The following is a 56348-nucleotide window of genomic DNA, read 5'->3' on the forward strand; positions in this document are numbered from 1 at the left end:
CCTCCGTCCCGGCTTCCGCGCCGGCACCCGTCCCGGTGTCTGCCTCCGTCCCGGCTTCCGCGCCGGCACCCGTCCCGGTGTCTGCCTCCGTCCCGGCTTCCGCGCCGGCACCCGTCCCGGTGTCTGCCTCCGTCCCGGCGTCCGCCCCGGCACCCGTCCCGGTGTCTGCCTCCGTCCCGGCTTCCGCGCCGGCACCCGCCCCGGCACCCGCCTCCGTCCCGGCACCCGTCCCGGCACCCGCCTCCGTCCCGGCGTCCGCCTCCGTCCTGGCGTCCGCGCCGACACCCGCCCCGGCCTCCGCCTCAGCCGAAAGGTAGAACCCGCCATGTCCGCCGCCCCCGCCCGCCCGCTGCACCTCGCCGCCGAGATCGGCGGGCCGCCGAGCTTCGACGCCACGCGGTACGTCGAACTCGCCCGGCTCGCCGAACGCGGTGCCCTCGACTTCGTCACCCTCCGGGACTCCTTCGGGCGGCCGGGGCCCGACGCGCTCGCCGTACTGGCGCGGGTCGCGCCCCTCACCGAGCGGGTGGGGCTCGTACCGACCGTCACGACCACCCACACCGAGCCGTTCCACGTCTCCACCGCGCTGGCCACCCTGGACTGGGTGAGCCGGGGCCGGGCGGGGTGGCTTGTCGATGTGTCGACCACTCCGGCGGAGGCCCGGCTCTTCGGGCGCCGGAAGGCGGCGCCCGCGCCGGAGCTGTGGCAGGAGGCGGGGGAGGTCGCCGAGGTGGCCGCCAGGCTCTGGGACAGCTGGGAGGACGACGCCGAGATCCGCGATAGAGCGACAGGGCGCTTCATCGACCGCGACAAGCTGCACTATGTCGACTTCGAGGGCGCCGGCTTCCGCGTGCGCGGCCCGTCCATCGTGCCGAGGCCGCCGCAGGGCCACCCGGTCACGGTGGTCGACGCGAGCGGGGCGGGGGAGCACAGCCTGGCGACCGCCGCGCGCCACGCCGATGTCGCGCTGATCAGGGCGGGCGCCCCCGAGGAGGCCGCCGCGCTCGGGGCGGCGCTCCGCTCCCGGGCCGCCGCCCTCGGCCGCGACCCGGGCGCGCTGCGGGTGCTGGCCGCGCTCACCGTCGACCTCGGCGACGGCGAACACCGGCTGGACCCGGACCTCGACACCGCGCCGCGCACCACCCCGGGGGCGGCGGGGCCGCACTACCGGGGCGGGCCCGTCGATCTCGCGGAGCTGATCACCGCCTGGCACGCGGCCGGGGCCGTCGACGGTTTCCACCTCACCCCCGCCGAACCGCGCCGCGATCTCGAACGGCTGGTCAACGGCACGGTGGCGCTGCTCCAGCACCGCAGTCTCTTCCGTACCTTCCACCCGGGCGGCACGCTCCGCGAGCACCTGGGCCTGGCCCGTCCCGTCAACCAGTACGCCGCCGGGGGAACCTCATGACCAAGCAGATCCATCTCGCCGCGCACTTCCCCGGGGTCAACAGCACCACCGTCTGGACCGACCCCCGCTCGAAGTCCCAGATCGACTTCGCCTCCTTCGAGGCGCTGGCCCGTACCGCCGAGCGCGCCGGGTTCGACTTCCTCTTCCTCGCCGAGGGGCTGCGGCTGCGCGAACAGAAGGGCCGCATCCACGATCTGGACGTGGTCGGCAGGCCCGAGTCGATCACCGTGCTGAACGCGCTGGCCGCCGTCACCGACCGGCTCGGGCTCGCCGCGACCGTCAACGCCACCTTCAACGAGCCGTACGAACTGGCCCGCAGGCTCGCCACCCTCGACCATCTCAGCGGGGGCCGGGCCGCCTGGAACGTGGTGACCTCCTCCGACGCCTTCACCGGCGAGAACTTCCGGCGCGGCGGCTATCTCGACCGCGCCGACCGCTACACCCGGGCCGCCGAGTTCGTGGCGACCGCCCGCGAGTTGTGGGACTCCTGGACGCCCGCCGGGCCGGGGGCCCCGTACGGTACGCCCCGGCCCTTCGCGCACACGGGCCCGCAGTTCGAGATCGAGGGCGAGTTCACCGTCCCGCGCTCGCCGCAGGGCCATCCCGTGATCATCCAGGCGGGCGACTCCGGCGAGGGCCGGGAGTTCGCCGCCGCCACCGCCGATGTGGTCTTCAGCAGGCACAGCACGCTGGAGGCGGGCCGCACCTTCTACGCCGACGTCAAGGGCAGGCTGGCGAAGTACGGCAGACGGCCGGCCGACCTCAAGATCATGCCGGGGGCCACCGTCGTCGTCGGCGACAGCGACTCCGACGCCCGGGAGCGCGCCGCCGAGATCCGTGAACAGCAGGTCTCCGGGCGGACCGCGCTGCTGACCGCGGAGCAGATCTGGGGGCGCGACCTCTCCGCGTACGATCCGGACGGGCCCCTGCCGGACTTCGACCCCGATCCGGACACCCGGCTGGCCCAGGGCCGGGTGCGGGTCGCCGATCCGGCGGCGGAGGCGGCCCGCTGGCGGGCGCTCGCCGCGGCCAAGGGGCTCTCCTTGCGGCAGACCGCCATCGAGACCACCGCGCGCCAGTCCTTCGTGGGCTCCGCCGAGACCGTCGCCGAGACGATCGACACCTTTGTACAGACCGACGCGGCGGACGGCTTCATCCTCGTCCCCCATCTCACCCCGGGCGGTCTCGACGACTTCGTCGACCGGGTCGTTCCGCTCCTCCAGGAGCGCGGCTCGTTCCGCACGGAATACCGGGGCGCCACCCTGCGCTCGCACCTGGGGCTCCCCGACCCCCTTCGGAAAGGCCGAACCGCATGACCACGTACGACTCCGCCGCCCCCGCCGTGGAGTGGAAGAGCTGGCACGCACATCGCACCATCGCGGTCGCCGCGCCGTACGGAGTGCTCTCGCTCACCGGCACCCACTGGCTCTCCGGCCATCCGGAGGGACGGCTGCCGGGGATCAACGGGCTCTGGCGCGCCGACGGCGACACGGTGGTGCTGACCGGCGCGGCCCGCGACGGGCTGACCGTCGACGGCCGCCCGCTCGCCGGCGAGGTCCGGCTGACCGCCGACACGGGCGCGGCCGACGACTCGCGGGTCGCGGCGGGCGCGCGCAGGCTGGTCCTGCTGCGCCGCGAAGGGCTCTGGGCCGTACGGGACTTCGACCCGGCCTCCGCCGCGCGCCACGCGTTCCGGGGGATCGAGGCCACCGCGTACGACGAGAACTGGACGCTGCCGGGCCGCTTCCGGCCGTACGGTACGGACCGGGTCGTCCGGGTGGAGAACGCGGACGGGCGGGAGCGGGGGCTCGGGCTGGACGGCGAGATCGCCTTCGCCGTCGGCGGCCGGGAGCACACGCTCCAGGTCGCGGTCGAGCCGGACGGCTCGCTGTGGGCGGTCTTCGCCGACACCACGAGCGGGGACAGCAGTTTCCGGTTCCGCTTTCTGCGGCCCGGCGCGCCGGACACGGACGGAAACGTGACGGTCGATCTCAACCGCGCGCTGCTGCCGCCGTGCGCCTTCGCGGACCACTTCATCTGCCCGTTTCCGCCGCCGGGCAACACGCTTCCGATCGCTGTTCCGGTGGGGGAGCGCACCGTCATCACGGGCTGACATGGCTGACAATCGGCTTTTCGTAACGCCACAGGAGGAGCCTGCACATCGTCCGCCCCACCGGTAACGCGGACAGTCAACAGGCGCTCTTGCGTGGGGAGTTGACTCACCCAATACTCCCGGGAAGCGCCGGCCGACGGCGCCCCCTCCGCGACCCGGAGGGGGCGTCCGGCTGCGCCTCACGGGCCGGCCCCCCACGGCGGGCCCCCGATTCCCCTCGGGAGGAACGAAAAGTGAGGATCAAGCGCACCAACCCCCGCAATGGCACCAGCAGACGCACCCGGCTGCTCGCCCTCACCACTGGTTTCGCCGCCGCGGCGGCGCTCGCGATACCCGCGGCGAGCACGGCGAACGCCGACTCCGCCGGTACGTTCAGCGCCACCCAGCTCACCGCGGCGAGCGACGCCGTGCTCGACGCCGATGTGGCGGGTACCGCCTGGCACATCGACGAGAAGACCAAGGCCGTGGTCGTCACGGCGGACAGCACCGTCACCGACGCCGAGATAGCCGGTCTGAAGCGGGCCGCCGGGGCCAACGCCGGCGCGCTGCGCGTCGAACGGACCGAGGGCAGGATCTCCACGCTGATCTCCGGCGGCGACGCCATCTACGCGACCAGCTGGCGCTGCTCGGCCGGGTTCAACGTCCGCAGCGGCACCACGTACTACTTCCTGACCGCGGGCCACTGCACCGAAGGCCTCCCGCCCTGGTACACCAACTCGGCGCGCACCACGAGCATCGGCCCCTCGGCGGGCACCAGCTTCCCGGGCGACGACTACGGCATCGTGCGGTACGCCAACACCGCGCTGGCCCACCCGAGCACCGTGGGCAGCGTCACCATCACGGGCGCGGCCAACGCCACCACCGGCATGTCCGTCACCCGTCGCGGCTCCACCACCGGCACCCACAGCGGTACGGTGACGGGGCTCAACTACACGGTGAACTACGGCGGCGGCGACATCGTCTCCGGGCTGATCCGAACCAACGTCTGCGCCGAACCCGGCGACAGCGGCGGCCCGCTCTACTCGGGCTCGCTCGCCATCGGCCTGACCTCGGGCGGCAGCGGCAACTGCACCAGCGGAGGCACCACGTACTTCCAGCCGGTACCCGAGGCGCTCAGCGCGTACGGAGTGGTCATCGGCGGCTGATCCCGGCAGGGATCCCGATCCACGCCGGCGGGTCCCCGCCCCGGTCCGTCCGGGGACGGGGACCCGTTCGCGTGGATCTGGGAGGATGTCGGAACGGTTCGCAACGGCGGGGCCGCACAGGAGCGGGGGCCGCGGGCAGTGGAACGCATCGGAGTGACCGGCCACAGGAACATCCCGGCCGAGGCGCACGCGTACATCAGCGCCGCCATCACGGCCGCCCTGCGCGAGCGCGCCGGCTCGCTGGAGGCGCTCTCCAGCCTGGCGGTGGGCGCGGACCAGCTCTTCGCGGCGCTCGCCCTGGACCGCGGGGCGCGGCTGACCGTCGTCATCCCCAGCGGGGACTACGAGGACGACTTCGCGGACCCCGCCGAACTCGACGGCTACCGGCGGCTCAAGGACCGGGCGACGCGGGAAGTCGCTCTGGCCTTCCCGCACTCCACCGACGAGGCGTACTACGCGGCGGGCACCTACATCGCCGACCACTGCGACCGGCTGCTGGCGGTGTGGGACGGCCTCCCGGCCCGTGGCCCCGGCGGTACGGGAGACATCGTGCGGTACGCGCGCGAGCGCGGGAAACCGGTGACGGTCATCTGGTGCGAGGGCGTGGAGCGGTCCTGAACCCCCTTGCGGGGCCATGAACTCCCTTGCTGGACGGGTCAGTTCTGGTGGCGCACCAGCCAGTCGGTGTGCTGGGGCGAGACATAGCGCTCGGTCTCGTACACCGCGTTCGCCCACTGCTCCTCGGTGACCATCGTCTCCATCGCCGTGTGCATGGTCTTGAGGTCCTCCTCGACCAACGAGTGCGCGGAGATGAGGGGTTGGTGGCGTCGGACCTCGCTCCACGCCAGCGCCGCCGCGGCGGACGCCGACAACAGTCCGAGGACGGCGGCGGATCCCGCGAGCGAGAAGGTCCGCAGGGCGGCCAGGAGGAGCGCCAGCAGGGTCAGCAGGGTGATGGCCGCCGACCACAGGGAGGTGGCGCGCCGGGAGACGACCGTTCTGTGGTGGTACCAGTTGCGCTGCTCGATCAGCCGGTCCCTGACATAGGTCTCCCGGCGCGCGGCGAACGGCTTCTCGCGCAGCATCCGCATCGGCGGGGTGATCAGCTCACCGGCCGCGCCCTGGCCGATCTCCCCGCTGTCCCTGGGGTCTTCCCAGCCGACCTTCTTCAACTCCCGCAGCCCCGACTCCAGTCGGGTGGTGAACAGGCTCCCCGGATTGGCGGCGGCCGAGTCGAAGGGCGCCCCGTGCACGGCGTAGCGCCAGGACATCGACTTGATGAACTCCGCTGCCGAGCGGTTGAGTTGCCAGTGCGACCTGGCCCGTCGGCCCGCTGAACGGATCGTGACCAGCAGTACGCCCGCGTACGCCAGCGCGCTGAGCGCGCCGACGATCTGGAAGGAGTCCCCCACCCGCCACCGCCACGGCAGTGACGCCAGCAACGCGCCCAGCACCAGCAGCAGGAGCCGGCGGCGGACCGCGCCGGTCGCCTCGCGCTGCCGCGCGACGGCGACCGCGTCGGCGTGGTGGAAGAGGACGGGCAGATCAGCGTTTCGGAAGACCATGCTGTGCAGTGGTCCGCTTGAGTCGGCCATGCGCACCCCGTCTGTGTGTTCTGTTGTCACCTGTGGTGTGTTGTCACCCAGTCGGCGGAACAGTGTGTTCCGGACCGGTGGGTGAATTCCCCGCAACGCTTCTGTTCCCTGCCCCCGCGCCGAGTTGCCGCGAGAGTTCTGAAGAGTAAAGTCGAGCCGCTGACACTGCAACGGTGCGGTGTCTTCTGTTCGGACCATATGAACCAAGGACGGCCGCCGTGACCTCACAGACCTCTGTCACCTTCGCCCCCACGAAGAAGCACCGCACCCCGCTCGCGGAGATCGATGTGCGCGACGCCGGCGTCGCCAAGAAGCTCGGCCGTGTACTCCCCATGCCCAGCGGGCGCGTCGAGCGTGTTTCGAGCTTCAACTCGGCGCTCTAGACTGGCCGAATGACAGGACCCTTGGTCCCTTTTCGTGAGATTGTCCTCAAGGTCCACAGCAGATGCGATCTCGCGTGCGATCACTGCTACATCTATGAACACGCCGATCAGAGCTGGCGCACCCGCCCCAAAACGATCTCGGACCAAGCGATTTCCTGGACAGCTCTGCGACTGGCCGAGCATGCCACAGCCCACGCACTGCCCTCCGTGTCAGTGATCCTGCACGGAGGGGAGCCGCTGCTCGCGGGCCCCGCGCGGCTGCGCCGCGTCTGCGAGGAACTGACCCGCGCCCTCGACGGTGTCGCCGCACTCGATCTGCGGATCCACACCAACGGGCTCCAGCTCGGCCCCCGCTACCTCGACCTCTTCGAGGAGTTCGGCGTCCGGGTGGGCATCTCCCTGGACGGCGACCGCACGGCCAACGACCGGCACCGCCGCTTCGCGGACGGCCGCAGCAGCCACCCGCTGGTCCTCAAGGCCGTCGACCTGCTCCACCAGGAGCGCTACCGCCCGCTCGACCTCGGGTTGCTCTGCACCATCGACGTGGCCAACGACCCGGTCGCCGTGTACGACGCGCTGACCGCCCTCGACCCGCCGCGCGTCGACTTCCTGCTGCCGCACGCCACCTGGGACACCCCGCCGCCGCGCCCGGACGCCGCGCCCACCGCGTACGCCGACTGGCTGCTCGCCGTCTTCGACCGCTGGGACACGGCGGGCCGTCAGGTGCCCGTGCGGCTCTTCGAGTCGGTGCTCTCCACCCTGGGCGGCGGTCCCAGCCTCACCGAGTCGCTCGGCCTCGCGCCCACCGATCTGGTCGTCGTGGAGACCGACGGCAGCCTGGAACAGGTCGACTCGCTCAAGAGCGCCTACGACGGCGCGGCCGCCACCGGGTTCGACGTCTTCGCGCACACCCTCGACGAGGTCGCGGCCCATCCGGGGGTACGGACCCGGCAGCTGGGGCTCGCCGGGGTGAGCGGGACCTGCCGGCGCTGCCCGGTCGTCCGCTCCTGCGGCGGCGGTCTCCACACCCACCGCTACCGCTCCGTGGACGGCACCGGAAGCTTCGACCACCCCTCCGTCTACTGCGCCGACCTCGAAGCGCTGATCCGGGGCATCGAGGCCCGTACCGCCGAGACGTCGGTGGCGCCCGCCGTCACCGACCCCGGCGAACTGATCGCCGCCCAGCGGGATCTGACCCGCGCGCTGCTCGCCGAGCTGAACGCCGCACTCGACGGCCGGGGCGGCGAGCGGTGGCAGGAGGCGTGGGAGCTGGCCGCCACCGTCGAGCGCCACTCGGACGGGCTCGACGAGATCCTCGCCCACCCCTACACCCGCGCCCGGCTGCTCGCCGCCGTCGCCGCCGTCCGCGAGGAGCGGCCCGGCGCCTTCCGCACCGCCACGGACGGACTGCTCGACACGCTGGCCGCCGCGATGGTCCGGGGCGGGCTCGACCTGCCCGTGCGGACCGTGTTCCGGGACGGCGAACTGCTGCTGCCCACGCTCGGCGCGCTGCGTCTCGGCGCCCCCGGGGAGAGCGGCGAGGCCGAGGTGCGCCCCGCCGAGAAGGGCTTCGTGGTCCGTACGGACACGGCCGAGCGCCGCGTGGTACGGGCCGAGGAGACCACCCCGCACTGGCGCCCCGTACGGCGGCTCGGGTCCTTCGCGCGGATCGGGCCGGATCAGGGAGCGGGGTCTGGTGCCGTGGATCGCGAGGCGGAGGAGGGAGGCGACACGGAGCGTCGGCGACCGACGACAACACCGCGAGGCGCGGTGCCGGGGCAGGCGAGCCCGGCAGGATCCGAACGAGAGGCCCCCGGCCGGGACGGGGCGCCCGATCTGGCACTGGACGACCTCGACCCGTACCGCGACTGCTTCGACGCGCCCGCCCATCCGGCGCTCGGTGCGGACGAGGCCGCCGACTGGAGCGGGCGGCTGGCGGCGGCCTGGCGGCTGCTCGGGGAGCGGGTGCCGGACCAGGCTGCCGAGGCCGCCGGGTCGCTCTCCACCCTGACCCCGCTGGTCGGCTCCGCCGGCTCCGCCGTCGGGCGCCACGCGTACGGCGCGCTCGGCATCCCGCTGCGGGGCGGCGCGCGGGAGCTGGCGCCCGCCCTGCTGCGCGGGTTCCGCCGGGCCAAGCTGCGGGCGCTGACCGAGGTCACCGACCTCTACGCGCTGGACGGCGCCGGGCCGGACACCGCCCCCGACGGCCGGGCGGGGGTCCCGCTCCCCGAGCTGCTGGCCGGGGCGTACGAACGCGTGGGGCTCGCCGCGTACGACCCCACGCACCGGGACCCCGCCCGCCGGGCGCTGGACGCCCTGCGGGACGCGCCCGAACTGACCGTCGACGGCAAGCGTCTGCTGGCCGCGCTGCACGAGGAGGCCGACCGTGGCTGACCCCCGGGAACCAGGGCGTGTCGCGAAAGTCCCTCCCCCAGCCTTCGGCCGGGAGGCGTCCCCGGCCCGGCGGCGCCTGGCACGCACTCCTCCGGCCACCTCCCCCGGACTCCGCCCGGGAGTACCCCCGGAGGTGCCCCACGCCGCGTTGTCGGAGTCGTCCGATTACGTCCGGTACGAGGACGGTCTCCCCCGGACTCCGTCCGGGGGTACCCCCACCGCCTTGCGACGCACGCACCAGACACCGCCGGGCCCGCCCCGCGGGCGGACGGCGCCGCTTTCGCGGCACGCCCTCGCCCGCGAGCTGGCGGAGTTGGGGGTCGTCCCCGGGGAGATCCTCCTCGTCCACGCCGCCCTGCGCGCCACCGGACTGGACGCCGACACCCTGCGCACCGCCCTGCTGACCGTGCTCGGCGAGGACGGCACCCTGGTCGTCCCCGCCTTCACCGAGGAGAACTCCGACTCCTCCGCCGCCCACCGGGAACAGCTCCGGGGCCGGAGCAGGCGCGAGGCGGCGGCCTTCCGGGCCGCGATGCCCGCCTTCGACCCGGCAACCACGCCCTGCCCGGCGATGGGCCGGTTCGCCGAGTCCGTACGTACGGCCGAAGGCGCCGTACGCAGCGAGCACCCGCAGTCCTCCTTCGCGGCGCTCGGCCCACAGGCCGCCGAACTGCTGGACCGCCACCCGCTCCACAGCCATCTCGGCCCCGACTCACCACTCGGCGCACTGGAACGCGCCGGGGCGCGGGTGCTGATGATCAATGTCGGATACGCCGTCTGTACCGCGTTCCATCTCGCCGAATACGGGGAATCCGCTCCGTTGCGTTCCTATCGCTGTGTGGTGAAAGCGCCGGACGGAACGCCCCGATGGGTGGAATATGAGGATGTCCGGCTGGACGACAGGGATTTCGAGGCGATCGGGGCATCATTTCCCTGGGGACTGGAGCAGAGCGGACCACTGGGAGGAGCGGTCGCGAGACTGTTCCCGATCAAGGACGCGGTCGGCCACGCCGAGGAATGGATGTCCAGGAACCGGCGCTGACCGACCGAACGGCAGGGGGAGGAAGCGCGTCCGGCTCCGGAACGACTCATGTGCCCAACGCCACGTGGGCAGTGGACGTGGGTGCCCACACAGGACGGGGGTCTTGTGCACGCGTCACCGCAAGCGCGAGCGGCTGACCATCGGCCGTACTTCTTCTTGAGCTACGCGCACACACCGAGGGACAGCGCGGGGGGACCCGATCCGGACATGTGGGTCGAGCGGCTCTTCAGGGATCTGTGCGGCCATGTGATGGCCATGACGGATCTGCCCGCCGGCGCCCGGGCCGGATTCATCGACCGGGAGATGCGCTCGGGCGAGGGCTGGTCGGAGCGGCTCGCCGAAGTGCTGGCGACCTGCCGGGTGTTCGTACCACTGTTCTCGCCGCGCTACTTCGCCAGCGAGATGTGCGGCAAGGAGTGGTACGCCTTCGCCCAGCGGGTCATCTACGAACAGGCCAGGAACAACAGCACGGCAGAGGCGATCGTCCCCGCGCTCTGGGTGCCGGTCCCGCCGCATCAACTGCCGGGCCCCGCCGAGCGGTTGCAGTTCAACCACCGGGACTTCGGGGACCGCTACGTCACCGACGGGCTCTACGGGCTCATCAAGCTGCGGATATTCGCCGAGGAGTACGAACGGGCGGTCTACGAACTCGCCAAGCGCATCGTCGGCGTCGCCGACACCTCCGCGATAGGACCGGGCCGCCCCGTCGACTACCGCCAGGCGCCCAGCGCCTTCGGCACCAACGGCGGGCCCCGGCCCCTCCAGGTCACCGTCGCCGCGCCCACCCGGCACGACCTCCCCGGGGGCAGGGCCGGCCACTACTACGGCTCCATGGCCCAGGACTGGAACCCCTACCACCCGGATTCCGCGCGGCCGTTGGCGTATATCGCCCGGGACCTGGCGCGCTCGCTCAACTATCAGGCCGACATCGTCTCGTTCGACGAGGTGTCCGTACCGCACGAGGGCAAACAGACGCCCACCCGGCCGGAGATACTGCTGGTCGACCGGTGGGTTCTGCACGACGAGGAACAGCGCCGGCGGCTCGCCGCGTTCGACGCCGAACACCGGCCCTGGGTCAGTGTCGTCGTCCCGTGGAACCGCGAGGACCAGCAGAGCAGGGGCGCCGAGGCCGAGCTGAGCGAGCGGCTGGAGCGGACCATGCCCAAGAAGATGGGACAGGGCCGCGCCGCCTGCCGGGCCGCCGCCAGAGGCGTCCCCAGCATGGAGGCGTTCGGCCAGATCCTGCCGCAGATCGTCGAGACGGCGGCCCAGCAGTATCTGAGACACGCGGCGGTCTATCCGCCGGCCGGCGGCAGTCACACCGAACGGCCCAGGCTGCGCGGCCCGATGGCCGCCGAGTACGCCATGACGCACTACGTACCCGAGACGCACGACCTGGCGCCCGATGCGGAGGACGCGGATGACAGCACGTCGTGACGGACGCATCGTCACCTTCTACTCGTACAAAGGAGGCACGGGCCGCACCATGGCCCTGGCCAACACCGCCTGGATCCTCGCCGCCAACGGCAAACGGGTCCTGGCCGTCGACTGGGATCTGGAGGCCCCCGGACTGCACCGGTTCTTCCACCCCTTCCTCGACCCCGCCACCCTCGGTGCCACCACCGGCGTCATCGATCTGATCACCGAGTACGCCTGGGCCGCGACCAGCCCCGTGGACCGTCCCGACGACTGGCACCGCGACTACGCCCGCATCCAGCAGCACGCCGTCTCCCTCACCCCGGAGAACCTGGGCTGGGAGTTCCCGGCGGGCGGCACCCTGGACTTCGTCTCCGCCGGCCGGCAGAACCGCGAGTACTCCGCGACCGTCTCCACCTTCGACTGGGACAACTTCTACGACCGGCTCGGCGGCGGCCACTTCTTCGACGCGCTGCGCGACGACATGAAGGCCCACTACGACTACGTCCTCATCGACAGCCGCACCGGACTGAGCGACATCGCCGACATCTGCACCGTCCACCTGCCCGATGTCCTCGTCGACTGCTTCACCCTCAGCGACCAGTCCATCGATGGCGCGGCGGCCGTCGCCCGCCAGATCGACGAGCGCTACAGCGGCCGCGGCATCAAGATCTTTCCCGTGCCGATGCGGATCGACGAGGGGGAGAAGGAGAAGGCCGACGCCGGACGCGCGCTGGCCCGGCTGAAGTTCGACCGCTTCCCCGGTGGGCTCACCGGCGAGCGGCTCACCGCCTACTGGGGCGCGGTGGAGATCCCGTACCGCCCGTACTACGCGTACGAGGAGACCCTCGCGACCTTCGGCGACGAGGCCGGGCTGAGCAACTCCCTGCTCTCCGCCTTCGAGCGGCTGACCGGCTATGTCACCGAGGGCGCCGTCACCTCGATGCCGCCGGTCGGCGACGAGTCCCGGCTGCGGATCCGGGACGTCTTCACCCGCCGCAGGCCCGCGCTCCCCGCCGACCTCTTCCTCAGCTACGTCGCCGAGAACCGGATGTGGGCCGACTGGATCGAATCGGTGCTCACCCGGGCCGGCTTCCGGGTCGTCCCGCGCGACGTCTCCGCCGAACCGCCCGTCGGCCCCGGCGGATCGGGCCCCGGTGTCTCCTCCGTGGAGAGCACGGCCCGCACCGTCGTCCTGCTCTCCGCCGCCTACCTCAAGTCCGCGCGCGCCGTCGAGGTGTGGTCGCGCGCCGCCTCCGAGGACCCGGGCGGCGCCCGGCGCCATCTCGTACCGATACGCGTCGGTGACGTACGGCTGACCGCCCCGTACATCGACCGCAACCCGGTGGACCTCTTCCGGCTCGACGAGGCGCACGCCACCACCGCGCTGCTGCGCGCGCTGGACCGGCCCGCGCAACGGGCCGACCAGCTCTCGCCGGGGCCGCGCTTCCCCGGCACCGTCCCCAAGATCTGGAACGCGCCGTCCCGCAACCCCGGCTTCACCGGCCGCTCGCTCGTCCTGGAACGGATGCGCGACCGCCTCGGCGGCGGTATGGCCGTGGTCCTGCCCCAGCCGCAGACGCTGTACGGACTCGGCGGCATCGGCAAGACCCAGGTGGCGCTGGAGTACGTACACCGCTTCATGGCCGACTACGACCTGGTCTGGTGGGTCTCCGCCGAACAGACCGCCGGGGTGGTCGCGGGCCTCGCCGAACTGGCCGTACGGCTCGGGGCACAGGGCGGCGACGACATGGCCGCCGCCTCGGCGGAAGCCGTCGACCTGCTGCGGCGCGGGGTGCCGTCCGCCCGCTGGCTGCTGGTCTTCGACAACGCGGACGACCCCGAACTGATCCAGCGCTTCTTCCCGCCCGGCGGCCCCGGACACATCCTGGTCACCTCCCGCAACCAGAGCTGGTCGCAGTACGGCGACGCCCTGCCCGTCGATGTCTTCCTGCGCGCGGAGTCCGTCGAACACCTCCGGCGTCGCGCCCCCGGACTCTCCGCCGCCGACGCCGACAAGGTCGCGACCGCCGTCGGCGATCTGCCGCTCGCCGTCGAACAGGCCGGGGCCTGGATAGCGGAGACCGCCACGCCCGTCACCGAATACCTGGACCAGCTCGACCGGCAGACCGCCGGGGTGCTCGCGCTCAACCAGCCCGCGGGCTATCCGGAGCCGGTCGCCGCGACCTGGAACATCTCCATCGAGCGGCTCAAGGAACGCTCGCCCGCCGCCGTACGGCTGCTCCAGCTCTGCGCGTTCTTCGCCCCCGAGCCGATCTCCGCGAACCTCCTCTACAGCAAGGAGATGATCGAGGCCCTCAAGCCCTACGACATCTCGCTCCAGGAGACGCTGGTGCTCGGCCGGGTCATCCGGGAGATCGGCCGCTTCGCGCTCGCCAAGGTCGACCAGGTCGGCAACAGCATCCAGGTGCACCGGCTCGTCCAGGCGATCATCAGGGCCCAGCTCACCGAGGAGGAGCGGCGGGACGCCCGGCACGCCGTCCACCGGATCCTCGCCGGAGCCAGGCCCGACGGCGACGAGCCGATCGACAACCCCGGCACCTGGCCCCGGTTCAACACCATCTGGCCCCACCTCATCACCTCGGAGGCGGGCTACTGCCGACGCCCCGAGACCCGCAGGCTGATGATCGACCGGGTGCGCTACCTGTGGAAGCGCGGCGACTGGCCCGCCGCCCTCGCACTCGCCGGGGAGCTGCGCGACGAATGGCGCGAGCTGCTCGGCAACGACGACCCGCAATATCTGTACCTGCGCTTCCACCTCTCCAACATCCTTCGCTCGCAAGGCCGTTACGTGGAGGCCAAGGAGCTGGACGAGGAGACCCTGGCCCGCCAGCGCCGCGTCCTCGGCCCGACCCACCCGCACACGTACATGACCACCAGCGGACTGGCGATGGACCTCGGCACGCTCGGCGAGTACGCCAAGGCGATGGAGCTGGCCAGGGAGGCGCACGAGGGGTTCAGCGGGATCTTCCACGAATCCCACCCGAGGACGCTCGCCGCCGCCAACAACCGCGCGCTCAACCTGCGCATGGTCGGCCGCTACGCCGAGGCGCGCGAGATGGACCAGGACGTCTTCGACCGCCGCACCGAGGTGCTGGGTCCGGAACATCCGTACACCCTCTCCTCCGCCGCCAGTCTGGCGCGCGATCTGCGGGACATCGGCCGGTACGAGGACTCGGTCACCCTGCTCAGCCGGACCTACGCCACGTACAAGGAGCAGTTGGGACCCCTCTTCCCCGGCACCCTGGCCGCGGCCAAGAGTCTGGCCGTGTCGCTGCGCAGGGCGGGACAGTTGGAGGACGCGCGCCGGCTGACCACCGCCACGCGCAACCGTTACCGCAGTAAGTACGGATCGCAGCCCAATCCCGACTCACTCGCCTGCGATCTGAATCTGGCGGCCGACTTCTTCGCCGCCGGGGAGCCGGTGGCGGCACGGGATCTGGCGCAGGAGGTGGCCGACCAGTATCTGCGGGTGCCGGGCGAGCGGCATCCGTACACCCTCGCCGCCATCAACAACCTCGGGATCTACCACTGGGGCTGCGGAGCGCCCGAGCGGGCGGAGCGGCTGCTCCGGGGAGCGCTGAAGACGATGCGGGAGGTGCTGGGGGACGACCATCCGCACACCCTGTTCTGTACGGTCGCCCTCGCCGGCGCCAAGGCCGACCTCGGCGAGCTGGACGAGGCCCTGGTCACCGAGCGGGGCGCGGTCGCCGGACTGCGCGTGTCGCTGGGGACGCACCACCCCGAGACGCTCGCCATCGCCTCCAACATGTGCGTGACGCTGGGGGCGCTGGGCCGCAAGGGCGAGGCGGCGCGGCTGCGCGCGGAGACCGTGGCGGAGCTGGTGCGTCTGCTCGGCGAGGAGCACGCGCTGACCCGCTTCGCCCGCGACGACCGGCGCGTCTACCGGGACCTGGAGCCGCTGGCGGTGTGAGGGCGTACGGGGCCCCTGCTCCCGGGGGGCTCCGTACCGTACCCCCACCCATACGTGCCGGACGGCTCAGTCGTTCAGCAGCCAGGTCAGAACGCGCGGCAGCGCGTGCAGCGCGTCGAAGTGCGCGGCGGCCGGTTCCAGTACGGCGGTCGCGCCCGGGATCCGCTGGGCCAGCCAGCGGGAGTGGCCGACCGGCGAGAACACGTCCTTCTCGCCGTGCCACAGCAGCACCGGGGTCCGGATGGACGCGGGATCGAACCCCCACGGGCTGCTGAAGGCGAGCGCGTCGTCGATCCAACCCCAGGCCGAACCCCGCAGCGCCTCCTGGTAGTTGCGCAGCAGCATCGCCCTCACCCCGGCATCGGCGACCACCATGCGGTCGGAATCGGTCAACTCCCGGCGCAGCTCGTCGAGGAGCCGCACCGGGTCCTTCCGGATCGCGTCGGCGCGCGGAATGAGCCGGGCCGCCACCCCCGCCGGGTCCTTGGACGCGGTGGTGTACTCCCGGACATTCGAGGCCGCCATGCCCTCGAACCAGTCGAGCCCCGCCGCGTCCCACGGCGCGAGCGTGACCAGCGCGGCCGTACGTGTCACCCGCTCGGGCAGCAGCGCGGCACAGGCCAGCGCGTGCGGGGCGCCGCCCGAACGGCCCGCGACCGCGAACCGCTCCAGACCGAGGGCGTCGGCGATCGTGGTCACGTCCTGGGCCACATCGGCGACGCTGCGCCCTTCGAGCCGGTCGGAGCCTCCGTACCCCGGCCGGTCGTAGGCGATCAGCTGCATCCCCCGCTGGTAGAGCACCATGCCGCGCGGGGCGGGACCGAGCCTGCTGCCGGGGGTGCCGTGCAGCAGGAACACCGGTCTGCCGCGTGGATCCCCCAGACGCTCGACCATCAGATGCCGCCCGTCCGCCGCGCGCACCCGACGTCGCAACCCCCGCCCCTTTCGTCGTGTACGTACCGTAATTTCCCTGTACACGACTCCAGTTGGCCGGAATCGCTTATACGGGGGCCCGGTTCACGATGATTGTCCCGGATCGGGGGCCGATGCGTAAGGTCACGTCGAGCATTCTGAACAAAACCCGCGGTTGATACGTGGAACTACTTCAGGACAGGACTAGTCCTCACGGGCTGTGGAGTCTTCTGCTACAGGTTGTGCCATGCGCGTCGATTTCCCCTGTACGGAGACGAGTTCTACGGGGCTCGGTGGTTCAAACCCGTGTCGGACGGATGTCTTGAAACCGACCTTGCGTGCGACTGATTGATCTCGCCATAGTGGGCGGCCTCACCCACCGTGACGAGCCCCCCACTTGCTCGGAGCGGACCCCACAGGAGGTTGTTGACGTTGAGTCATCGGCGTATATCCAAGAAGCGTGTGACGATGGCGGGCGGCGCCGTGGTGGCGCTGGCCATCGCCGGTGTCACGCTCCAGAACGCGAACGCCAGTGAGGACAAGCCCCAGGTCCAGCTGAAGACGCTGACGGCCCCCGCGGCAGGCACGCTCGCGGCGAGCCTCAAGGGCAACCTCGGCGACAACTCGGCCGGCTGGTTCTACGAGGCCGAGTCGAAGGCGCTCGTGATGAACGTCGTCAACGAGCAGGCCGCCGAGACCGTCCGCCAGGCGGGAGCCAAGGCCAGAATCGTGGAGAACTCCCTCCCCGAGCTGGCGGTCGCCCGGCAGACCCTCACCACCAAGGCGACCATCCCGGGCACCTCCTGGGCCGTCGACCCGGTCGCCAACAAGGTCGTCGTGACGGCGGACCGTACGGTCACGGGCGACGCCTGGGACACCCTCACCGGTGTGGTGCAGACGCTCGCGGGCAAGGCCGAACTCAAGAAGACGGCGGGGGAGTTCAAGACCTTCGTCTCCGGCGGTGACGCCATCCTGGGTGACGGCGCGCGCTGCTCGCTCGGCTTCAACGTCGTCAAGGACGGCGAGCCGCACTTCCTGACCGCCGGGCACTGCACCGAGGCGATCCAGCAGTGGGCCGACGAGGACGGCGTCCAGATCGGCACGACCGTCGCCTCGACCTTCCCGGTCGGCGACTTCGGCCTGGTCAAGTACGACGACCCGGCCACGGTCGCCCCGAGCGATGTGAACCTCTTCAACGGCAACGTCCAGGCGATCTCCCAGGTGGGCGAGGCGGCCGTCGGACAGCAGGTGGTCCGCAGCGGCTCCACCACCCAGGTGAGCGACGGTGAGGTCACCGCGCTCGACGCCACCGTGAACTACGGCAACGGCGACATCGTCAACGGGCTCATCCAGACCTCGGTCTGCGCCGAGCCGGGCGACAGCGGTGGCTCGCTCTTCGCGGACGACATCGCGCTCGGCCTGACCTCGGGCGGCAGCGGTAACTGCACCGTGGGCGGCGAGACGTTCTTCCAGCCGGTGACGACGGCGCTGGCCGCGGTCGGCGCCGAGCTGGGCGTCGGAGGCGCGGGCGCCGGTGGCGAAGAGGGTGCCGCCGCCGCTGGTGCGGGTGGCGACGCCGCTGCCGCGGGTGCGGGCGGTGAAGAGGGTGCTGCCGCCGCTGGTGCGGGTGGCGACGCCGCTGCCGCGGGTGCGGGTGGCGAAGAGGGTGCCGCCGCCGGCGTCGGTGACGAGGGCGCTGCCGCTGCCGCGGGCGCCGGTGGCGACGACGCTGCCGCCGCCGCGGGCGCGGGTGGCGAAGAGGGTGCCGCCGCTGCCGGCGTCGGTGACGAGGGCGCTGCCGCTGCCGGTGCCGGTGAGGGCGCCGAGAACGTGGACGGTGGCCAGGCCGGTAATGAGAACGGCAACGGCAACGGCTATGGCGACAACGGCAACGGCAAGAACGACAACCAGTCGCACTGACGCGCTGGTACGCGCCGACGCGCCGGGTACGCACTGACGTACCAGTACGCGCCGACGTATTGACACGCCGATACGCGCGCTGTCGGAAGAGTCCGGTCCACCCTCCCCGGTGGGCCGGACTCTTCCGGTTCCCGGCCCGTGACCGTCAGCGGTAGCCCGTCGTGTCGGCCGGTCTGCCCACGTCCTGGACCTCGACGAGATACCGCCACGCGTCGGGTTGGCTGCCGTCCGTATCGGTGAAGCCGTAGGCCCTGGCGAGCTGTCCGCTCGACAGCGACTGTCCGTTCCACCGCGCCACGTGCGGGTCGGCCGCCAGCGCCGCGACCGCGCGTCCGGTGTAGGCGGGGGTCTCCGAGATGGCGAAGTGCGGTTGCTTGTCCAGCGCGTCGCGCCAGGTCGGCTCGGTGACACCGAACGCCTCCAGCATGATCTCCGACCGCAGCCAGCCCGGTGTCAGGGCCACGGCGGTCGCTCCGTACGGCGCCAGCTCCTCGCTCTGGGCGAACGCCAGCCGGTTCACCGAGGTCTTGGCCAGGTCGTAGAAGAGCGAGGTGCGGTAGTTCGCCGCGTTGTACTCCGTGGTGCCGTCGCTGATCTCCACGACCAGGCCGCCCGGTTCACGGATCATCAGCGGCAGGGCGTAGTGGCTGGTGACGATATGGGTGTCGATCGCGAGCCGCAGGACGCGCAGGCCCTTGTCCAGCGAGTGTTCCCAGACTTTGTCGTGCCAGCCGAACAGTGCCTCGCCGCCCCAGATGTCGTTGACGAGCAGGTCGAGCCGCCCCTGCTCCCGGTCGATCCGCCGGACGAGCGCCTCCACCCGGTCGTGTTCCAGATGATCGACCTGTACGGCGATGCCGCGGCCCCCGGCGGCGGTCACCAGCTCGGCGGTCTCCTCGATGGTCTCCGGCCGGTCCATCTCCGAGCGCTGTACGCGAGTGGTGCGGCCCGTCACGTACACGGTGGCCCCCGCCGCGCCCAGCTCGACGGCGATGCCCCGGCCCGCGCCCCGTGTCGCCCCCGCGACCAGGGCGACCCTGTCCTTCAATGGGTTGGTCATGGCTTCATCGTCACGGGGATGCCGGACATCCTCTGTCGACATTTTCCCGTGGCGGCGGCCATATTTTTTTACCGGCGCGTAACTTCCCTTCGTCGCTCCCCCCATGGGTAACTTGACATGAGCACAGTCACCATGTGGTCCGGACCACAGGGCTGACAGCTTCGTCTCTCCCTTTTGAGCCGCAAGGAGACCGTCTGATGCTGCCCTGGAAACGCGTGGTCGGACCACTGGTCGCGCTGCTGCTGTCCGCCACCGCCGCGACCACCCCCGCGGTCGCCGCCCCCGTCCCCACCGCCGCTCCCACCAGCGCCTCCGCCGCCGTCAGCAGAGGCTGGAACGACTTCTCCTGCAAGCCCTCCGCCGCCCATCCCCGCCCGGTCGTCCTCGTCCACGGCACCTTCGCCAACTCCGTCGACAACTGGCTCGGCCTCGCCCCCTATCTGGTGAACCGCGGCTACTGCGTCTTCTCCCTCGACTACGGCCGGCTCCCCGGCGTACCGTTCCTCCACGGTCTCGGCCCCCTCGACGCCTCCGCGGGCCAACTGGCCGTATACGTCGACCGGGTGCTCGCCGCGACCGGCGCGCCGAAGGCGGATCTCGTCGGCCACTCGCAGGGCGGCATGATGCCCCGGCACTACCTCAAGTTCCTCGGCGGCGCCGCCAAGGTGAACGCCCTGATCGGGATCGCCCCCGACAACCACGGCACCGACCTGCTCGGGCTGACCAAGCTGCTGACGTACTTCCCCGAGGCGGCGGAGCTGATGAGGCAGAAGACCCCCGCACTCACCGACCAGGTGGTCGGATCCCCCTTCCTGACCAGGCTCAACGAGGGCGGGGACACGGTCCCGGGCGTGAAGTACACGGTGATCGCGACCCGGTACGACGAAGTGGTCACCCCGTACCGGACACAGTTCCTGACCGGCCCCGAGGTACGCAATGTGCTGCTCCAGGACCTCTGCCCGCTCGCGGTGTCCGAGCACGTGGCGATCGGGCTGATCGACCGGATCGCCTTCCACGAGGTGGCCAACGCGCTGGATCCCGCGCGCGCCACCCGCACGACCTGCGCGTCCGCGATCGGCTGACGCGGAGCCGCACGGCCGGGGTCCGGTTCGGGTACTGTGACCCCGCGCTGTGTACGTACCCACCGAAGGAGGCGAGACCCATTACCGCTGTATCGGGCCGGGTGCTCCCCTCTCACGGCCGTGCGGTCCATCAGGCATAGGTGACCGCCGGGAGTGCCCATCGGCATTCCGAAAGGTTCACCCATGGCACCTCTTTCCGGCTCGCCCTCCTTCCGGGCCGTCGTCACCAGACTCCGTACCGCCGGTTGTGTCTTCGCCGAGGACGAGGCGCGGCTGCTCGTCTCGGCGGCCCCGACCCCGGCCGCCCTCGACACGATGGTCGGCTGTCGCGCCGATGGACTTCCCCTCGAACACGTCCTCGGCTGGGCCGAGTTCTGCGGCCGGCGGATCGCGGTGGACCCCGGGGTCTTCGTCCCCCGCCGCCGCACCGAATTCCTGGTCCGGCAGGCGATCGGCCTCGCCCCGCCGGACCTGGTCGCCGTCGATCTGTGCTGCGGATCGGGCGCGCTGGGCACGGCGCTGGCGGTGGGGCACACGGGCCGGGTCGAACTGCACGCGGCCGATATCGACCCCGCCGCCGTGCGCTGCGCGCGCCGCAACATCGGCCCGGTCGGCGGGCAGGTGCACGAGGGCGATCTGTACGCCCCGCTGCCCGCCGCGCTGCGGGGCCGGGTGGACGTCCTGCTGGCCAACGTCCCCTACGTACCCACCGAGGAGCTGGGCCTGCTCCCACCGGAGGCCCGGATCCACGAGGCCAGGGTCGCCCTCGACGGCGGCGCGGACGGCCTCGACGTGCTGCGCAGGGTCACCGCCGGGGCGTACCGGTGGCTGGCCCCGGGCGGTCATCTGCTGTTCGAGACGAGCGAGCGCCAGGCGCCCCTGGCCGTCGAGACCGTCGTACGCGCCGGACTGACCCCCCGGGTGGCCTCCTCCGAGGAGCTGTACGCCACCGTGGTCATCGCGACCCGCCCGGCCGACGGCTGCTAGCCGATGGCCCGTTGTCAGTGGCGGCTGGCACCATCGGAGCCATGACCACGACCGACTGGGACACCCTCGCGGACTCCTTCGACCAGGAGCCGGACCACGGACTGCTGGACCCGGCCGTCCGCGCGGCCTGGGACGCGCGGATGGGGGACTGGCTCCCGGCCGGGCCCGCCCGCGTGCTCGACCTCGGGTGCGGTACGGGCAGCCTGGCGCTGCTCGCCGCCGAGCGCGGACACCGGGTGACGGCGGTCGACCTCTCGCCCGGGATGGCCGCGCTGGCGCGGGACAAGCTGGCGGGGACCGGCGCCGAGGTGCTGGTCGGGGACGCGGCGCGGCCGCCCGTGGGCGACCGGCTGTTCGACGTGGTGCTGGCGCGCCATGTGGTGTGGGCGCTGCCGGACCCCGAAGCGGCCCTGCGGCACTGGGCATCGCTGCTGGCGCCGGGCGGCAGACTGGTGCTGGTCGAAGGGGTCCGGCCCGGCCCGGAAGGGAGTACGGGACTGCCCGCGCGACGGCTGATCGCGGCGCTGGCACCGCTCACCGAACGCGTCCATCACGAGCGGCTCTCCGGGGATCCCGCGCTCTGGGGCCGCGTTGTCGACGACGAGCGGTACGCGCTGGTCGCCCGCGCCGCGCCCGCCCGGCGCCACACCGAAGTGATCGACGTCCATCTGATCCTGCGCCGGGGCGACGAGGTGCTCCTCGCCCGCCGCTCCGGTACCGGATACGGCGACGGCCTGCTCAACGGCCCCTCCGGCCATGTGGAATCCGGTGAGGACGTCCGTACGGCCATGATCAGGGAGGCGGCCGAGGAGATCGGCCTCGCCCTGACCCCCGCCGATCTGCGTGTCGCCCTGGTCATGCAGCACCGGGGCCCGGCCGGGGCGCCCCGCGTCGGCTGGTTCTTCGAAGCGGAGTACGGAGCGGGCGGCGAGCCCGTCAACCGCGAGCCCCACAAGTGTTCCGGTCTGTCCTGGCACCCGCTGGCCGCGCTCCCCGACGACCTGGTCGCCTACTGCCGCGCGGGCCTCGACGCGTACCGCGCGGGCGAACGGTTCGTCGTCCACTGGCACGAGGACGGCGATCCGATCGCCCACACCCCGGGCGCGCCGGGACGGGCGGTCATCCTGCCCGCGAGCACCCGGAGGTGAGGAGGCCGGTGCACGGACGATCACCGTCCCGGGGCGGGACGGATACGTGCGCCCCGAGTCGGCCCGCATCCGGATTTCCGCGGCGTGTTCCGGCCAGCTGTGCCGCACGGTGCCCGGCGGGGGCCGCTCGTGGGGGAGAATCCGGGGGTGACCTTGAAGATCGTGATCGACCCGGCAGCGGCGACCGCGCCGTACGAGCAGTTGCGCACACAGATCTCCGCGAAGGCCCGTTCGGGCGCGCTGCCGGTGGGGTACAAACTCCCGACCGTCCGGGGGCTGGCCGGGGAGCTGGGGCTGGCCGCGAACACCGTCGCCAAGGCCTACCGGGCGCTGGAGACGGACGGGGTGATCGAGACCCGGGGGCGCAACGGCACCTTCGTCGCCGCCGCGGGAGAGGCCGCCGACCGGGAGGCCGCGACCGCCGCGCGGGTCTACGCGGAGCGCGCGCGACGGCTGGGCCTCGGGCGGGCGGCGGCGCTGACGACGGCCGAGGAAGCGGTACGGGCCGTCTACGCGAAGTGAGCCCGGGGGAGGGGCAGCGGACACCCCGAACAGTGCCTGAACAGCCCCCGACCACCCCTGGAAAGCACCCGCCCTCAGAGGTACAGCCCCGCCTCCGTCGTGGACTGGGCCGGGACCGAGGCCGGGCCGCCGCCGCGCCGTAGCGCGTACAGCTCGGCCAGGGTCGCGCCCTCGCGGCCGACCGCCGCCTCCCAGTCGCCGTCCTCCCGGCTCAGCCAGGACACCGCTTCCCCCCGGGTCAGCGATCCCACCTCGATCCTGGCCAGACAGCGCCCCGGCCGTACCACCGCCGGGTGCAGGCGCTCCAGATCCTCGTTGGTGGTCACCCCGACCAGGACGTTCCTGCCCTGGCCCAGCAGGCCGTCGGTGAGGTTGAGCAGCCGGGAGAGGGCCTGGCCCGCCGTGTGCTTGGCCTCGCCCCTGATCAGTTCGTCGCAGTCCTCCAGGAGGAGCAGCCGCCAGCGGCCCTTGGCCGTGCCGTCGTCCTCGCCGATCGCGATGTCCATCAGATAACCGACGTCGTTGAAGAGCCGCTCCGGGTCGAGTACGCAGTCGACCTGGCACCAGTCGCGCCACGAACGGGCCAGGGTGCGCAGCGCGGAGGTCTTGCCGGTGCCCGGCGGGCCGTGCAGCAGGAGCAGCCGTCCCGAGATGTCGTCCGGGGTGACCTTCATCAGCCGGTCCATCGCGTCGGCCACCGGCGCGGTGTAGTTGGGCCTGACCTCGTCCCAGCTCCCGGCGGCGATCTGCCGGGTGGTGCGGTGCGGGCCGCGCCGGGGCGATACGTACCAGAAGCCCATGGTCACGTTCTCGGGCTGGGGTTCGGGCTCGTCCTGGGCGCCGTCCGTGGCCTGCCGGTGGATCCTCTCGGCGAGCTCGGAGCTGACGGCCGTCACCGTGACATCGGCGCCGCGGTTCCAGCGGGAGACCAGGATCGTCCAGCCGTCGCCCTCGGCGAGGGTCGCGCTGCGGTCGTCGTCGCGGGCGCGGCGCAGCACGCCCGCGCCGGGCGGGAGCAGATCGGTGCCTGGCTTGACCCGGTCGATGGTGGAGCTGTGGGAGTACGGCTGCTCGCCCGTCGCGAAGCGGCCGAGGAACAGCGCGTCGACCACATCCGAGGGGGAGTCGCTGTCGTCGACATGGAGCCGGATCGGCAGTGCGTCCTGAGGCTTGGCAGACATGTCGCACATGATCCGGCACAGGGGCGGCCGACGCACGGTGTTTTGTACGGTGGCGCGAGACACGCGCCGTCGTCCGCCCCGCGCCCCGGCCGCCCCCTCACGCGCCCCCCGCCACGATCGCGCGCGCCCTGCGGACCCGGCGCACCAGGGCGTATCCCTTGGTCAGTGCCCGGTCCCCGGCGAAACCGAGGCCGATCGCCCGGGCCTCCACCAGCCGGCCGAACTCCTCGATCCCGGTGGACCGCCGCACGGTCAGCCGCTCCAGGGCGTACGGGCCCTGCCCCTTGCAGGCCAGCGCGTTGCCCACCGCCAGCGACTGGGCGAAGCCGGCCGCGCGGACGGTGCGCCGGACCCGTCGGCTGGAGTAGCCGAACGGGTAGGCGAAGGAGCCGGGCACCGTGCCCAGTTCGGCGGCGATGATCTCCCGGCAGCGCCGGATCTCGAACCCGAGCCGCCCGCCGTCCAGTTGGTCCAGCTGCGGATGGGTGTGGCTGTGACCGCCGATCTCGGTGCCCGCGGCGGACAGCGCGCGTACCTGGTCCCAGTCGAGCATGGTGTCCGGGGCACCGCCCTCGTCGTACGGACCGCGCAGCCAGCCCGTCGAGACGAACAGGGTGGCGGCGAAGGAGTGCGAGGCGAGTACGGGCAGGGCGTGCCGGTGCACCCCTTCGTACCCGTCGTCGAAGGTGATCAGCACGGGCCGGTCGGGCAGCGGGCCGCCGGTCCGCCAGGCAGCAGCGAGCCGCGCCGTGGTGACGGGGGTGAAGCCGCGCGCGGCCAGCAGCTCCATCTGCCGGGCGAAGGCGTCCGGTGTCACGGACAGCGCGCGGCACGAGGGCGCGGGACGGTCCCCGACCGCGTGGTACATGAGGATCGGTACGGCGGGCGGGCACCCGGACGGGCCCGGCGGTCCGCCCGCCGGGCCCGTCGGAGGCGTCGTCATACGGCCGCTCCCGTCTGCGGTGTCGCGCCTGCCTGCGGTGCCTGGGCCGCTCCGGGCTGCGGTGAGGCTCCCGGCCGTTCGACCGGACCGGACGCGAAGGCGGCGGCCCCGCCCCTGGTACGGAAGCGGCCCACCAGATAACCGGCCGCCGTGATGGTCACGCCCGCCACGATCGCCCCGGCGCGTCCCAGGCCGCCGGGGTGTCCCCGTACCGCGTCGTACAGACCACGCGCGACGCCCGCCGGGAGTACGCGGGTCGCGTAACGGCGCTCGGACGCGAGCCCCTTGGCCGCCCCCACGCTTCTGGCGACCAGCGCCTTGGAGAGTCCCTCCGCGTAGGTGCGGGTGCGGAAGTAGCCGAACCGCCGGCGGGCCGCCGGGACCTTGTGGTGGATGACGGCCCGGTCGTCGATCAGGAGCACCGCGTCCGGTACGGCGTCGGTGAGCCGGATGCACAGCTCCGTCTCCTCGCAGCCGAGCGGCCGTCTGTCGCCGTCCCGCCCGATGCCCGTCGCGAAGCCCCCGGCGGTGTCGAACGCGGTCCGCCGGAACGAGGCGTTCCCGCCGAGGACGTTGCGGACCCGGACCAGCCCCTCGGGCAGCCCCCGGTACGTACAGCCGACGACCCAGTCGAACTCCTCGGGGAACCAGCCGGGCCGGGAGCCCGACGCCCACGCGGGCAGCGTCCGGCCGCCGACCGCCAGGACGCGCCGGTCGCCGTACGCCTCGCCGAAGAAGCGCAGCCAGTCCCGCTCGGCCACGGCGTCGTCGTCGAGGAACGCCACGAACTCGCCCCGGGAGGCGGCGATTCCGGTGTTGCGGCCCGCGGAGAGGCCGCGGGGGCCCGCGTTGGCGAGTACCCGGACCTCCCCGGGGCCCGCGCTCCGCCGGTACTCCCGGCCGAGCCGCGCCAGCAGGGCCGGGTTGTGGTCGACCACGAGCAGGGTCTCCAGCGCGGGCAGCGACTGGAGCCGTACCGAGTCGACCGCCGCGAGGATGTCCTCCCAGCGGTCCTCGGTGTACGCGCAGATCACCACGGAGAAGGACGGGTCGTCCCGGTGGTTTCGGTGGTTCACGAGACCTCGCCCGGGGGGACCGGGACCCGGAGCGCGACCGGCCTGCGCCGGGTCGCCCGCGGGACACCGCGCTCCCTGAGAATGACCCTGAGGACCCTGAGACCGTCGCGGACTGCTCTCAGATTGCTGACCCCGTGGATCCGGTCGTACTCATGGCTCGGTATCTCCTGCACCTTCAGTCCGGCCTTGACGACCCGGATGTTCATCAGGGTCTCGACCTCGAAGCCGGTGCAGTCGAGGGTGATCTCGTCCAGGCAGTGGCGCCAGAACGCGTTGTAGCCGTAGCAGAGGTCGGTGTACCTGGCGCCGAACTTGGCGTTGACGACGGCGCACAGCACCCGGTTGCCGAGCTTGCGGATCGCCGTCATGTCGTCCGTACCACCGCCGTTGGCGAACCGCGAGCCCTTGGCGAAGTCGGCTCCGGAGACCAGGGCCGACACATAGGAGACGATCTCCTGGCCGTCCGCCGAGCCGTCCGCGTCGACCATCACGATGATGTCGCCGGTGCACGCGGCGAATCCGCTGATCAGCGCGTCGCCCTTGCCCTTGCCGAGCTGCTTGACGACCTTGACGTCCGGCCACAGCTCACGGGCGACCCGGATCGTGTCGTCGGTCGAATCGCCGTCCACCAGGACGACTTCATGGATCCAGTCGGGCAGGGACTTGAAGACGTACGGGAGGTTCTCCGCCTCGTTCATCGCGGGGATCACCACGCTGACGGGCGGGGTGATCGCGAGATGCGAGGAGATGGGCCGGTAGTACGGCTGAGTGAGCTGGTGCGTGTGGTGGTGCGTGTGGCGCTGCCCGTGGTGCGGATGAGTGTGTTGATACGTGTGCTGCTGCTGACCATTGGATGGAACGATGGGCGGATCATCGCCCGATGTCGCTGGGCGCAGAAAAGCGCTCACGAGTCTTTCCCTCTCGTCCGGTGGACCGCCCGCCCCCGGGCGGTCCGGCTGTGTTTCCGGTTCGAAAGGGGGGTTCTCACCCCGGCCACGACGAAAGGGAGCTCCGTGCTGGAACTCCCTTACTGGATGGGTGAGCGGTAATACATGCCGCGCGGCACGCGACTCGGCCGTACGAGCGGTCGGCCTATCGCGGCACCCCCCTGCCGCGCCCCGTCCCGGGAGCCATCGCGACGCCTGAGCCCTCCCCCTGAGTCGCTTGAGTGATGGATACCGATGCGGGTGGATGTATGACGGTATTGATGAGGGGGACTGTATGGCAAGGGCTGGAGCGCGGGCGGGCTTTTTCGCTTCTTTGGCCATACTTCGACGGTCGCATCTGTGAATTCCCTGATCGGATCCGTTCAATGTGTGACGAAGGATCAGGGTTCTCGCGCTGTTTCTGGCATGGACACTTTCATACCCTTCCGGGTGCTTCCGGGGGACAGGATTGACTGCTACGAAAGTTGAGGCAGAGATCCTGCTAAGGAGAGGTTCATGAAACCGTCCCGAATCGCGGCATTCTCCTCATCCCTCCTCCTCGGTGCCGTCCTCGCTCTCACCGGAGCGACCTCGGCCGGGGCCGCCGAACAGGCCGCCCCCTTCGACTACGCGGCGCTCGGCGACTCGTACTCCTCGGGCGTCGGATCCGGCGGCTACACCAGCGCCAGCGGCAACTGCAAACGCACCGCCAGGGCCTACCCGGCGCTCTGGGCGGCCGCCCACTCACCCGCGACGTTCGCGTTCACCGCGTGCGCGGGCGCTCGTACGGGTGATGTGACCGCCGGTCAGCTGGGGTCGCTCGGCGCCTCCACGGATCTCGTCAGCATCACCGTGGGAGGCAATGACGCGGGCTTCGCCGATGTCATGACCACCTGTGTCCTCCAGTCGGAGACCAGCTGCCTCAACCGGATCGCCACCGCCCGCTCCTTCGTCGACTCGACCCTGCCGGGGCGGCTCGACGCGGTGTACACCGCGATCAGAACGAGAGCGCCCTCGGCCCGGGTCGTCGTCCTCGGCTATCCGCGCTTCTACCAGCTCCGGGGCGCCTGCGTCGGGGGGCTGAGCGAGGCGAAGCGCGCCGCGATCAACGGCGCCTCCGACTACCTCAACGCGGCGATCGCCAAACGGGTCGCCGATCACGGCTTCACCTTCGCGGAGGTCGCCGGCGCCTTTACCGGCCATGAACTCTGCTCGGGATCGGCCTGGCTGAACAGTCTGAACGTGCTCGACGTCGGCGAGTCCTACCATCCCAACGCCACCGGCCAGTCGCGCGGCTACCTGCCGGTTCTCACCTCGGCGGCCTGACGGGAGGCCCGCGGCGCCGGACGAACCGGGCGCGAGGAACTGTCCAACTCGCCCTGAAATAAGATGGATCGAACCGGCCGATCCGTCCCCGTACGAGTGTGGTTAATCCGGAAGGCGGGATACACGCGTGTCCTGGCGGGGCGATAGGGTTAACCTGCCCGAGCCGGGTGCCCTTGTACGGGTGGGGAGTGGAATGAAACAGATAACGGTACACAGCAGGGCGCGAGTCCCTGCGATCACCTGCGGGAGCAGCGCGTCCAGTTCGCGCCTCGACCGCCATCTCTCGGTGCTCGGCGGTCCCGCCGTGCCCCAGCGCGAGACGGCCGAGGCGACCCTGCTGATGCGTGAACTGACCTCGCGCGACCGCTCGGAGACACAGCGGAGCAAGGGGGCGCGGGTCTCGCTCTTCGCACCGCTGCGCAGGCTGCGCCGCTCGCTCTTCGGCGGCCGCCGCTGACCCGTCCGTCACCACCCGCCCGGTGACGGACGCTTGGGCGACGTGGGTCCGCTGACCGCGTGGCCCCAGGCCGTGGACCGTCCGTGCCGCCCCGACGCGGTGCCACTCCCCGCACGTCCGTCTCCCCACGGCTCGCGGCAGTGTGTCGGGTGTGCCGCTCGGGCGGTCCTCTTTCCGTTACGAAGAGTACGAGCAGTGCCGGCGGCCAGAGCACAGATCCGGCCACCTGATATGCCACGGGCCGGGGCCGCGTCCCCGGCCGGCGCGGCAGGGCCGCAGAGGTCGCGGACCGGAGCGGCGGCGGTGCCCCCCGGGGCGCCGGGCGCGGGCCGGGCGCCGTGTTCTCGACCTGTGCCCGCCACTGGCCCACCATCGGCCCCACGCGCAACAGCGGCACCGGCGCGCGGGCGGTGGTGAGCGGATCGGCCGTGGTCTGGCCGAGAGGCACCGGGTTCCCGCTCGTCGGCATTGTCAAGAAACGGTCCATGCCCCCGCGTTGTACGTCCCGCGATGCCTGGAACGTTCCGGTCGTGATCCCGCGCCGCGGGGCCGCGGGATGCGGGACCCCGCGCGACGGGCTTCTCCGCGCGGGGCCCCGCGAGGGTTCAGCGCACGTCGACGTAGTCGCCCGTGGCGGTGATGGCCGCGGTGGTGGACGTACCGGTGAAGCTCCAGCGCCAGTAACCGTCCGAAGCGGCCTTGACGGTGGTTTTGAGGGCGCCGGACCCGTTGGACTTCACGGTCTTGACCGTGGCGTAGCCGTTGTCGCCCTTCTCGCGGAACTCCAGCCGTACGGACTGGGAGGCATAGTTCACGTACTTGTTGGTGTTCCAGTCGGCGCGGGTGAGCTTGCCGGTGATGGTCAGGGTCTCGCCCTTCTTCACCGGCTCCGGGGCGGCGTCGACGGTCAGCCGGGCGGCGCGCTTCACCGGGACGGTGGCGTAGTAGTCCCCGTAGAGGTCGCCGTCCTTGCCGAACGCCTGGGCGTGGACCTTCCACGGCCCCGCCTGCGCGTTCCGGAACCACTCGGCGCGTGGGTCGATGGTGAGGGTGGCCTTGCAGACGTACCTCGGTTTGCCCACGGACGTGCAGGTGGCGGGCTTCCAGTAGTGGTTGATGGAGGGCTCCTCGTGCACGATGCCCAGATCGGCCTCCTTGATGCCGGAGTCCTCGGTGACGGCCGACGTGATCGTGAAGGACTTCTTCGCGGTGGTGCCGACGACGATGGCGCGTCCGCCGTTGGCGACGACATCGGTGATCGACAGATTGTCCTTCGCCGCCTGTGCGGCCGGCGCGGCGAAGACGGAGAAGGCCAGAGCCCCCGCCACGGTGGCGGCCACGACAGAGGTGGCGGTGGTGGCGCGTACGCGCATGAATCCCCCCTCGGGAACCGCGGCACGCCCGGTCTCCCCACCGGGCGCGCCGCTCTTGGAAACGGTCGAAAAGACTCTGATCGTACAGACGCGGGTGTCCGGAAGACGCGGGCGTACCGCAGATGCGGCAGGGCGCCGCCTCCGTCAGACGGTCGCCGGCCGGGGCGCCGGGGCGCTGATCCGGCCGGTGCGGGCGAGCGCGTACACCGCGCCGGCGCAGCCCAGCCCGGTGACGCTCAGGGCGGCCCAGGTCAGCCACCTCATCTGGTGGGCGGCGGCGTAGTCCCACAGCACCCCGGTGGCCAGGTTCCCCACCGTGATGCCCAGGCCGGAGACGGTGTTGTACAGGCCGTAGTGGGTGGCCACGAGCCGGTTGCCGGACAGCGCGACGACGGTGTCCATCTCCAGCGGGTAGACCACCGCGCTGCCCACCGCCAGCAGGACGACGGCCCCGGCCAGGGCCGCGAGCTGCACGGCGGTCCGCCACCCGCCCACCGCGGCCGGGGCGAGCGCGAGGGGGACGAAGGCCAGCCCCATCGCCGTGAGCCCGCGCACCATGGCCTGCGGACGGCTCCACCGGGCGGTGGCCCAGGCGGTCAGCCGCAGCTGCCCGGCCACCGCGACGGCGGCGGACAGGACGAACAGCCCGCTGGTGACCTTCGTACCGTCGCCGCCCAGAGCCGAGTCGGCGGCCATCGGCAGCGCCAGATAGACCTGGAAGGTCAGCACGTAGGAGCCGATCATCGCGCACGAGAACAGCAGGAACGGGCGGTTGGCGGCCACCGTCCGCCACTGGGACAGGACCCCGCCCGCACTCCGTGCCGTATCGGAGGAGCCGCCGCGCGAGGGCAGGGCGCGCCACTGCAACAGGGTCAGCGCGGCGAAGATGCCCGCGGCCACCGTGCACACCAGACGGAAGTCGGCGGCCAGCAGGGCCAGTCCGACCAGCGGCCCGAGCAGCATGCCGGCCTGGTAGTAGACGTTGAACGTCGCGAACCCCTCCACGCGCCGCTCTCCGGTCTCGGCGGCGAGATAGGCGCGTACGGCGGGGTTGAACAGGGCTCCGGCGAAGCCGGTGGCCGCCGAGGCGATGATCAGGACGGGCAGACTGTCGACCCGGCCCAGCAGGGCGAACCCGGCGGTGCGCAGCAGACAGCCGGCCATGATCGGGGCCTTGTAGCCGAAGCGGTCGGCGATCGTTCCGCCGATGAGGAACATGCCCTGCTGGGAGAAGTTGCGTACGCCCAGGACCAGGCCGACCGCCCAGGCGGCCAGGCCGAGTTCACCGGCGAGATGGGCGGCGAGGTACGGCATGAGCATGTAGAAGGCGAGGTTGATGGCGAACTGGTTGGCCATCAGCAGCCGCACGGCGGGCGGGAAGCTCAGGGTGGAGGTCCACAGCGTCTTCACCGGGCCGCTCCCGCCCGGCCGGCCGCGCCCGCGCCGCCGTACGGTCCGGCGGGGGCCGGGTCGAGTACGGTCTCGCACTTCGTCCACCGGGTGACGGTGCGTTCGCCCGGGTGGGCGATCAGGTCGGGGGCCTGGGCGGGTTCGTGCCCCAGGAGGTGGTTCCGGCGGCACCAGGCGTCGTCGAAGACGGTGCCCACGTAGCGGTGCGGGCCGTCGGGGAAGACGGCGGCGATCCGTGTCTCGGGCGCGAGGGTCGCGGCCAGATGGCGGGCGACGAGGGCGACCGCGCCCACGCTCCACCCGCCGGTCGCGTACCGGGCGCGGGCCAGGGCGCGGGCCGACCACACGGCCTCGGCGGCGGCGACCCAGTGCACTTCGTCGAAGAGGGTGTAGTCGACGTTGCGGGGGTAGATGCTGCTGCCCAGGCCGCGCATCAGCCGGGGCGCCGCCTGCTGGCCGAAGATCGTGGAACCGGTCGTGTCCACGCCCACGACCCGCAGGCCGGGGAAGAAGCCGCGCAGGACCGAGGCGACGCCGGCCGAGTGCCCGCCGGTGCCCACGCTGACCACCAGGGCGTCGATCCGCCCGAGCTGGGCGACCAGTTCACCGGCCAGGCCCGTGTAGGCGGTCACATTGTCGGGGTTGTGGTACTGGTCGGGGCACCAGGCGTCCGGATACACGGCCAGGAGGTCGCCGACCCGCTCGCGGCGGGCCTGCTGCCAGCCCCCCACCGGATGCGGCCGGGTGACGACCTGCACCTCGGCGCCGTACGCGGTCAGCAGCCCCGACACCAGCGGCTCCATGCCGGGGTCGGTGACCACGGTGACCGGGTGGCCGTAGACGATCCCGGCCAGCGCGAGTCCCAGCCCCAGTGTGCCGGAGGTGGACTCCACGATCCGTGCCCCGGGCAGCAGATCACCGCGCTCCCGGGCGCGTTCCACCATGAACAGCGCGGTGCGGTCCTTGATGCCGCCGGGGTTGTGGCCTTCGAGCTTGGCCCAGAAACCGCGCCCGGCCGCGCTGAAGGGCTCACCGACCCACAGCACCGGGGTGTCACCCACCAGGGCGGCCGGGGTGTGGGCCTGCCGGGCGGCGCCGCTGAGCAACTGGGCGGGCGCCAGGACGGAAGAGGGCATGGAAGAGGGCATGAGAGAGGAATTCATCGCACAGATCTCCTGCCGGCCGCCGCGCCACGTGTGCACGGGCAGGGGCGGGCCGGGGTGTTCGAGGACGGAACCACAGGGGAACGACGACACCGCCGGACGCGCGCACGGGCGCGGTGGGCGATGGGGTCCGCTCAGGTCCGCCACACCCCGAGCACCGCGCGCGTACGGCTGTGCTCGGCGTGGTCTCTGTCGTCGCCGGCGCTGTCGGGTTCCCGGCTCCGCGGGGGTTCGCACCGGGCGCCCCCGGCAGGCACGACTCCGGCGCCGGTGGTGGGAGGCGCGGGCAGCGGGGCCCGTGGGCCGGCCGCCGCGGGCTCGTCGACGCCGGTGCACGCCGCAGCCCCGCCGCGCTCCGAGAGCTCCACCGTCCGGGTGGTACGTACCGAATGGCCCGTCGGTACGGGGGTGAGGTCCGCGACGGCGACCAGGGTGTCGGCCCGGGGCAGCCCCGAGAACTGCGGTCCGTGGGCGCAGCCGAGCAGATGCAACAGCCCGGCCAGCACCGTGGCCAGCACCAACCGCCACGATACGGCCCGGGACAGGTGAAGACCCGCGCTGACCGACACGGTGGGAGGGTATTCGATCGGTTGCATAAAGTGCTTGTTAGCGACGTGGGTTCGCCCCGGCGAGTCGGCGTGTCGGAGGGTCAGCGTGCCGGGTCCGTACCCGTGAGGTCCGTGTCGACCGTCACCGAGAAGGCGAACCGGTCGCCCCGGTAGCGGATCCTGGCGACGTCCACGACCCGGCCGCCCTCGTCGTACGTCACCCCCGTGCAGTGCAGGATCGGGCTGAGCAGCGGCACCCGCAGCAGCTCGGCGGTGGCCGGGTCCGCGAGCCGCGCCTCGACCGTGTCCGTGATCCTGCTGATGCGTATCCCCATCAGGTCGCGCAGCACCTTCGTCATCGGCCAGCGCTCCAGATCCGCCGCGTCGAGCCCCGCCGCGACCTCCGGACGCACCGTGTTCTCCGCCCAGTTGACCGGCTCACCGCTCTCGCTGTCGTACCGCAGCCTGCGGTACGTGACGACCTGGTCCAGCCCCGGGAAGTACTCGGCGAGTTCACCGGGGACCGGGGCCGGGCCATGGCCGAGGACCGTGGTCGGCTCGCCGGACTGCTGCGCCACGATCGTGTCGACCGAGCCGAGCAGCCGGCGCGGGGCGCCCCGCCGCGCGCCCGGCTCGATGAAGGTGCCGCGCCGCCGGTGTCTGCTGATCAGGCCCTCCTCCTCCAGCTCCTTGAGGGCCTGGCGCATCGTCAGCACACTGACGCCGTAGTGCGTGGCGAGCTGCTCCTCGGTGGGCAGCCGCAGTGGGTCGTGCGGACGGCGGCCCAGTATCGAGGCGCGCAGTGACTGCGAGACCTGGTACCAGAGCGGCAGCTTGCGGTTCAGGATCAGCGAGTCGGGGGCGAAGGCGGTCACGGACACTCCGTACTCCGGGTCGGGCCCTGGGCCGGATCAGGGCCTGAAGTGGCGCTCAAGACCCTGCCACACGGTGTCGTACCCCGGCTGGAGATGGGCGGCACCGGCCGCCTGCGCGGTGGTCCTCACCGGCCAGCGCGTCTCGAACATGAAGGCGAGGCCGTCGTCGATCTTCTGCGGCTTCAGCTCGGCGGCGGAGGCCCGCTCGAAGGTCTCCCGGTCCGGGCCGTGCGCCGACATCATGGTGTGCAGGGAGCCGCCGCCGGGGACGAAGCCGCCCCGCCCGGCCGACTTGGCGTCGTACGCCCCCTCGATCAGGCCCATGTACTCGGACATCACATTGCGGTGGAAGTACGGCGGCCGGAAGGTGTCCTCGCCCACCAGCCAGCGCGGCGCGAAGACGACGAAGTCGACACCGGCGAGCCCCGGGGTGTCGGACGGCGAGGTCAGCACCGTGAAGATCGACGGGTCGGGGTGGTCGTAGCTGATGGACCCGATGACATTGAAGCGGCGCAGGTCGTAGACGTACGGCACATGGTTGCCGTGCCAGGCGACGACATCGAGCGGCGAGTGGTCGTAAGTGGCGGTCCAGAGGTTCCCGCAGTACTTGTTGACCACCTCGGTGGGCCGCTCGATGTCCTCGTACGCGGCCACCGGGGCCAGGAAGTCGCGCGTGTTCGCCAGGCCGTTGGCGCCGATCGGCCCCAGCTCGGGGAGGGCGAAGGGCCTGCCGTAGTTCTCGCAGACGTAGCCGCGCACCGTCCCGTCCAGCGGCTCGACCCGGAAGCGCAGCCCGCGCGGGATCAGCGCCACCAGCCCGGGGCGGACGGCGAGCAGGCCCAGCTCGGTGCGGAGCAGCAGCCCGCCGCGCTCCGGGACGATCAGCAGCTCGCCGTCCGCGTCGCTGAACACCCGTTCGGTCATGGGGGCGTTGGCGTGGTAGAGGTGCACCGCCATGCCCGTGCGCTGCGCGGGGTCGCCGTTCCCGCCGAGCGTCCACAGGCCCGCCAGGAAGTCGGTGCCGGGGGCGGGTTCGGGCAGCGGATCCCAGCGCAGCCGGTTGGGATCGGGGACGGTTTCGGTGAACGGCCCGCTCCTGATCGCGCCGTTGTCGGTCCTGGCGAACGGCGGATGCGCGGCGGACGGGCGGATGCGGTAGAGCCACGAGCGCCGGTTGTGCGCCCGGGGCTCGGTGAACGCGCTGCCGCTGAGCTGCTCCGCGTAGAGCCCGAGCGGCGCGCGCTGCGGTGCGTTACGGCCGTGCGGCAGCGCGCCGGGCACCGCCTCCGAGCTGTGCTCATTGCCGAAACCGGGGGAGTGGGCCAGACCTTCGGCCATCCCGCGCGCCTGCTCGATACCGCTCATCGCCGCTCCCTGAGTCTCAATCCTATGGTCAACCGTAGGATTGACGGGGGTGCGCGTCAACGGCGCCACGCGCCATGGAGCGCGGGGGTGTTGAACGGTGTACGGGGGCGTACGGGGGCGCGCGGATTAGGGGGTGAGGGGGGTGTGGGCACCCTGGCGCCCCCCGGGCAACGCCGTTAGTTTGGCCGCGGAAGCGGTACGGAAGCGCACGGTGGCCCAGGAGGAACAGGGATGACGGCATACGACGGGATGACGGTTCACGAGGGGATGTACATCGGCGGCGAGTGGCGGCCTGCCGAGGGGACGGACACGATCCCCGTCGTGAACCCGGCCGACGAGCGGATCATCGCCACCGTCCCGGCCGGTACGGCGGCCGACGTCGACGCCGCCGTACGCGCGGCCCGCGCCGCCTTCCCCGGCTGGGCCGCCACCCCGCCCCACCGCCGGGCGGCTTGTCTCACCGCGCTGCGCGACCTCCTGGCGGACCGCAAGGAGGAGCTGGCCCGGACCGTCACGGCCGAGCTGGGCACGCCGATCGGCTTCTCGCGGCTGGTCCACGCGGGCGGGCCGATCGGGGTCGTCGGTACGTACGCGGATCTCGCCGCCTCGTACTCCTTCGAGGAGAAGGTCGCCAACTCCGTCGTCCTGATGGAGCCGGTGGGGGTGGTGGGCGCGATCACGCCGTGGAACTATCCGCTGCACCAGGTCGTGGCCAAGGTCGCCCCCGCCCTCGCCGCCGGGTGCACCATCGTCGTCAAGGCCGCCGAGGAGACCCCGCTCACCGCGCGGCTCTTCGCCGAGCTGGCCCACGAGGCCGGACTGCCCCCGGGGGTCTTCAACCTGATCACCGGTCTCGGCCCGGTCGCGGGACAGGCGCTCGCGGCCCACGAGGACGTCGACATGGTCTCCTTCACCGGGTCCACCGCCGTCGGCCGGCTGATCGGCGCGGCGGCGGGTGGTGGCATCAAGCGGGTCGCGCTGGAGCTGGGCGGCAAGTCCGCCAATGTGATCCTGCCGAGCGCCGATCTGGCGAAGGCGGTCGCGGTCGGCATCGCCAACGTCATGCCCAACTCGGGCCAGACGTGCAGCGCCTGGACCCGTATGCTGGTCCACACCGACCAGTACGACGAGGCGGTCGAGCTGGCGCGTACCGCCGCCGCCAAATACGTCGCGGGCGATCCGTACGACACGGGAAGCCGCCTCGGCCCGGTCGTCAGCGAGCGGCAGCGGGCGCGGGTGCGCGGCTACATCGAGCAGGGCATCGCCGAGGGCGCGAAGCTCGTCGCGGGCGGCCCCGACGCCCCGCACCCCACCGGCTACTACGTGGCGCCCACCGTCTTCGCCGAGGTCACCCCCGGGATGACCATCGCGCAGGAGGAGATCTTCGGGCCCGTCGTCTCGATCCTGCGGTACGAGGACGAGGAGGACGCCCTGCGGATCGCCAACGGCACCATCTACGGACTGGGGGGCGCGGTCTGGGCCGGGGACGCGGACGAGGCCACGGCCTTCGCCCGCCGGATGGACACCGGACAGGTCGACATCAACGGCGGACGCTTCAACCCGCTCGCGCCCTTCGGCGGTTACAAGCAGTCCGGGGTGGGACGGGAGATGGGCGCGCACGGGCTGGCGGAGTACCTCCAGACCAAGTCGCTCCAGTTCTGACCTTCACGCGCGCTATTGACGGCTCCATATCCAGCACTCCATATTTTTCCGGCTTTTTTGTCATCCTTCACCACCCGTTTCGAGCAGGGAGAAGAACCCGTGATCCGCGCCGCCGTACTGCCCGCCGTCGGAGCTCCGCTGGAGATCACCGGCATCGAGCTGCCCGAGCCGGGCCCCGGGCAGGTGCGGGTCCGGCTCGCCGCCGCCGGGGTCTGCCACTCCGATCTGTCCCTGTCCACCGGCACGATGCGGATCCCCGTCCCGGCCGTCCTCGGTCACGAGGGCGCGGGGACGGTCGTCTCGGTGGGCGAGGGCGTCACACAGGTGGCACCCGGTGACGAGGTCGTCCTCAACTGGGCGCCGTCCTGCGGCAGATGCCCGGCGTGTACGGGCGGGGAGGTCTGGCTCTGCGACAGCGCGCTCGCGGGCGCGGCCGGCGTCCACGCCCGTACGGCCGACGGTACGCCGCTCCATCCCGGCCTGAACGTCGGCGCGTTCGCCGAGGAGACCGTCGTCCCCGTCAACTGCGTCCTGCCGCTCCCCGGGGGCGTCCCGCTCGCCACGGGCGCGCTCCTCGGCTGCGCGGTGCTCACCGGGTACGGCGCCGTCCACCACAGCGCGCGGGTCCGCGCGGGCGAGTCCGTGGCGGTGTTCGGCGTGGGCGGGGTCGGGCTCGCCGCCCTCCAGTCGGCCAGGATCGCCGGGGCCTCGGCCGTCGTCGCCGTCGATGTCTCCCCGGAGAAGGAGGCGCTGGCGCGGGCGGCCGGGGCCACCGAGTACGTCATCGCCTCCGACTCCACCGCCAAGGAGATCCGTGGGCTCACCGGCGGCCGGGGCGTCGATGTCGCCATCGAGTGCGTGGGCCGCGCCGACACCATCCGTACGGCCTGGGACGCCACCCGGCGCGGCGGCCGTACGACGGTCGTGGGCATCGGCGGCACGGAGCAGAAGGTCACCTTCCACGCCCTGGAGATCTTCCACCAGGCGCGTACGCTCTCCGGCTGCGTCTACGGGAACAGCGACCCGGCGAAGGATCTGCCGGTGCTGGCGGAACACATCAGGGCGGGCCGGTTCGACCTGGAGTCGATGGTCACGGAGCGGATCGGCCTCGACGGCATCCCGGCCGCCTTCGAGAACATGCTCGCGGGCCGGGGCGGCCGCGCGCTGGTCGTCTTCGGCACCCCGGGCTGACGATCACACCGCCGTGGTGCGGGAGCGGGGACGCGACCGTGCCACGGCGACCCCCGCCAGACACAGTGCCCCGCCCGCGAGCGTGAGCGCCCCCGGGATCTCGTCGAGCGCCAGCCAGGCCAGCAGGACCACCAGGGCCGGGACGGCGTAGGTCGTCGCGCCCATCCGTGCCGCCGTCGTACGCGACAGGGCGTACGCCCAGGTCGTGTACGCCAGCGCGGTCGGGAAGACCCCCAGATAGACCATGTTCAGGGTGGCGGACAGCGGGGCGCTCCCGGCCTCGTGGATCAGCTGCCCGGCGAACGGCAGACAGAGGACCGTCCCGGTCAGACAGCCGTACGCCGTCACCTGGAGCGCCCCGGCGTGCGCGAGCGCGGGCTTCTGCGCGACCGCTCCGCCCGCGTAACCGAACGCCGCCAGTACGCACAGCGCGACCCCGAGCACCGACGCGTGCCCCTCGCCCGACATCGACAGCCCCACGGCCACCGCGCCCGCGAACGACACGGCCATCCCGGCCAGCAGTCGGGGCGGCAGCCTCTCGCCCAGCAGCCGCGCGCCGAGCAGGGCGATCAGGATCGGGCCGATATTGACCAGCATGGCCGCCGTGCCCGCGTCGACCTCCTGCTCGCCCCAGTTGAGCACCACCGTGTAGACGCCGAACCAGAGCAGTCCGGACACCGCGATCCCGGGCCAGGCCGCCCGTGGTGGTATCCCCTCGCGCCGTACGAGACAGACCAGCCCGAGGACGAGCGAACCGGCCAGCAGTCTGCCGAGGGCCAGTGCCCCCGGCGAGTAGGTGGCGCCCGCGCTGCGGATCGAGACGAAGGACGAGGCCCAGAGCAGGACCGTGACACCGGCGGCGGCGATCGGCAGCCAGCGGGCGCCGGAGGGGCGCGCGGGGGCGGTAGGGCCTGCGGGATCAGCGGGGTCGGCGGGCTCTGTGGAGGCCGTGGAGGCCGTGGAGGCCGGGGAGCTGGTTGATTGCGTCATGACATGAACGTACGCCGACAACGTCCGGTTCTCCCCGCGATATCGCCGGGCGGGTCAGGAACCGTCCGGCGCGGGCCGGGGGGTGTGCGCGGGGGGCCGCCGCTGCTCGTACTGGAGCGCCAGACCGTCGAGCAGCGCTCGCAGCCCGGTGGCGAAGGCGCCCTCGTCGACCCGTCGACTGTGTTCGGCGAGCAGATGGGCCTGGCCGAGGTGCGGATAGTCGGCGGGGTCGTACGCCGTCGCGTCGTCGACGAAGCCCAGGGCGAACGAGCCGAGCGCCGAGCCGGTGATGAAGTACCGCATGAGCGCGCCGATATGGGTGGCCTGGGCGGGTGGCCAGCCGGCCCGGACCATCGCGCCGAAGACGGTGTCCGCGACCCGCAGTCCCGCCGGGCGGCGGCCGGGGCCATGGGCCAGGACCGGTACGACGTTCGGATGGGCGGTGAGGGCGGCGCGGTAGGAGACGGCCCAGTCGTGCAGCGCGGTGCGCCAGTCGCGGCCGTCGGCCTCGTCGAACATCGACAGATCGATCTGGGCGCTGACCGCGTCGGCGACGGCTTCGAGGATCTCGTCCTTGGTGCGGAAGTGGTTGTAGAGGGACGGCCCGCTCACTCCCAGCTCCGCCGCGAGCCGCCGGGTGGAGACCGCGCCGAGCCCCTCGGCGTCCACGAGGGCGCTCGCCGCCGCGACGATGCGTTCTCTGCTGAGCAGGGGCTTGCGCGGTCTGGCCATGGCGCACATAGTAGGCGTGCCGATCAGAAACTAGCAGTGGTAGTTAATGGTGGGACGGCGAGCCGACGCGCCAACAGGTCGGCCGACGGCCCGACCCGGTCCGATCAACGAAGCGATGAGGTGTGTGCCGGTGAATCTGGAGCTGGGCGAGGAGCACGCGGCGGCGCGTGAGCTGGCACGGGACTTCGTCGACCGCGAGGTCGTCCCGTACGCCGCCGAATGGGACCGGCGCGAGAGCGTCGACCGCGCGATCGTCGGCAAGCTCGGCGCGCTCGGCTTCCTCGGGCTGACCATCCCCGAGGAGTACGGCGGCTCGGGCGGCGACCACTTCGCGTACTGCCTGGTCACGGAGGAGCTGGGACGCGGCGACTCCTCGGTGCGCGGCATCGTCTCCGTATCGCTCGGGCTGGTCGCCAAGACCATCGCGACATACGGCGACGAGGAGCAGAAGCGCGCCTGGCTGCCGGTGCTCACCTCGGGCGCGGCCCTCGGCTGCTTCGGGCTCACCGAGCCGGGTACGGGCTCGGACGCGGGCTCCCTCACCACCCGGGCGGTCCGGGACGGCGGCGACTGGGTCATCAACGGCACCAAGATGTTCATCACCAACGGGACCTGGGCCGATGTCGTCCTGCTCTTCGCCCGCACCGGCGACGCCCCCGGCCACCGGGGCATCTCCGCCTTCCTCGTACCGGCGGACAGCCCCGGGCTGACCCGCAGGGCGCTGCACGGCAAGCTCGGTCTGCGCGGCCAGGCCACGGCGGAGCTGGTCCTCGAAGACGTCCGTGTCCCGGCCGGGGCGCTGCTGGGGCCGGAGGGCAAGGGCTTCTCGATCGCCATGTCCACGCTGGCCAAGGGGCGGATGTCGGTCGCGGCGGGGTGTGTGGGCATCGCGCGGGCGGCGCTCGAAGCGGCGGTGGGGTACGCGGGCGAGCGCGAGCAGTTCGGCAGATCCATCGCCCACTATCAGCTGGTCCAGGAGCTGATCAGCGATATCGCGGTCGACGTGGACGCGGCCAGACTGCTGACCTGGCGGGTGGCGGATCTGATCGACCGCGGCGAGGAGTTCGCCACCGCCGCCTCCCAGGCCAAGCTCTTCGCCTCGGAGGCCGCCGTGCGCGCGGCCAACAACGCGCTCCAGGTCTTCGGCGGATACGGCTACATCGACGAGTACCCGGTGGGCAAGCTGCTGCGGGACGCCCGGGTGATGACGCTGTACGAGGGCACCAGCCAGATCCAGAAGTTGATCATAGGGCGGGCGCTGACGGGGGTCTCGGCGTTCTGACGTCCCGCTTCGAGGCTCCGCCGCGCTCTGAGTATCCGGGTCTCCGCCCTGAGTACGGATGCGGATGTGGCCCCCGCCACGGTCGCCGATGCTGGCACACATGAGCGAAACACCCGTCAAGCAGCAGAACACGGCCGCCTACCACGCCCAGGCCATCGCCTCCTTCGCCCTCGCCCTCGCCGCCCTCGCGATCGGCATCGCCAAGCTCGAAGCGAGCGCGTGGGTCCGGGGCTTCCTCGCCATCGCGGTCCTCTACCTGACCACCTCGACGTTCACCCTCGCCAAGGTGGTCAGGGACCGGCAGGAGGCCGGGCAGATCGTCAGCCGGGTCGACCAGGCCAGGCTGGAGAAGATCCTCGCCGAGCACGACCCCTTCCAGAAGCTCTAAGCGCTTGCTCACCCCGGGGTATGGTGTGCGTCCTGTCGAATGGACGGCCGAGGGGAGAGCGAGCGATGCGTGCGGCGGATCGGGCGGCGGCGGACGGCGAGGAGACGCCGTGGGGTGAGGTGACCCCGGAGGCGGCCAGGAAGCTGCTGGTCGCCGCGGTCGAGGCGTTCGCCGAGCGCGGGTACCACGCCACCACCACCCGCGATATCGCGGGCCGCGCGGGCATGAGCCCGGCGGCGCTCTACATCCACTACAAGACCAAGGAAGAGCTGCTCCACCGGATCAGCCGGATCGGCCACGACAGCGCGCTGGCGCTGCTGACGGCCGCGGCGGACAGCGAGGGCACGGCCGCCGAGCGGCTCGCCCTGGCGGTGCGGTCCTTCGTACGGTGGCACGCGGAGCGGCACACCACGGCGCGCGTCGTCCAGTACGAGCTGGACGCGCTCGGCGCCGAACACCGCGCGGAGATCGTCGAGTTGCGGCGGGGCACCAACGCGGCGGTGCGGCGCATCATCGTCGACGGCGTACGGGACGGGGAGTTCGACGTCCCGGACGTGCCGGGGACCACGCTCGCGGTGCTGTCGCTCTGTATCGACGTGGCGCGGTGGTTCAACGCGACGGGACCCCGGACGCCCGACGAGGTCGGCGCGCTCTACGCCGACCTCGTCCTGCGGATGGTCTCGGCGGGTCAGAAGTAGTAGCGGGACACCGACTCCGCCACACAGGCAGGCTTCTCGCCGCCCTCGCGCTCGACCGTGACCAGCACGGTGATCTGCACGCCCTCGCCCGCCTCCGCGACCTCCTTGAGGACGGCCGAGGCGCGCACCCGGGAGCCCACGGGCACGGGGGAGGGGAAACGGACCTTGTTGGTCCCGTAGTTGATGCCCATCCGCACGTTCTCGACGCGCAGCACCTCGGGCACGAGCGCGGGCAGCAGCGACAGCGTCAGATAGCCGTGCGCGATCGTCGCGCCGAACGGCCCGGCCGCCGCCCGCTCCGGGTCCACATGGATCCACTGGTGGTCGCCGGTCGCCTCGGCGAAGAGGTCGATCCGCTTCTGGTCGATCTCCAGCCAGCCGCTGTGCCCCAGCTGTTCGCCGACGGCGCCGCGCAGCTCCTCGGCGGAGGTGAAGATCCTCGGCTCGGTCAATGTCCCGTCCCGTCTCTCGCAGTGTCCAAGCGCTTGCTCAGCATGTTGGGCCGAGGGGCTCCTGTCAACGGCGGGAACCGGCGCCGGGGGCGGGGTGGCGAGGGGCGGCGGCCAGTAGGCTCCGGGAGGTGGCACAGATTCCCGAGAAGATCCATGAACTCACCGTGGGCCAGCTGTCGGAGCGCAGCGGCGCCGCCGTGTCCGCCCTGCACTTCTACGAGTCCAAAGGGCTGATCAGCAGCCGCAGGACCAGCGGCAACCAGCGCCGCTTCGCCCGTGACGCGCTGCGCCGGGTCGCGTTCGTCCGGGCCGCCCAGCGGGTCGGTATCCCGCTCGCGACGATCCGGCGCGCCCTGGCGGAGCTGCCCGAGGAGCGCACCCCCAACCGCGAGGACTGGGAGCGGCTCTCGCTGGCCTGGCGCACGGAGCTGGACGAGCGCATCCAGCAACTCGGGCGGTTGCGGGACCATCTGACGGACTGCATCGGCTGCGGCTGTCTCTCGCTGGAGACCTGTGTCCTGTCCAACCCCGACGATGTCTTCGGCGGTCGGCGCACGGGCTCGCGGCTGTTCCCCGAGAGCCTGCTCCCGGAGGGGCCGGACGCGGCGCGCTGACGGCGCGGCCCGTACGGTACGGACATCCGTCATCCGCGCAGGGCCCGCCCAGGCCGCTCGTACCGTCCGTACCTCGTACCGTCCGTACCGGCGTGTCACCGGCTGTGCGGGGGCCGTACCGTCATCCGGCCCGCCCCCGCGGACCCTCGGAGCCCGCCCGGCGGGCTCAGGCCACCGATGCCAGACCGGTCGGCCGCGTCCGCTTGGCGCGGGCCAGCGCCTCGGTCGTGAGGACCGGCAGCGGTACGACGATCCCGCAGCTCAGGCAGACCGGCCCGGACCAGGGGGCGGACGACAGGTCGGGGCGCCAGACGATGCCGCGCTCCGCGCAGACGGGGCAGGCGGTCCCGGGGCCCGTCTTCAGTCCGGAGATCAGCCGGCGCAGTACCTCGCCGAGCGATTCCGACGGATGGACCGCAGGGTCGTCGCACCGGGCGACGCCGTTCCCGCCCCAGGTCCGCCGGTGCCAGTCGTCGGAGCTCCCGGGCCGCCTCAGCCCGTCGTGCTTCTCGCGCCTGCGCCGCTCGGCGAATTCCATTTCGTACGCGAGCCAGACGGCCCGCGCGTCCTCCAGTTCATCCAGCGCGGCTGTCAGCCGCACCGGATCGGGTGACCTGTCCTCGGGTTCGATGCTGTGCTTCGCGCACAGATGATCCCAGGTCGCCCGGTGCCCGTAAGGGGCGAATCGTTCCAGGCACTTGCGCAGTGAATACCGTCGCAAGGCCAGATCGCATCGCGGATCGCGCACCTGTCTCGCGAGACTCCGGAACCCGGCCATCGCATGCCACCTCCGTCGCTTCTTCGGCGTTGAGGAATGGACGTACGTCTGCCCCGTTTGGCTCCATCAAAAATCAGATGGCACCCATGGAATCCGTCAAATCGGTTGTTATCGACAAGAATTCGAAGTCGATTCACCGGAACCGGCGCCCCGGGGGTGGGGGAAAGGTGACCGGTGTTCATCTTACCGGCGAGTCATACCGTCGGTAACCTCCGGCGCACCCGCCTCCCCGAGGAGCCCCCGTGCGCCGACCCACCGAACGGCCCCCGCGCATCCGGATCGGAGCGGGCGCCACGGCCGTCGCCGTGCTCGTCCTGGGCGCGGCCCTGCTGGTCCCGCAGAGCCGGGCGGCCACTCCCGCCCTCGCCATGCCCGCCGCGGACCCCGTGACCGGCCACTGCCAGGGGCAGTGCGCGGACATCCTGCCGCCCGGACGGAACGGCAACGCCACCCTCGCCGACATCCTCGGCAACCGGCTCTTCGGCACCTCCCCCGCCCACGCCTCCGACCAACTGGCCCGCTACGACTCGCTGGTGGCCGGACGGGGCGGCCTCACCCACCCCACGGTCAACTGGCAGAACAGGCCGACCTACCAGCAGGTGGTGGAGTTCCCCTCGCACCGCTGACCCGACAACCGATCGCGCGCGGCGGACACCGCCCGGCACGCTGCCGTCATGGACCAGGTGGAAGCGCTGCTCGTCGGAGGCCGGGCGGACGTCGGCAGGACGACCGTGGGCGGGGAGGTCTCGGCGCTGCTGCGCGCACGCCGTCCCGCACACGATCGTCGAGGGCGACCACCCGGGCCAGGTCCATCCGGCGCCCGAGGGGGATCCGCGCCGCTCGGAGATCACCGAGCGCGATCTGACAGCCGTGTGGGCGAACCGCACCCGGCTCGGCCACCGTCGGCTCGTCCATACGAACACCGTCAGCGTCCTCCCGGGGACGGTGACGGTGCGTTCGAGCGCGCCATGGGGCCGGTCGTACGGGTGCTGCTCACCGCCACCGACGCCACGGCGGGCGAGCGGCCGGCGGTCCGGGAGCGCGGGTCGGAGCTGGAGCGCGAGCTGCGGGGCAGCGCTCTCAAGGCGCGGGTGCCGGCCGAGCGGGCGCCCGCGGACACGGTACGGGTGGCGACGGACGGGCGGTCCGTCGTGGACATCGGGGCCGAGGTGGCGCCCGCCACCGGCTGGGCCGGTCAGGGGTAGCGGAGGTACGTCCGGCGTACGGTGCGGAAGGCGGCCAGGTCGGGTTGCCAGGTGGCGGTGATCTCGGCCGGGGTGGCGCCCGCGTCGATGAGGGTGCGGACCTCCGTCGAGCCGGTCAGTCTGTCGATCCAGTGGTCGGGGCGCCAGGCGAAGCCGCTCCAGACGCGTTTCGCCGTCACCAGCAGGGTGATCGCGGTGCGGACCGGGTCGAAGGCGTGCCGGTCGTGGACATGGAGCTGGACGCCGCCGACGGTCCTGCCCTGGAACTTGGAGAAGACCGGCGCGAAGTAGGCCTCGCGGAAGTGGACCCCGGGCAGCTGTTCCGCGGTGGCGGCCTCGGCCCAGGCGCGGTCGATGCCCTCCGCGCCGAGGAGTTCGAAGGGCCGGGTGGTGCCGCGCCCCTCCGAGAGGTTGGTGCCCTCGAAGAGACAGGTGCCGGAGTAGACGAGCGCGGTGTCGGGGGTGGGCATGTTGGGGCTCGGGGGGACCCAGGGCAGCCCGGTGGCGTCGTAGAAGTCGTCGCGCCGCCAGCCCGTCATCCGTACCACCTCCAGATCGGCCGGGGCCGCCGCCAGGAACTCGCCGTTGAACAGCAGCGCCAGCTCCCCGACGGTCATCCCGTGTGCCTGGGCGATCGGCTCCCGGCCGACGAAGGTCGCGAACTCCCGGCGCAGTACGGGCCCGAGCGCCGCCCGCCCGGTCACCGGATTGGGGCGGTCCAGGACGACCAGCCGCTTTCCCGCGAGGGCCGCCGCCTCCATGCAGTCGTACAGCGTCCAGATGTAGGTGTAGAAGCGCGCGCCGACGTCCTGGACGTCGAAGACGACGGTGTCGGCCCCGGACGCGGTGAAGACGTCCGCGAGGGCCTGCCCTCTCTTGAGGTACGTGTCGTGGACGGGCAGCCCGGTCGCCGGGTCGTCGTACCGGCCCTCGGAGCCGCCCGCCTGGGCCGTGCCCCGGAAGCCGTGCTCGGGGCCGAAGACGGCGACCGGATTCACCCGGTTGTCGGCGTGCAGGAGGTCCACGATGTGGCGTACGCCGGAGGTGGCCCCGGTGGTTCCGGCCTGGCCGGTGGTGACCCCGGTCGGGTTGGTGACCACGCCGACCTTCTGCCCGGCGAGCAGCCGGTAGCCGTCGGCGGCCAGCACGTCGAAGCCGGTGCGGACCCCCGTACCCCTCGTACCCCTGCCGCGTGGCGTCGCCGCGACGGTGAACGGCACCGCCCCCGCGCCGCCCGCGGCCAGCAGTCCCCGTCTGGACAGGCTCATGCGGTCCTCGTCTCCGTCGCCCGGTTCGTCCGCCGCCCGCCGGTGGGCGGGCATGCCAGGGCTTGTCCGCTTGCCTGTGTCCCTTCCCCCTAAACATACCGACTGGTTAGTCTGGTGCGGTCAGCGTCACAGCGTCAGCGCTCAGGAACGCCGGAGAGGCAGGTCCCGATGGATTCGGTGCACGGTGCGGGGGTCGTGGTCACAGGGGCCGGCGGTGGCATCGGCGCCGCCCTCGCCCGCAGATTCGCCGCCGAGGGGGCCCGCGTGGTGGTCAACGACCTCGACGCGCGGAAGGCCGCGGCCGTGGCCGCCGGGATCGGCGCCGTCGCGGTCCCCGGGGACTGCTCCACGATCGTCGAGGAGGCCCGCGAGGCGCTCGGCGGGACCGTCGACATCTACTGTGCCAACGCCGGGGTCGGCTCTCCGCCCGGCGACGCCTTCCTCGACGACGACGTCTGGGCGACCGCCTGGGACGTCAATGTGATGGCGCACGTACGGGCGAGCCGCGTCCTGCTGCCCGACTGGCTGGAGCGCGGCGAGGGCCGGTTCGTCTCCACCGTCTCGGCCGCCGGACTGCTCACGATGATCGGCGAGGCCCCCTACAGCGTCACCAAGCACGGCGCGCTCGCCTACGCGGAATGGCTCTCGCTGACGTACCGCCACCGCGGCCTCAAGGTCCACGCGATCTGTCCGCAGGGGGTGCGTACGGACATGCTCGCCGCCACGGGCTCCGTCGGGGAGCTGGTGCTCGCCCCGACCGCCATCGAGCCGGAGGCGGTCGCCGACGCGCTGTTCGCCGCCATGGCCGAGGACCGCTTCCTCGTCCTGCCGCACCCCGAGGTGGCCGGCTTCTACCAGGCGCGCGCCGGGGACACCGACCGCTGGCTGGGCTCGATGAACCGCGTGCAGCGGAAGTGGGAGGAGGCCACGGGCCGACCGGGTGCCCGAGCCGCCGTACGGCCCGGATGGGAAGATCCGGTACGGGAACCGCGTTCCGGCCGGTGACGTCACTCCGGGCGTCACCAGGGGGAACGAACAGTACGGACACGAAAGGCGGGTGGCCGCGCATGGCCAGGACAACGGACGGGGACGGCGGCCCCGTACCCCAGCGGCTGCTGGCCGCCGCCACCCGGCTCTTCGCCGAGCGTGGCTACGACCGCACCTCGGTCCAGGAGATCGTCGAGGCGGCGGGCGTCACCAAGGGCGCGCTCTACCACTACTTCGGCTCCAAGGAGGACCTCCTCCAGGAGGTCTACGCGCGGGTGCTCCGCCTCCAGCAGGAGCGGCTCGACGCCTTCGCCGACGCGGACGAGCCGGTGGAGGCGCGGCTGCGGGCCGCCGCCGCCGATGTCGTCGTGACGACGATCGACAACCTCGACGACGCGGCGATCTTCTTCCGCTCGATGCACCACCTCAGCCCGGAGAAGAACAAGCGGGTACGGGCGGAACGGCGCCGCTACCACGAGCGGTTCCGCGCCCTGGTCGAGGAGGGCCAGCGCACCGGGGTCTTCTCCACCGCCACCCCCTCCGACCTGGTGGTGGACTACCACTTCGGCTCGGTCCACCACCTGCCCACCTGGTACCGCCCGGACGGCCCGCTCACCCCGGAGCAGGTGGCCGGTCATCTCGCGGACCTGCTGCTGAGGGCGCTGCGCCCGTAGCCCGCCCCTCGGTCCACCTCCCGGTCCGCCCCTCCCCTGCGGCCTCCGTGGGCCCCGCTGCCCCCGCGCTCCCCGGGGAATCAACGCCCCCTGCACTCCCTGCCGTTCTCCGCCATACGTAGTTGTACGCATTGCGGCCGGACGAACGCCTTGGTCACTATGAGTGCTGTCATCGCTACGGAACGTCAGGGTTCCGGGCGGGAGAGCAAGGGGGATCAAGATGAGCAGGATCCGTACGTTCATGCACCGGGTCGCCGTCGGAGCGGTCGCCGCGGGGGTGCTGGCCGTCGGTGCGATGGCGGCCCCGGCGGGAGCGCAGGCGGCTCCCGAGGAGGCCCGCCAGACCTATGCCGCCCAGACGCTCCGGGCGGGGCTGACCGCCGATCAGGCCGGCGAGCTCCAGGGCCGGGTCGACCGCTACCTGGCGCGGCTGGAGGGCGGTGAGCAGGTCTCCGCCAACCGGATCGCGCTGCCCGGCGGTGACCTCACGGTGGCCGCTCCGGGACAGCCGTCCGCCCGGGACCTGGCCTCGCCCGCCGCGAGCAGCCGGCTGCCCGCCGCGTGTGCCCGGGGCTATCTCTGTCTGGCCCGCGGTGGCGACCGCATGGACCTCTACCGGTGCGGGACGTACAGCATGCCCTGGACCGGGGACGGCACCTTCGAGAACAACCAGAGTTCGGGCACCCGGGCGAGGTTCCTGAACTCCGACCGTTCCGTTCGCTACATCACCGACCCCGCGTACTCGCAGGGCACGGTGACCTGGACGCCGATCTACTACGTCGTGCCCTGCTGATGGCCGTCGGCAGGGCAGTCGTCAGTTGAGCAGCCGACAGCCGCGGCAGCTGAACTGACCGGCGTATTCACCGGCGGAAAGGCTCCCGGTACCGCGTCTGTACGCGCGGTGCCGGGAGCCTTCGCCGACGCGCCGTCCGGTCCCCGGAGGGGGCCGTTCCGGATTTTCCCTTACGCCGCGACGTGCGGCAGAATGAACGCGGAGAGTGTCGGTTTCCGTGCGTACGGTCACGGACCGTCGGGTGGGAGGCCGGGGTGACAGGGGTCGAGATGAGCACCGGGCTGTGGCGCGACTACGCGCATATGCTGAATCTCGCGGTCTCCGTCCTGGAGCGGACCGACCCGGAGCCCGCCTGGCACCTGGTCCTGGCCGAGCTGGCCCGGGGGATGCACGCGCAGGCGGTCTCCCTGACCCAGGCGCGTTACGCGGAGCGCACCGGCCGGGTGCTGGCCTGGAAGTCGCGGTTCACGGTCGCGCAGGACTATCTCGACGCCCTGACGGTCCGCCAGATCCACGCGGGCAACCCCCTCGTGGCCCACTACACCTCCGCCAAGGACCGCACCCCCCTCTCGGCGAGCCAGATCATGGGCAAGCGGGCCTGGCTGCGCAGCAGGAGCCACCGGCTGGCCCGGTCCACGCTGGGCGCCCATATGCTCGGCATCCCGCTGCCCGCGCCCGCCGGGGTGGCCCGGGGCTTCGTGCTCCACCACGCCCAGGACGACTTCACCGCCGAGGAGATCGCCTACGCCCGCCGGGTCCAGCCCCTGCTCATCGGCATCGACGGCCACTACCGGGCCCTGGAGCGGTGGCGTACGGCCGCCACCTGCGAGGCGCCCGGCGCGGGCGCGGCGGTGGCCCCGGCCGAGCGCGCGGCGGAGGTGGGGCTCACTCCCCGTCAGCTCGCCGTGCTGGCCCTGCTGGCGAAGGCGATGCCCGCCACCGCGATCGCCCACCGGCTGCACATCTCGCCGCGTACCGCGCACAAACACATCGAGGGCATCTACCGGAAGCTGGGCACCTGCGACCGGCTCTCCACCGTGATGCGCGCCCAGTCCCTCGGCCTGCTCCCACCGCCCTCGCCCGAAGCCCGGCCCCCCTCGGCAGGGTGAGAGCGTGTCAGAGGTACCGCTTCAGCTCCCGCCGCGCCAGCGACCGCTGGTGCACCTCGTCGGGGCCGTCCGCGAGCCGCAGGGTCCGCGCCGACGCCCAGAGTTCGGCCAGCGGGAAGTCCTGGCTGACCCCGCCCGCGCCGTGCAGCTGGACGGCCGAGTCGATGATGTCGACGACCGCGCGCGGCGTGGCGATCTTGATGGCCTGGATCTCCGTGTGCGCGCCCCGGTTGCCGACCGTGTCCATCAGCCACGCGGTCTTGAGCACCAGCAGCCGCAGCTGCTCGACCGTCACCCGGGCGTCCGCGATCCAGTTCTGGACGACGCCCTGCTGAGCGATGGGCTTCCCGAACGCGGTACGGGACACGGCCCGTTCGCACATCAGCTGGATCGCCCGCTCGGCCATCCCGATCAGCCGCATGCAGTGGTGGATCCGGCCCGGACCGAGCCGGGCCTGCGCGATGGCGAAGCCGCCGCCCTCCTCGCCGACCAGGTTCGCGGCGGGCACCCGGACATCGTGGAACACGACCTCGGCATGGCCCCCGTGGGAGTGGTCCTCGTACCCGTACACCTGCATGGCGCGGCGTACTTCGAGCCCCGGGGTGTCGCGCGGGACCAGGATCATCGACTGCTGGCGGCGGATGTCCGCGCACTCCGGGTCGGTCTTGCCCATCACGATGAAGACGGCGCAGTCCGGGTTCATCGCCCCGGAGATGTACCACTTGCGGCCGGTGATCACATACTCGTCGCCGTCGCGCCGGATCAGGGTCCTGATGTTCGTCGCGTCCGACGAGGCGACCTCCGGCTCGGTCATCGCGAACGCCGACCGGATCTCGCCCGCGAGCAGCGGCTCCAGCCACTGCTCGCGCTGCTCCTCGGAGCCGAACTGGGACAGCACCTCCATGTTCCCGGTGTCCGGGGCCGCGCAGTTCAGCGCGGTCGGGGCCAGGTGCGGGGAGCGGCCGGTGATCTCGGCGAGCGGCGCGTACTGGAGATTGGTCAGCCCGGCGCCGTACCGCGCGTCGGGGAGGAAGAGGTTCCACAGCCCCCGGCCGCGCGCCTCGGCCTTCAGCTCCGGGACGATCGCGGGGGTGTCCCAGGGGCTGGCCAGCTCCTGGCGCTGCTCGTGCGCGACCGCCTCGGCCGGGTACACCCGCTCGTCCATGAAGGCGAGCAGTCTGCCGCGCAGCTCCTCGGTGCGGGCGTCGAATGCGAAGTCCATGGGGGTACTCAGCCTTCCTTGAGGGTGGTGAGGCCGTGCTGGATGAAGACCGGGACGAGGTCGCCGATCCGGTCGAAGCCGGAGCCCAGGGTCTGGCCGAGGGTGTAGCGGTAGTGGATGCCCTCCAGGATCACGGCGAGCTTGAACCAGGCGAAGGCCGTGTACCAGGCGAGGGCGGAGGTGTCCCGGCCGGAGGCCGCGGCGTACCGCTCGATCAGCTCGCCGGGCGAGGGGTGGCCCGCGGCGCCCGCCGTCGTACTGATCGGGGAGCCCGCGACATCCAGTGGGGCGCTGTACATGACCAGCAGCCCCAGATCGGTGAGCGGGTCGCCGAGTGTCGACATCTCCCAGTCGAGCACCGCGCGGATCCGGTCGTCCTCGCCGAGCAGGACGTTGTCGAGCCGGTAGTCGCCGTGGATCACGGTGGGCGCGGGGGAGCGGGGCAGCGCGCGGCCGAGCGAGGTGTGCAGCTCGTCGATCCCGGCCAGCTCGCGGTCGCGGGAGGCGTCGAGCTGCTTGCCCCAGCGGCGCAGCTGCCGGTCGAGGAAGCCGTCCGGCCTGCCGAAGTCCCCGAGGCCGACTGCCCCGGGGTCGACGGCGTGCAGCTCGACCAGGGTGTCGACGAGCGAGAGGACGGCGGCCCGGGTGCGCTCGGGACCGAGCGGCGCGAGCTGCTCGGCCGTGCGGTACGGCGTGCCCGTCACGTACTCCATGACGTAGAACGGCGCGCCGAGCACCGACGCGTCCTCGCACAGCAGCAGCGGCGCGGGCACCGGCACGGCGGTCGGGTGCAGCGCCTCGATCACGCGGTACTCGCGCCGCATGTCGTGCGCGGTCGCCAGCACATGGCCGAGCGGCGGTCTGCGGACGACCCAGCGGCTGGTGCCGTCCGTGACGGAGTACGTCAGATTCGACCGGCCGCCCTCGATCAGCCGCGCGTCCAGCGCGCCGTCCGCCAGACCGGGCAGCACACGGTCGAGATGGCCGCGCAGCCGTTCGGTGTCGAGTCCCGGTGGCGTGACTGGGCTCATCGGTCGTACCTCCCTGGGCGTGGGCGTGGTCGCCCCCATGATGCCGACCGGTCGGTATGGAGTCCAGTGCCTGGCGCGGCCACCTGTGCCGGTGCCGTGTTTGTGCGGTTATGCCTTCTTGTGCCGCTTCTCGTGCCTGTCGCCCTGCGGCCGTCAGGCGTGGCAGGCCACCGGGACGCCGCCGTTCATCACCGTCATGTCACCGAAGAGGGCGACCGGGTTCAGCGGCGAGCCCTCCGGCCGGCCGTCCAGCTCCGCGTACGCCCGGTGGAGGTTGGCCACCAGCCGCTCGCTCTCGCGCCACTGCGCGAACTCCCCGAGGTCCGCGCCCCGCGCGGTCTCCAGCGGCGTCCGCCCCTTGGCATGGCCCTCGGCGGCCACCTCGGCGACGTACCGCAGATAGCGCTCCGTCACGTCGTACGCCGAGGGGTCGGTGATCGGCCCGTGCCCGGGGACGACGACGGTCGCGTCCAGCGAGCGCAGCAGCTCCAGCGCGCGCAGGGAGCCGCGCAGCGAGCCCATCGGGACGAACGGGGTGCCGCCCTGGAAGATCAGGTCGCCGGTGAAGACGATCCGCTGCCCCGGCAGGTACACGATCGAGTCGCCCACGGTGTGCGCGGGACCCGGATGGATCAGCTGTATCTCGATCCCGCCGACATGCACGGTGAGCCGCTCGCTGTAGGTGACGGTCGGCGTGACGATCCGGATGTCGCCGAAGTCGTTCTGCGGCCACATCTGATGCAGCTGGAGCCCGGCCGCGTCCTGCTCGCTGCGGCAGGCGTCATGGCCGATCACGGTGGCCTCCGGCACGAACACACCGTTGCCGTAGGTGTGATCGCCGTGGTGATGCGTATTGACGACGGTACGGGGCAGCGGGACGCCGGCCGTCACGACCGCCTCCTTGAGCGCGAGCGCGCGCCGCTCGGTGGCCGCCGTGTCGATCAGGAGTGTCGACTCCCCGTCGCTGACGAAACCGGCGTTGTTGAGGCACCAGCCGCCGTCCGGCTGGACATAGGCGTGCACCTCGGGGGTGAGGCGGACGGTGTACGGATCGGTGGCAGACATCGGAACACTCCTGGTCAGGGAAGAATGGTCGCCTTGAGCCTGCCAGTCGACGGCGGCCCGCGGACCATCGCCCCCCATTATCTTCCGCCGTCCCGCGCACGGCGGACGCGCGCCGTCCGTTTGCGCGGAGAGCCCGGACACCGGAGTGTCGGAGGATGAAGGCCATCAGCTACCGCCGGTTCGGCGGCCCCGAAGTCCTGGAGTACGGGGAGCGCCCCGACCCCAAGGTCGGTCCCGACGCCGTACTGGTCGAGGTACGGGCCGCGGCCGTCAACCCCGTCGACTGGAAGTGCCGCGAGGGCTATCTCGACGGGATCCTGGGGACCGTGTTCCCGGTGATCCCCGGCTGGGACGTCTCGGGGGTCGTCGTACGGCCCGGGGCGGCCGTCACCGAGTTCGAGGCCGGGGACGAGGTCATCGGCTATGTGCGGGAGGACTTCCTGTCGCGCGGCACCTTCGCCGAACTGGTCGCGGCGCCCGTCCGTACCCTCGCCCGCAAGCCGAGCGCGCTGAGCTTCGCCGAGGCGGCCGGGCTGCCGCTGGTCGGGCTCACCGCGTACCAGGTGCTCAACCGGCTGCTGCGGGTACGGGCGGGGGAGACCGTCCTGATCCACGCGGCGGCCGGAGCGGTCGGATCGCTCGCCGTCCAGCTCGCCCGGCACCTCGGCGCCCGCGTCATCGGCGCGGCCCGCGAGTCGGGCCAGGAACACATCCGCGCGCTGGGCGGCGAGCCCGTACGGTACGGGGCGGACCCGGCCGAACTGGCCGCCCAGGTGCGCGCGCTGGCACCGGACGGGGTGGACGCGGCGTTCGACATCATCGGCGGCGACATCCTGCGGGCCACCCCCGCCCTGCTCGCCCCCGGCGGCCGGCTGGCCTCCATCGCGGACGGCGAGGTCATCGGCCTGGGCGGCGCGTACGCCTTCGCCCGAGCCGACACCCAGGACCTGGCGGCGCTGGCGGCCCTGGCGGAACAGGGCATCATCACGGTCGGGGTGGCCAGGACCTTCCCCCTGGAAGAGGCGGCGGAAGCCTTCCGCTTCACCGAGGCGGGCGGCGCGGGCGGCAAGGTCGTGGTGACGATGGGCTGACCCAGGACCTGCCGGGCCCCGCCGCTACCGCGTGACCGTGACCGCGATCGCACAGACGGCCAGGGACACCGTGCATACCGCCATGGCCGCCGCCATGGTGGTCGGGAGGCGGGGCGGGCGAGGTGTTCGCAGGGCCAGGGCGCGGCGGTGGGCCACGGACAGGAAGGCCGGCCAGAGCAGGACGCCCAGGGCGGCGGCGGTCAGGCCGGCGGGGGTGGCGTCGCCGCGGAGCATGCTGCGGAACGCCAGGATGGTGACCACCGTGCAGGTCAGGGTCGTGCGCCGCCAGGCCAGCCGGGTGCGCTCCGGCTGGAGGCCGGGGTCTTTGGCGGAGTCCTCTCCGTAGGTCATCAGCCTGTCCGGCCCAGCGCCACGATCACCAGCATCGTCACCGCGACCGCCGCCACCGCCAGGCTCAGCAGCGTCGGGAACGGGGAGACCGGCAGATCCTCCTTGCGTCGCATCGCCCGCTCGCAGCGCACCCAGTGGCTGACCGCCCGCAGCGCGCACAGCGCTCCGGCCGCCAGGAGCGCCGCCGCGATCCCGACCCGGACGCCCCAGCGCAGGTCCGGCAGGAACTGGTCGACCGCGAACCCGCCGCCGACCAGCGCCAGCGCCGTACGGATCCAGGCCAGGAAGGTGCGCTCGTTGGCGAGGGAGAACCGGTAGTCCGGGGTCTCGCCCTCCTCGCCGACGCGTCGGGGGGCGAACCACAGCCGCAGGTTCCGTACAAGATCCATCATATTGTCCGACCCTACGCGCGCCCCGGGCCCTCCGCGCGCAGCGCTCTCAGCCGCTCGTACGCGGCGATTCCGTCCGGCACCCACTCCCAGCGGCCGGGGCCGGGCGCGAGCCGCCGCTCGACCTCCGCCTCCGGGAGGAACGCGTGCCAGGCGACCTCCGCCACCTGGGGCGAGACCGGCAGCGGGCAGCGGACCTCGTACACGTACGCGTTCTCGCGGAAGGCGCCGTCCGGGGAGTCGTACCGGAACGGGAACAGCGGTACGGGAGGCTCCAGCCCCGACACACCCAGCTCCTCCTCCGCCTCGCGCAGCGCCGCCGCGCCGTAGCTCTCGCCCGCGCCGAGGACCCCGCCCACGAACATGTCGTACAGCGAGGGGAAGACCAGCTTCCCGGCCGTTCTGCGGTGGACGAAGATCCGGTCCTGACCGTCCCTCACCAGCACGAAGACACACCGGTGACGCAGCCCCCGGGCGTAGATCTCGGCGCGGGGCGCCTGCCCGGTCACCCGGTCGTCCTCGTCGACGACATCGAGGATCTCGGTGGCGGGATCCGAGGCTGGACCGGGCGTCGGACGGTCGGTCGTGTTCATCAATTCAACCCGCCTGTCTCATCGGTTGACTCGTTACTCGCGCGTACGGAAGATTCGG

51 protein-coding genes and 3 pseudogenes are annotated in these 56348 nt (G+C 72.2%); 30 read left to right on the forward strand and 24 right to left on the reverse strand.

What is annotated here, in order from left to right:
• Positions 1 to 325 precede the first annotated feature (325 nt).
• From ACIP8W_RS23585 to ACIP8W_RS23605, 5 genes are all read left to right on the forward strand, one after another.
• Positions 326 to 1408 (forward strand): LLM class flavin-dependent oxidoreductase, encoded by a 1083-nt coding sequence (locus tag ACIP8W_RS23585; RefSeq protein WP_401950403.1) that lies wholly within the window; start codon positions 326 to 328, stop codon positions 1406 to 1408.
• Entirely contained in the window at positions 1405 to 2724 is a 1320-nt protein-coding gene (locus tag ACIP8W_RS23590; protein ID WP_402204489.1) for an NtaA/DmoA family FMN-dependent monooxygenase, read from the forward strand. The genes ACIP8W_RS23585 and ACIP8W_RS23590 overlap by 4 nt, the downstream gene beginning before the upstream one ends.
• The gene (locus ACIP8W_RS23595) at positions 2721 to 3521 is read left to right on the forward strand and encodes a DUF1684 domain-containing protein (RefSeq protein ID WP_401950397.1); all 801 of its coding nucleotides are present in this window, start codon (positions 2721 to 2723) and stop codon (positions 3519 to 3521) included. Before ACIP8W_RS23590 ends, ACIP8W_RS23595 begins: the two co-directional genes overlap by 4 nt.
• A gap of 233 nt (positions 3522 to 3754) precedes the next feature.
• Positions 3755 to 4666, forward strand: coding sequence for a S1 family peptidase (locus ACIP8W_RS23600; protein ID WP_401950395.1), 912 nt, complete (start codon positions 3755 to 3757; stop codon positions 4664 to 4666).
• A 138-nt stretch (positions 4667 to 4804) separates the two neighbouring features.
• Positions 4805 to 5284 carry a hypothetical protein gene (locus tag ACIP8W_RS23605; protein WP_401950393.1) on the forward strand — a complete coding sequence of 160 codons (480 nt, stop codon included), beginning with the start codon at positions 4805 to 4807 and terminating at the stop codon, positions 5282 to 5284.
• A 38-nt stretch (positions 5285 to 5322) separates the two neighbouring features.
• On the opposite strand, the gene ACIP8W_RS23610 is transcribed toward ACIP8W_RS23605, so the two are convergent.
• Complete coding sequence (locus ACIP8W_RS23610; RefSeq protein WP_402204492.1) at positions 5323 to 6231, reverse strand: DUF4231 domain-containing protein; 909 nt, start codon at positions 6229 to 6231, stop codon at positions 5323 to 5325.
• Positions 6232 to 6479: 248 nt separating this feature from the next.
• On the opposite strand from ACIP8W_RS23610, the gene ACIP8W_RS23615 reads away from it, so the two are divergent.
• The 5 genes from ACIP8W_RS23615 to fxsT all read left to right on the forward strand — a co-directional run bounded on the left by ACIP8W_RS23615 (position 6480) and on the right by fxsT (position 15451).
• Positions 6480 to 6644 (forward strand): FXSXX-COOH protein, encoded by a 165-nt coding sequence (locus ACIP8W_RS23615; protein ID WP_401950389.1) that lies wholly within the window; start codon positions 6480 to 6482, stop codon positions 6642 to 6644.
• Between the two features lie 9 nt (positions 6645 to 6653).
• Complete coding sequence (locus ACIP8W_RS23620; RefSeq protein WP_401950386.1) at positions 6654 to 9038, forward strand: FxsB family cyclophane-forming radical SAM/SPASM peptide maturase; 2385 nt, start codon at positions 6654 to 6656, stop codon at positions 9036 to 9038.
• Between the two features lie 223 nt (positions 9039 to 9261).
• Positions 9262 to 10080, forward strand: coding sequence for an aminoglycoside N(3)-acetyltransferase (locus ACIP8W_RS23625; RefSeq protein WP_402204494.1), 819 nt, complete (start codon positions 9262 to 9264; stop codon positions 10078 to 10080).
• Between the two features lie 48 nt (positions 10081 to 10128).
• The gene (gene fsxC, locus ACIP8W_RS23630; protein ID WP_401950381.1) at positions 10129 to 11517 is read left to right on the forward strand and encodes an FxsC protein; all 1389 of its coding nucleotides are present in this window, start codon (positions 10129 to 10131) and stop codon (positions 11515 to 11517) included.
• Positions 11501 to 15451, forward strand: a complete 3951-nt coding sequence (gene fxsT / locus ACIP8W_RS23635) for an FxSxx-COOH system tetratricopeptide repeat protein (RefSeq protein WP_402204496.1) — start codon at positions 11501 to 11503, stop codon at positions 15449 to 15451. Before fsxC ends, fxsT begins: the two co-directional genes overlap by 17 nt.
• A 66-nt stretch (positions 15452 to 15517) precedes the next feature.
• Here the strand turns inward: fxsT and ACIP8W_RS23640 are convergent, their stop codons facing one another.
• Positions 15518 to 16384: an alpha/beta fold hydrolase gene (locus tag ACIP8W_RS23640; protein ID WP_402204498.1), complete on the reverse strand. Its 867-nt coding sequence runs from the start codon at positions 16382 to 16384 to the stop codon at positions 15518 to 15520.
• Positions 16385 to 16795: 411 nt separating this feature from the next.
• On the opposite strand from ACIP8W_RS23640, the pseudogene ACIP8W_RS23645 reads away from it, so the two are divergent.
• Positions 16796 to 17878, forward strand: a pseudogene (locus tag ACIP8W_RS23645) (S1 family peptidase); the annotation flags it as partial.
• Positions 17879 to 18428: 550 nt separating this feature from the next.
• On the opposite strand, the gene ACIP8W_RS23650 reads toward ACIP8W_RS23645, so the two are convergent.
• Entirely contained in the window at positions 18429 to 19343 is a 915-nt protein-coding gene (locus tag ACIP8W_RS23650; RefSeq protein WP_401950373.1) for an SDR family oxidoreductase, read from the reverse strand.
• 197 nt (positions 19344 to 19540) lie between these two features.
• Here ACIP8W_RS23650 and ACIP8W_RS23655 point away from each other — a divergent pair, with 197 nt between their 5' ends.
• From ACIP8W_RS23655 to ACIP8W_RS23670, 4 genes and pseudogenes are all read left to right on the forward strand, one after another.
• On the forward strand, positions 19541 to 20425 hold the full coding sequence (locus tag ACIP8W_RS23655) for an esterase/lipase family protein (RefSeq protein ID WP_401950371.1): 885 nt from the start codon (positions 19541 to 19543) through the stop codon (positions 20423 to 20425).
• Positions 20426 to 20608: 183 nt separating this feature from the next.
• On the forward strand, positions 20609 to 21412 hold the full coding sequence (locus ACIP8W_RS23660; RefSeq protein ID WP_401950368.1) for a putative protein N(5)-glutamine methyltransferase: 804 nt from the start codon (positions 20609 to 20611) through the stop codon (positions 21410 to 21412).
• A 41-nt stretch (positions 21413 to 21453) separates the two neighbouring features.
• Positions 21454 to 22551 (forward strand): annotated as a pseudogene (locus ACIP8W_RS23665) (methyltransferase domain-containing protein); the annotation flags it as partial.
• Between the two features lie 156 nt (positions 22552 to 22707).
• Positions 22708 to 23082, forward strand: coding sequence for a GntR family transcriptional regulator (locus ACIP8W_RS23670; protein ID WP_401950366.1), 375 nt, complete (start codon positions 22708 to 22710; stop codon positions 23080 to 23082).
• A gap of 74 nt (positions 23083 to 23156) precedes the next feature.
• On the opposite strand, the gene ACIP8W_RS23675 is transcribed toward ACIP8W_RS23670, so the two are convergent.
• From ACIP8W_RS23675 to ACIP8W_RS23690, 4 genes are all read right to left on the reverse strand, one after another.
• Positions 23157 to 24263, reverse strand: coding sequence for a DUF5925 domain-containing protein (locus ACIP8W_RS23675; protein ID WP_401950363.1), 1107 nt, complete (start codon positions 24261 to 24263; stop codon positions 23157 to 23159).
• A 97-nt stretch (positions 24264 to 24360) separates the two neighbouring features.
• A complete protein-coding gene (locus tag ACIP8W_RS23680) occupies positions 24361 to 25206 on the reverse strand; it encodes a polysaccharide deacetylase family protein (protein WP_401950360.1) in 846 nt (281 codons plus the stop codon).
• A complete protein-coding gene (locus ACIP8W_RS23685; protein ID WP_401950357.1) occupies positions 25203 to 26282 on the reverse strand; it encodes a glycosyltransferase family 2 protein in 1080 nt (359 codons plus the stop codon). The genes ACIP8W_RS23680 and ACIP8W_RS23685 overlap by 4 nt, the downstream gene beginning before the upstream one ends.
• Positions 26279 to 27190, reverse strand: coding sequence for a glycosyltransferase family 2 protein (locus tag ACIP8W_RS23690; protein WP_401950355.1), 912 nt, complete (start codon positions 27188 to 27190; stop codon positions 26279 to 26281). The genes ACIP8W_RS23685 and ACIP8W_RS23690 overlap by 4 nt, the downstream gene beginning before the upstream one ends.
• 534 nt (positions 27191 to 27724) lie before the next feature.
• Here ACIP8W_RS23690 and ACIP8W_RS23695 point away from each other — a divergent pair.
• Positions 27725 to 28534, forward strand: coding sequence for an SGNH/GDSL hydrolase family protein (locus ACIP8W_RS23695; RefSeq protein WP_401950352.1), 810 nt, complete (start codon positions 27725 to 27727; stop codon positions 28532 to 28534).
• 193 nt (positions 28535 to 28727) lie between these two features.
• A complete protein-coding gene (locus ACIP8W_RS23700; protein WP_401950349.1) occupies positions 28728 to 28991 on the forward strand; it encodes a hypothetical protein in 264 nt (87 codons plus the stop codon).
• A 605-nt stretch (positions 28992 to 29596) separates the two neighbouring features.
• Here the strand turns inward: ACIP8W_RS23700 and ACIP8W_RS23705 are convergent.
• The 6 genes from ACIP8W_RS23705 to hmgA form a co-directional block, all read right to left on the reverse strand.
• Complete coding sequence (locus ACIP8W_RS23705; RefSeq protein WP_402204502.1) at positions 29597 to 30364, reverse strand: calcium-binding protein; 768 nt, start codon at positions 30362 to 30364, stop codon at positions 29597 to 29599.
• A gap of 144 nt (positions 30365 to 30508) precedes the next feature.
• The gene (locus tag ACIP8W_RS23710; protein ID WP_401950343.1) at positions 30509 to 31774 is read right to left on the reverse strand and encodes an MFS transporter; all 1266 of its coding nucleotides are present in this window, start codon (positions 31772 to 31774) and stop codon (positions 30509 to 30511) included.
• The gene (locus ACIP8W_RS23715) at positions 31771 to 32910 is read right to left on the reverse strand and encodes a PLP-dependent cysteine synthase family protein (RefSeq protein ID WP_401950341.1); all 1140 of its coding nucleotides are present in this window, start codon (positions 32908 to 32910) and stop codon (positions 31771 to 31773) included. The genes ACIP8W_RS23710 and ACIP8W_RS23715 overlap by 4 nt, the downstream gene beginning before the upstream one ends.
• Before the next feature lie 161 nt (positions 32911 to 33071).
• Positions 33072 to 33506 carry a hypothetical protein gene (locus tag ACIP8W_RS23720; RefSeq protein ID WP_401950338.1) on the reverse strand — a complete coding sequence of 145 codons (435 nt, stop codon included), beginning with the start codon at positions 33504 to 33506 and terminating at the stop codon, positions 33072 to 33074.
• An 80-nt stretch (positions 33507 to 33586) separates the two neighbouring features.
• Positions 33587 to 34360, reverse strand: a complete 774-nt coding sequence (locus ACIP8W_RS23725; protein WP_401950335.1) for a GntR family transcriptional regulator — start codon at positions 34358 to 34360, stop codon at positions 33587 to 33589.
• Between the two features lie 36 nt (positions 34361 to 34396).
• Positions 34397 to 35725, reverse strand: coding sequence for a homogentisate 1,2-dioxygenase (gene hmgA, locus ACIP8W_RS23730; RefSeq protein WP_401950332.1), 1329 nt, complete (start codon positions 35723 to 35725; stop codon positions 34397 to 34399).
• Between the two features lie 249 nt (positions 35726 to 35974).
• Between hmgA and ACIP8W_RS23735 the strand changes: the two genes are divergently transcribed.
• Entirely contained in the window at positions 35975 to 37387 is a 1413-nt protein-coding gene (locus ACIP8W_RS23735; RefSeq protein WP_401950485.1) for an aldehyde dehydrogenase family protein, read from the forward strand.
• Positions 37388 to 37486: 99 nt separating this feature from the next.
• Positions 37487 to 38578, forward strand: coding sequence for a Zn-dependent alcohol dehydrogenase (locus ACIP8W_RS23740; protein WP_402149332.1), 1092 nt, complete (start codon positions 37487 to 37489; stop codon positions 38576 to 38578).
• Between the two features lie 3 nt (positions 38579 to 38581).
• On the opposite strand, the gene ACIP8W_RS23745 is transcribed toward ACIP8W_RS23740, so the two are convergent.
• Positions 38582 to 39568 carry a DMT family transporter gene (locus ACIP8W_RS23745; RefSeq protein ID WP_402204505.1) on the reverse strand — a complete coding sequence of 329 codons (987 nt, stop codon included), beginning with the start codon at positions 39566 to 39568 and terminating at the stop codon, positions 38582 to 38584.
• Between the two features lie 54 nt (positions 39569 to 39622).
• A complete protein-coding gene (locus ACIP8W_RS23750; RefSeq protein WP_401950325.1) occupies positions 39623 to 40300 on the reverse strand; it encodes a TetR/AcrR family transcriptional regulator in 678 nt (225 codons plus the stop codon).
• Between the two features lie 130 nt (positions 40301 to 40430).
• Between ACIP8W_RS23750 and ACIP8W_RS23755 the strand changes: the two genes are divergently transcribed.
• From ACIP8W_RS23755 to ACIP8W_RS23765, 3 genes are all read left to right on the forward strand, one after another.
• Complete coding sequence (locus ACIP8W_RS23755; protein WP_402204507.1) at positions 40431 to 41582, forward strand: acyl-CoA dehydrogenase family protein; 1152 nt, start codon at positions 40431 to 40433, stop codon at positions 41580 to 41582.
• A 100-nt stretch (positions 41583 to 41682) separates the two neighbouring features.
• Positions 41683 to 41970: a YiaA/YiaB family inner membrane protein gene (locus ACIP8W_RS23760; RefSeq protein ID WP_401950319.1), complete on the forward strand. Its 288-nt coding sequence runs from the start codon at positions 41683 to 41685 to the stop codon at positions 41968 to 41970.
• Between the two features lie 65 nt (positions 41971 to 42035).
• Complete coding sequence (locus ACIP8W_RS23765; RefSeq protein ID WP_402204509.1) at positions 42036 to 42668, forward strand: TetR/AcrR family transcriptional regulator; 633 nt, start codon at positions 42036 to 42038, stop codon at positions 42666 to 42668.
• Here ACIP8W_RS23765 and ACIP8W_RS23770 read toward each other — a convergent pair.
• Positions 42659 to 43120, reverse strand: coding sequence for a MaoC family dehydratase (locus tag ACIP8W_RS23770; protein WP_401950313.1), 462 nt, complete (start codon positions 43118 to 43120; stop codon positions 42659 to 42661). The two genes, ACIP8W_RS23765 and ACIP8W_RS23770, sit on opposite strands and share 10 nt — an antisense overlap.
• Positions 43121 to 43248: 128 nt before the next feature.
• Here ACIP8W_RS23770 and soxR point away from each other — a divergent pair, with 128 nt between their 5' ends.
• Complete coding sequence (soxR, locus tag ACIP8W_RS23775) at positions 43249 to 43734, forward strand: redox-sensitive transcriptional activator SoxR (RefSeq protein ID WP_402204511.1); 486 nt, start codon at positions 43249 to 43251, stop codon at positions 43732 to 43734.
• Positions 43735 to 43900: 166 nt separating this feature from the next.
• On the opposite strand, the gene ACIP8W_RS23780 is transcribed toward soxR, so the two are convergent.
• Complete coding sequence (locus ACIP8W_RS23780) at positions 43901 to 44512, reverse strand: hypothetical protein (RefSeq protein WP_401950308.1); 612 nt, start codon at positions 44510 to 44512, stop codon at positions 43901 to 43903.
• 242 nt (positions 44513 to 44754) lie between these two features.
• Here ACIP8W_RS23780 and ACIP8W_RS23785 point away from each other — a divergent pair, with 242 nt between their 5' ends.
• Positions 44755 to 45138, forward strand: coding sequence for a hypothetical protein (locus ACIP8W_RS23785; RefSeq protein ID WP_402204513.1), 384 nt, complete (start codon positions 44755 to 44757; stop codon positions 45136 to 45138).
• A 48-nt stretch (positions 45139 to 45186) separates the two neighbouring features.
• Positions 45187 to 45717, forward strand: a pseudogene (locus tag ACIP8W_RS23790) (hypothetical protein).
• On the opposite strand, the gene ACIP8W_RS23795 reads toward ACIP8W_RS23790, so the two are convergent.
• Complete coding sequence (locus ACIP8W_RS23795; protein ID WP_402204515.1) at positions 45708 to 46985, reverse strand: exo-beta-N-acetylmuramidase NamZ domain-containing protein; 1278 nt, start codon at positions 46983 to 46985, stop codon at positions 45708 to 45710. The pseudogene ACIP8W_RS23790 and the gene ACIP8W_RS23795 sit on opposite strands and share 10 nt — an antisense overlap.
• A gap of 168 nt (positions 46986 to 47153) precedes the next feature.
• Between ACIP8W_RS23795 and ACIP8W_RS23800 the strand changes: the two genes are divergently transcribed.
• The 4 genes from ACIP8W_RS23800 to ACIP8W_RS23815 all read left to right on the forward strand — a co-directional run bounded on the left by ACIP8W_RS23800 (position 47154) and on the right by ACIP8W_RS23815 (position 50548).
• Positions 47154 to 47990, forward strand: a complete 837-nt coding sequence (locus ACIP8W_RS23800) for an SDR family oxidoreductase (RefSeq protein WP_401950301.1) — start codon at positions 47154 to 47156, stop codon at positions 47988 to 47990.
• A 62-nt stretch (positions 47991 to 48052) separates the two neighbouring features.
• Positions 48053 to 48646, forward strand: coding sequence for a TetR/AcrR family transcriptional regulator (locus ACIP8W_RS23805; RefSeq protein WP_401950299.1), 594 nt, complete (start codon positions 48053 to 48055; stop codon positions 48644 to 48646).
• A gap of 220 nt (positions 48647 to 48866) precedes the next feature.
• The gene (locus tag ACIP8W_RS23810; protein ID WP_402204518.1) at positions 48867 to 49439 is read left to right on the forward strand and encodes a hypothetical protein; all 573 of its coding nucleotides are present in this window, start codon (positions 48867 to 48869) and stop codon (positions 49437 to 49439) included.
• Between the two features lie 269 nt (positions 49440 to 49708).
• Positions 49709 to 50548: a LuxR C-terminal-related transcriptional regulator gene (locus tag ACIP8W_RS23815; protein WP_402204520.1), complete on the forward strand. Its 840-nt coding sequence runs from the start codon at positions 49709 to 49711 to the stop codon at positions 50546 to 50548.
• 7 nt (positions 50549 to 50555) lie between these two features.
• On the opposite strand, the gene ACIP8W_RS23820 is transcribed toward ACIP8W_RS23815, so the two are convergent.
• The 3 genes from ACIP8W_RS23820 to ACIP8W_RS23830 all read right to left on the reverse strand — a co-directional run bounded on the left by ACIP8W_RS23820 (position 50556) and on the right by ACIP8W_RS23830 (position 53866).
• Entirely contained in the window at positions 50556 to 51770 is a 1215-nt protein-coding gene (locus ACIP8W_RS23820) for an acyl-CoA dehydrogenase family protein (protein WP_401950293.1), read from the reverse strand.
• Positions 51771 to 51778: 8 nt separating this feature from the next.
• Positions 51779 to 52801: a phosphotransferase family protein gene (locus ACIP8W_RS23825; RefSeq protein WP_402204522.1), complete on the reverse strand. Its 1023-nt coding sequence runs from the start codon at positions 52799 to 52801 to the stop codon at positions 51779 to 51781.
• 153 nt (positions 52802 to 52954) lie between these two features.
• The gene (locus tag ACIP8W_RS23830; RefSeq protein WP_401950288.1) at positions 52955 to 53866 is read right to left on the reverse strand and encodes an MBL fold metallo-hydrolase; all 912 of its coding nucleotides are present in this window, start codon (positions 53864 to 53866) and stop codon (positions 52955 to 52957) included.
• Positions 53867 to 54021: 155 nt separating this feature from the next.
• On the opposite strand from ACIP8W_RS23830, the gene ACIP8W_RS23835 reads away from it, so the two are divergent.
• Positions 54022 to 54957 carry an NADP-dependent oxidoreductase gene (locus ACIP8W_RS23835; protein ID WP_401950284.1) on the forward strand — a complete coding sequence of 312 codons (936 nt, stop codon included), beginning with the start codon at positions 54022 to 54024 and terminating at the stop codon, positions 54955 to 54957.
• Between the two features lie 24 nt (positions 54958 to 54981).
• Here the strand turns inward: ACIP8W_RS23835 and ACIP8W_RS23840 are convergent, their stop codons facing one another.
• Genes ACIP8W_RS23840 through ACIP8W_RS23850 form a run of 3 tightly spaced genes read right to left on the reverse strand, consistent with a single transcriptional unit; the run spans position 54982 to position 56290 of the window.
• Entirely contained in the window at positions 54982 to 55308 is a 327-nt protein-coding gene (locus ACIP8W_RS23840) for a DUF202 domain-containing protein (RefSeq protein WP_402204524.1), read from the reverse strand.
• Entirely contained in the window at positions 55308 to 55700 is a 393-nt protein-coding gene (locus tag ACIP8W_RS23845; protein WP_401950278.1) for a YidH family protein, read from the reverse strand. The genes ACIP8W_RS23840 and ACIP8W_RS23845 overlap by 1 nt, the downstream gene beginning before the upstream one ends.
• Positions 55701 to 55711: 11 nt before the next feature.
• Positions 55712 to 56290: an NUDIX domain-containing protein gene (locus tag ACIP8W_RS23850; protein ID WP_401950275.1), complete on the reverse strand. Its 579-nt coding sequence runs from the start codon at positions 56288 to 56290 to the stop codon at positions 55712 to 55714.
• Positions 56291 to 56348: the final 58 nt, after the last annotated feature.

It is taken from the genome of Streptomyces sp. NPDC088554 (assembly GCF_044752945.1).
Lineage (GTDB): Bacteria > Actinomycetota > Actinomycetes > Streptomycetales > Streptomycetaceae > Streptomyces.

Coding starts and splice junctions, on each gene's coding strand:
- ACIP8W_RS23585 (WP_401950403.1), top strand. CDS start 326: ATGTCCGCCGCCCCCGCCCGCCCGCTGCACCTCGCCGCCGAGATCGGC.
- ACIP8W_RS23590 (WP_402204489.1), top strand. CDS start 1,405: ATGACCAAGCAGATCCATCTCGCCGCGCACTTCCCCGGGGTCAACAGC.
- ACIP8W_RS23595 (WP_401950397.1), top strand. CDS start 2,721: ATGACCACGTACGACTCCGCCGCCCCCGCCGTGGAGTGGAAGAGCTGG.
- ACIP8W_RS23610 (WP_402204492.1), bottom strand. CDS start 6,231: ATGGTCTTCCGAAACGCTGATCTGCCCGTCCTCTTCCACCACGCCGAC.
- ACIP8W_RS23620 (WP_401950386.1), top strand. CDS start 6,654: ATGACAGGACCCTTGGTCCCTTTTCGTGAGATTGTCCTCAAGGTCCAC.
- fsxC (WP_401950381.1), top strand. CDS start 10,129: ATGTGCCCAACGCCACGTGGGCAGTGGACGTGGGTGCCCACACAGGAC.
- fxsT (WP_402204496.1), top strand. CDS start 11,501: ATGACAGCACGTCGTGACGGACGCATCGTCACCTTCTACTCGTACAAA.
- ACIP8W_RS23650 (WP_401950373.1), bottom strand. CDS start 19,343: ATGACCAACCCATTGAAGGACAGGGTCGCCCTGGTCGCGGGGGCGACA.
- ACIP8W_RS23655 (WP_401950371.1), top strand. CDS start 19,541: ATGCTGCCCTGGAAACGCGTGGTCGGACCACTGGTCGCGCTGCTGCTG.
- ACIP8W_RS23660 (WP_401950368.1), top strand. CDS start 20,609: ATGGCACCTCTTTCCGGCTCGCCCTCCTTCCGGGCCGTCGTCACCAGA.
- ACIP8W_RS23675 (WP_401950363.1), bottom strand. CDS start 24,263: ATGTCTGCCAAGCCTCAGGACGCACTGCCGATCCGGCTCCATGTCGAC.
- ACIP8W_RS23680 (WP_401950360.1), bottom strand. CDS start 25,206: ATGACGACGCCTCCGACGGGCCCGGCGGGCGGACCGCCGGGCCCGTCC.
- ACIP8W_RS23695 (WP_401950352.1), top strand. CDS start 27,725: ATGAAACCGTCCCGAATCGCGGCATTCTCCTCATCCCTCCTCCTCGGT.
- ACIP8W_RS23700 (WP_401950349.1), top strand. CDS start 28,728: ATGAAACAGATAACGGTACACAGCAGGGCGCGAGTCCCTGCGATCACC.
- ACIP8W_RS23705 (WP_402204502.1), bottom strand. CDS start 30,364: ATGCGCGTACGCGCCACCACCGCCACCTCTGTCGTGGCCGCCACCGTG.
- ACIP8W_RS23715 (WP_401950341.1), bottom strand. CDS start 32,910: ATGCCCTCTTCCGTCCTGGCGCCCGCCCAGTTGCTCAGCGGCGCCGCC.
- hmgA (WP_401950332.1), bottom strand. CDS start 35,725: ATGAGCGGTATCGAGCAGGCGCGCGGGATGGCCGAAGGTCTGGCCCAC.
- ACIP8W_RS23735 (WP_401950485.1), top strand. CDS start 35,975: ATGACGGTTCACGAGGGGATGTACATCGGCGGCGAGTGGCGGCCTGCC.
- ACIP8W_RS23745 (WP_402204505.1), bottom strand. CDS start 39,568: ATGACGCAATCAACCAGCTCCCCGGCCTCCACGGCCTCCACGGCCTCC.
- ACIP8W_RS23750 (WP_401950325.1), bottom strand. CDS start 40,300: ATGGCCAGACCGCGCAAGCCCCTGCTCAGCAGAGAACGCATCGTCGCG.
- ACIP8W_RS23760 (WP_401950319.1), top strand. CDS start 41,683: ATGAGCGAAACACCCGTCAAGCAGCAGAACACGGCCGCCTACCACGCC.
- ACIP8W_RS23765 (WP_402204509.1), top strand. CDS start 42,036: ATGCGTGCGGCGGATCGGGCGGCGGCGGACGGCGAGGAGACGCCGTGG.
- ACIP8W_RS23780 (WP_401950308.1), bottom strand. CDS start 44,512: ATGGCCGGGTTCCGGAGTCTCGCGAGACAGGTGCGCGATCCGCGATGC.
- ACIP8W_RS23795 (WP_402204515.1), bottom strand. CDS start 46,985: ATGAGCCTGTCCAGACGGGGACTGCTGGCCGCGGGCGGCGCGGGGGCG.
- ACIP8W_RS23800 (WP_401950301.1), top strand. CDS start 47,154: ATGGATTCGGTGCACGGTGCGGGGGTCGTGGTCACAGGGGCCGGCGGT.
- ACIP8W_RS23805 (WP_401950299.1), top strand. CDS start 48,053: ATGGCCAGGACAACGGACGGGGACGGCGGCCCCGTACCCCAGCGGCTG.
- ACIP8W_RS23810 (WP_402204518.1), top strand. CDS start 48,867: ATGAGCAGGATCCGTACGTTCATGCACCGGGTCGCCGTCGGAGCGGTC.
- ACIP8W_RS23815 (WP_402204520.1), top strand. CDS start 49,709: ATGAGCACCGGGCTGTGGCGCGACTACGCGCATATGCTGAATCTCGCG.
- ACIP8W_RS23820 (WP_401950293.1), bottom strand. CDS start 51,770: ATGGACTTCGCATTCGACGCCCGCACCGAGGAGCTGCGCGGCAGACTG.
- ACIP8W_RS23825 (WP_402204522.1), bottom strand. CDS start 52,801: ATGAGCCCAGTCACGCCACCGGGACTCGACACCGAACGGCTGCGCGGC.
- ACIP8W_RS23830 (WP_401950288.1), bottom strand. CDS start 53,866: ATGTCTGCCACCGATCCGTACACCGTCCGCCTCACCCCCGAGGTGCAC.
- ACIP8W_RS23835 (WP_401950284.1), top strand. CDS start 54,022: ATGAAGGCCATCAGCTACCGCCGGTTCGGCGGCCCCGAAGTCCTGGAG.
- ACIP8W_RS23840 (WP_402204524.1), bottom strand. CDS start 55,308: ATGACCTACGGAGAGGACTCCGCCAAAGACCCCGGCCTCCAGCCGGAG.
- ACIP8W_RS23845 (WP_401950278.1), bottom strand. CDS start 55,700: ATGATGGATCTTGTACGGAACCTGCGGCTGTGGTTCGCCCCCCGACGC.
- ACIP8W_RS23850 (WP_401950275.1), bottom strand. CDS start 56,290: ATGAACACGACCGACCGTCCGACGCCCGGTCCAGCCTCGGATCCCGCC.